This window comes from Bdellovibrionales bacterium (assembly GCA_016714165.1).
GTDB lineage: Bacteria > Bdellovibrionota > Bdellovibrionia > Bdellovibrionales > UBA1609 > JADJVA01.
Map to the genome: position 1 here is coordinate 2,133,845 of JADJNU010000001.1, position 56,949 is coordinate 2,190,793.

General features: G+C 45.0%; 63 protein-coding genes, 1 tRNA gene and 1 pseudogene (1 of these 65 running past the window's edge). 35 read left to right on the top strand and 30 right to left on the bottom strand.

Translation table 11 applies throughout. The annotated features are described in order from the left end of the window. Positions 1-11 precede the first annotated feature (11 nt). From IPJ71_09695 to IPJ71_09730, 8 genes are all read right to left on the bottom strand, one after another. Positions 12-1,553 carry a pilus assembly protein gene (locus IPJ71_09695; GenBank protein MBK7843955.1) on the bottom strand — a complete coding sequence of 514 codons (1,542 nt, stop codon included), beginning with the start codon at positions 1,551-1,553 and terminating at the stop codon, positions 12-14. 3 nt (positions 1,554-1,556) lie between these two features. Further along, on the bottom strand, positions 1,557-2,447 hold the full coding sequence (gene cpaB / locus IPJ71_09700) for a Flp pilus assembly protein CpaB (protein MBK7843956.1): 891 nt from the start codon (positions 2,445-2,447) through the stop codon (positions 1,557-1,559). Positions 2,448-2,465: 18 nt separating this feature from the next. After that, positions 2,466-2,912 (bottom strand): hypothetical protein, encoded by a 447-nt coding sequence (locus tag IPJ71_09705; protein MBK7843957.1) that lies wholly within the window; start codon positions 2,910-2,912, stop codon positions 2,466-2,468. Between the two features lie 86 nt (positions 2,913-2,998). Then, positions 2,999-3,640 (bottom strand): hypothetical protein, encoded by a 642-nt coding sequence (locus IPJ71_09710; GenBank protein ID MBK7843958.1) that lies wholly within the window; start codon positions 3,638-3,640, stop codon positions 2,999-3,001. Continuing rightward, positions 3,637-3,918 (bottom strand): hypothetical protein, encoded by a 282-nt coding sequence (locus IPJ71_09715; GenBank protein ID MBK7843959.1) that lies wholly within the window; start codon positions 3,916-3,918, stop codon positions 3,637-3,639. Before IPJ71_09715 ends, IPJ71_09710 begins: the two co-directional genes overlap by 4 nt. 3 nt (positions 3,919-3,921) lie before the next feature. Further along, a complete protein-coding gene (locus IPJ71_09720; protein ID MBK7843960.1) occupies positions 3,922-4,416 on the bottom strand; it encodes a prepilin peptidase in 495 nt (164 codons plus the stop codon). Positions 4,417-4,743: 327 nt separating this feature from the next. Further along, positions 4,744-4,938 (bottom strand): hypothetical protein, encoded by a 195-nt coding sequence (locus tag IPJ71_09725; protein MBK7843961.1) that lies wholly within the window; start codon positions 4,936-4,938, stop codon positions 4,744-4,746. Positions 4,939-5,194: 256 nt separating this feature from the next. Next, positions 5,195-6,229, bottom strand: a complete 1,035-nt coding sequence (locus tag IPJ71_09730) for a hypothetical protein (GenBank protein ID MBK7843962.1) — start codon at positions 6,227-6,229, stop codon at positions 5,195-5,197. A 41-nt stretch (positions 6,230-6,270) separates the two neighbouring features. Here IPJ71_09730 and IPJ71_09735 point away from each other — a divergent pair, with 41 nt between their 5' ends. From IPJ71_09735 to IPJ71_09745, 3 genes are all read left to right on the top strand, one after another. Next, positions 6,271-6,909, top strand: coding sequence for a hypothetical protein (locus IPJ71_09735; protein MBK7843963.1), 639 nt, complete (start codon positions 6,271-6,273; stop codon positions 6,907-6,909). Positions 6,910-7,294: 385 nt separating this feature from the next. Further along, complete coding sequence (locus IPJ71_09740) at positions 7,295-7,717, top strand: DUF2203 domain-containing protein (GenBank protein ID MBK7843964.1); 423 nt, start codon at positions 7,295-7,297, stop codon at positions 7,715-7,717. A gap of 66 nt (positions 7,718-7,783) precedes the next feature. Next, entirely contained in the window at positions 7,784-9,427 is a 1,644-nt protein-coding gene (locus IPJ71_09745; GenBank protein ID MBK7843965.1) for an NAD+ synthase, read from the top strand. A 16-nt stretch (positions 9,428-9,443) separates the two neighbouring features. Here IPJ71_09745 and IPJ71_09750 read toward each other — a convergent pair whose 3' ends face one another. After that, entirely contained in the window at positions 9,444-10,067 is a 624-nt protein-coding gene (locus tag IPJ71_09750) for a 3'-5' exonuclease (protein MBK7843966.1), read from the bottom strand. A 37-nt stretch (positions 10,068-10,104) separates the two neighbouring features. Here IPJ71_09750 and IPJ71_09755 point away from each other — a divergent pair, with 37 nt between their 5' ends. Continuing rightward, positions 10,105-10,431 (top strand): (2Fe-2S)-binding protein, encoded by a 327-nt coding sequence (locus tag IPJ71_09755; protein ID MBK7843967.1) that lies wholly within the window; start codon positions 10,105-10,107, stop codon positions 10,429-10,431. Positions 10,432-10,466: 35 nt separating this feature from the next. Here the strand turns inward: IPJ71_09755 and IPJ71_09760 are convergent, their stop codons facing one another. The 9 genes from IPJ71_09760 to mdh form a co-directional block, all read right to left on the bottom strand. Beyond that, positions 10,467-10,982 carry a hypothetical protein gene (locus tag IPJ71_09760; protein MBK7843968.1) on the bottom strand — a complete coding sequence of 172 codons (516 nt, stop codon included), beginning with the start codon at positions 10,980-10,982 and terminating at the stop codon, positions 10,467-10,469. Next, positions 10,963-11,679 (bottom strand): hypothetical protein, encoded by a 717-nt coding sequence (locus tag IPJ71_09765; GenBank protein MBK7843969.1) that lies wholly within the window; start codon positions 11,677-11,679, stop codon positions 10,963-10,965. The genes IPJ71_09760 and IPJ71_09765 overlap by 20 nt, the downstream gene beginning before the upstream one ends. Further along, entirely contained in the window at positions 11,676-12,995 is a 1,320-nt protein-coding gene (locus IPJ71_09770; protein ID MBK7843970.1) for a glycosyltransferase family 39 protein, read from the bottom strand. Before IPJ71_09770 ends, IPJ71_09765 begins: the two co-directional genes overlap by 4 nt. Before the next feature lie 19 nt (positions 12,996-13,014). Then, entirely contained in the window at positions 13,015-14,124 is a 1,110-nt protein-coding gene (locus IPJ71_09775; GenBank protein ID MBK7843971.1) for a helix-turn-helix domain-containing protein, read from the bottom strand. 6 nt (positions 14,125-14,130) lie between these two features. Beyond that, the gene (locus IPJ71_09780; protein ID MBK7843972.1) at positions 14,131-14,613 is read right to left on the bottom strand and encodes a tetratricopeptide repeat protein; all 483 of its coding nucleotides are present in this window, start codon (positions 14,611-14,613) and stop codon (positions 14,131-14,133) included. 459 nt (positions 14,614-15,072) lie between these two features. Further along, positions 15,073-15,498: a nucleoside-diphosphate kinase gene (ndk, locus tag IPJ71_09785; GenBank protein MBK7843973.1), complete on the bottom strand. Its 426-nt coding sequence runs from the start codon at positions 15,496-15,498 to the stop codon at positions 15,073-15,075. 65 nt (positions 15,499-15,563) lie between these two features. Then, positions 15,564-16,433, bottom strand: coding sequence for a succinate--CoA ligase subunit alpha (gene sucD, locus IPJ71_09790; GenBank protein ID MBK7843974.1), 870 nt, complete (start codon positions 16,431-16,433; stop codon positions 15,564-15,566). After that, the gene (gene sucC / locus IPJ71_09795) at positions 16,433-17,602 is read right to left on the bottom strand and encodes an ADP-forming succinate--CoA ligase subunit beta (protein MBK7843975.1); all 1,170 of its coding nucleotides are present in this window, start codon (positions 17,600-17,602) and stop codon (positions 16,433-16,435) included. The genes sucD and sucC overlap by 1 nt, the downstream gene beginning before the upstream one ends. Positions 17,603-17,629: 27 nt before the next feature. Continuing rightward, positions 17,630-18,577 (bottom strand): malate dehydrogenase, encoded by a 948-nt coding sequence (gene mdh / locus IPJ71_09800; GenBank protein ID MBK7843976.1) that lies wholly within the window; start codon positions 18,575-18,577, stop codon positions 17,630-17,632. A gap of 274 nt (positions 18,578-18,851) precedes the next feature. On the opposite strand from mdh, the gene IPJ71_09805 reads away from it, so the two are divergent. From IPJ71_09805 to IPJ71_09875, 15 genes are all read left to right on the top strand, one after another. Continuing rightward, positions 18,852-19,610, top strand: coding sequence for an ATP-binding cassette domain-containing protein (locus IPJ71_09805; GenBank protein ID MBK7843977.1), 759 nt, complete (start codon positions 18,852-18,854; stop codon positions 19,608-19,610). Then, positions 19,607-20,359 (top strand): ABC transporter ATP-binding protein, encoded by a 753-nt coding sequence (locus IPJ71_09810; GenBank protein ID MBK7843978.1) that lies wholly within the window; start codon positions 19,607-19,609, stop codon positions 20,357-20,359. Before IPJ71_09805 ends, IPJ71_09810 begins: the two co-directional genes overlap by 4 nt. Continuing rightward, positions 20,334-21,104 (top strand): ABC transporter permease, encoded by a 771-nt coding sequence (locus tag IPJ71_09815; protein ID MBK7843979.1) that lies wholly within the window; start codon positions 20,334-20,336, stop codon positions 21,102-21,104. Before IPJ71_09810 ends, IPJ71_09815 begins: the two co-directional genes overlap by 26 nt. 47 nt (positions 21,105-21,151) lie before the next feature. Then, positions 21,152-21,877, top strand: coding sequence for an ABC transporter permease (locus IPJ71_09820; GenBank protein ID MBK7843980.1), 726 nt, complete (start codon positions 21,152-21,154; stop codon positions 21,875-21,877). Positions 21,878-21,887: 10 nt separating this feature from the next. Next, positions 21,888-22,664, top strand: a complete 777-nt coding sequence (locus IPJ71_09825) for an MCE family protein (protein MBK7843981.1) — start codon at positions 21,888-21,890, stop codon at positions 22,662-22,664. 12 nt (positions 22,665-22,676) lie between these two features. Next, positions 22,677-23,291 (top strand): hypothetical protein, encoded by a 615-nt coding sequence (locus IPJ71_09830; protein ID MBK7843982.1) that lies wholly within the window; start codon positions 22,677-22,679, stop codon positions 23,289-23,291. A gap of 312 nt (positions 23,292-23,603) precedes the next feature. Further along, positions 23,604-24,362, top strand: coding sequence for a hypothetical protein (locus tag IPJ71_09835; protein MBK7843983.1), 759 nt, complete (start codon positions 23,604-23,606; stop codon positions 24,360-24,362). Continuing rightward, positions 24,350-24,784 (top strand): hypothetical protein, encoded by a 435-nt coding sequence (locus tag IPJ71_09840; protein ID MBK7843984.1) that lies wholly within the window; start codon positions 24,350-24,352, stop codon positions 24,782-24,784. Before IPJ71_09835 ends, IPJ71_09840 begins: the two co-directional genes overlap by 13 nt. Beyond that, on the top strand, positions 24,781-25,182 hold the full coding sequence (locus tag IPJ71_09845; GenBank protein ID MBK7843985.1) for a hypothetical protein: 402 nt from the start codon (positions 24,781-24,783) through the stop codon (positions 25,180-25,182). Before IPJ71_09840 ends, IPJ71_09845 begins: the two co-directional genes overlap by 4 nt. Positions 25,183-25,264: 82 nt before the next feature. Beyond that, positions 25,265-25,468, top strand: a complete 204-nt coding sequence (locus tag IPJ71_09850) for a hypothetical protein (protein MBK7843986.1) — start codon at positions 25,265-25,267, stop codon at positions 25,466-25,468. Further along, on the top strand, positions 25,465-26,625 hold the full coding sequence (locus tag IPJ71_09855; protein ID MBK7843987.1) for a cystathionine gamma-synthase: 1,161 nt from the start codon (positions 25,465-25,467) through the stop codon (positions 26,623-26,625). The genes IPJ71_09850 and IPJ71_09855 overlap by 4 nt, the downstream gene beginning before the upstream one ends. Positions 26,626-26,725: 100 nt before the next feature. Next, a tRNA-Phe gene (locus IPJ71_09860) sits at positions 26,726-26,801 on the top strand. A gap of 28 nt (positions 26,802-26,829) precedes the next feature. Beyond that, positions 26,830-27,849, top strand: coding sequence for a tRNA dihydrouridine synthase DusB (gene dusB, locus IPJ71_09865; GenBank protein MBK7843988.1), 1,020 nt, complete (start codon positions 26,830-26,832; stop codon positions 27,847-27,849). A 256-nt stretch (positions 27,850-28,105) separates the two neighbouring features. Continuing rightward, positions 28,106-29,032 (top strand): ABC transporter ATP-binding protein, encoded by a 927-nt coding sequence (locus tag IPJ71_09870; GenBank protein ID MBK7843989.1) that lies wholly within the window; start codon positions 28,106-28,108, stop codon positions 29,030-29,032. A gap of 2 nt (positions 29,033-29,034) precedes the next feature. Further along, positions 29,035-29,838: an ABC transporter permease gene (locus tag IPJ71_09875; GenBank protein MBK7843990.1), complete on the top strand. Its 804-nt coding sequence runs from the start codon at positions 29,035-29,037 to the stop codon at positions 29,836-29,838. Here IPJ71_09875 and IPJ71_09880 read toward each other — a convergent pair. Continuing rightward, the gene (locus IPJ71_09880) at positions 29,835-30,650 is read right to left on the bottom strand and encodes a transglycosylase domain-containing protein (GenBank protein MBK7843991.1); all 816 of its coding nucleotides are present in this window, start codon (positions 30,648-30,650) and stop codon (positions 29,835-29,837) included. The two genes, IPJ71_09875 and IPJ71_09880, sit on opposite strands and share 4 nt — an antisense overlap. Before the next feature lie 55 nt (positions 30,651-30,705). Beyond that, positions 30,706-31,686, bottom strand: a complete 981-nt coding sequence (locus IPJ71_09885; GenBank protein MBK7843992.1) for an NAD-dependent epimerase/dehydratase family protein — start codon at positions 31,684-31,686, stop codon at positions 30,706-30,708. A 134-nt stretch (positions 31,687-31,820) separates the two neighbouring features. Between IPJ71_09885 and IPJ71_09890 the strand changes: the two genes are divergently transcribed. The 6 genes from IPJ71_09890 to IPJ71_09915 all read left to right on the top strand — a co-directional run bounded on the left by IPJ71_09890 (position 31,821) and on the right by IPJ71_09915 (position 39,610). Beyond that, entirely contained in the window at positions 31,821-32,288 is a 468-nt protein-coding gene (locus IPJ71_09890; GenBank protein ID MBK7843993.1) for a cyclic nucleotide-binding domain-containing protein, read from the top strand. A 20-nt stretch (positions 32,289-32,308) separates the two neighbouring features. Continuing rightward, on the top strand, positions 32,309-32,557 hold the full coding sequence (locus IPJ71_09895) for a flagellar FlbD family protein (GenBank protein ID MBK7843994.1): 249 nt from the start codon (positions 32,309-32,311) through the stop codon (positions 32,555-32,557). Positions 32,558-32,563: 6 nt separating this feature from the next. Next, the gene (locus IPJ71_09900) at positions 32,564-33,334 is read left to right on the top strand and encodes a flagellar motor protein (GenBank protein ID MBK7843995.1); all 771 of its coding nucleotides are present in this window, start codon (positions 32,564-32,566) and stop codon (positions 33,332-33,334) included. A 76-nt stretch (positions 33,335-33,410) separates the two neighbouring features. Continuing rightward, entirely contained in the window at positions 33,411-34,082 is a 672-nt protein-coding gene (locus tag IPJ71_09905) for an OmpA family protein (GenBank protein ID MBK7843996.1), read from the top strand. Between the two features lie 334 nt (positions 34,083-34,416). Beyond that, complete coding sequence (locus tag IPJ71_09910; protein ID MBK7843997.1) at positions 34,417-38,604, top strand: hypothetical protein; 4,188 nt, start codon at positions 34,417-34,419, stop codon at positions 38,602-38,604. A 145-nt stretch (positions 38,605-38,749) separates the two neighbouring features. Then, positions 38,750-39,610, top strand: coding sequence for a hypothetical protein (locus IPJ71_09915; protein ID MBK7843998.1), 861 nt, complete (start codon positions 38,750-38,752; stop codon positions 39,608-39,610). A gap of 143 nt (positions 39,611-39,753) precedes the next feature. Here IPJ71_09915 and IPJ71_09920 read toward each other — a convergent pair whose 3' ends face one another. Further along, positions 39,754-40,302, bottom strand: a complete 549-nt coding sequence (locus IPJ71_09920) for a peptidylprolyl isomerase (protein ID MBK7843999.1) — start codon at positions 40,300-40,302, stop codon at positions 39,754-39,756. A gap of 129 nt (positions 40,303-40,431) precedes the next feature. On the opposite strand from IPJ71_09920, the gene IPJ71_09925 reads away from it, so the two are divergent. Further along, entirely contained in the window at positions 40,432-40,695 is a 264-nt protein-coding gene (locus tag IPJ71_09925) for a hypothetical protein (GenBank protein MBK7844000.1), read from the top strand. 114 nt (positions 40,696-40,809) lie between these two features. On the opposite strand, the gene IPJ71_09930 is transcribed toward IPJ71_09925, so the two are convergent. From IPJ71_09930 to IPJ71_09960, 7 genes are all read right to left on the bottom strand, one after another. Then, positions 40,810-43,275 carry a glutamine-synthetase adenylyltransferase gene (locus tag IPJ71_09930; GenBank protein ID MBK7844001.1) on the bottom strand — a complete coding sequence of 822 codons (2,466 nt, stop codon included), beginning with the start codon at positions 43,273-43,275 and terminating at the stop codon, positions 40,810-40,812. After that, positions 43,272-44,696, bottom strand: a complete 1,425-nt coding sequence (locus IPJ71_09935; protein ID MBK7844002.1) for a PD40 domain-containing protein — start codon at positions 44,694-44,696, stop codon at positions 43,272-43,274. Before IPJ71_09935 ends, IPJ71_09930 begins: the two co-directional genes overlap by 4 nt. Before the next feature lie 13 nt (positions 44,697-44,709). Next, positions 44,710-45,450: a TonB family protein gene (locus IPJ71_09940; protein MBK7844003.1), complete on the bottom strand. Its 741-nt coding sequence runs from the start codon at positions 45,448-45,450 to the stop codon at positions 44,710-44,712. Positions 45,451-45,468: 18 nt separating this feature from the next. Next, complete coding sequence (gene tolR, locus IPJ71_09945; GenBank protein ID MBK7844004.1) at positions 45,469-45,879, bottom strand: protein TolR; 411 nt, start codon at positions 45,877-45,879, stop codon at positions 45,469-45,471. 11 nt (positions 45,880-45,890) lie between these two features. Next, complete coding sequence (gene tolQ, locus IPJ71_09950) at positions 45,891-46,628, bottom strand: protein TolQ (protein ID MBK7844005.1); 738 nt, start codon at positions 46,626-46,628, stop codon at positions 45,891-45,893. A 92-nt stretch (positions 46,629-46,720) separates the two neighbouring features. Next, positions 46,721-47,374 carry a hypothetical protein gene (locus IPJ71_09955; protein ID MBK7844006.1) on the bottom strand — a complete coding sequence of 218 codons (654 nt, stop codon included), beginning with the start codon at positions 47,372-47,374 and terminating at the stop codon, positions 46,721-46,723. A 29-nt stretch (positions 47,375-47,403) separates the two neighbouring features. After that, a complete protein-coding gene (locus tag IPJ71_09960; GenBank protein ID MBK7844007.1) occupies positions 47,404-47,646 on the bottom strand; it encodes a hypothetical protein in 243 nt (80 codons plus the stop codon). Positions 47,647-47,848: 202 nt separating this feature from the next. On the opposite strand from IPJ71_09960, the gene IPJ71_09965 reads away from it, so the two are divergent. From IPJ71_09965 to IPJ71_09995, 7 genes and pseudogenes are all read left to right on the top strand, one after another. Continuing rightward, the gene (locus IPJ71_09965) at positions 47,849-48,280 is read left to right on the top strand and encodes an Rrf2 family transcriptional regulator (protein MBK7844008.1); all 432 of its coding nucleotides are present in this window, start codon (positions 47,849-47,851) and stop codon (positions 48,278-48,280) included. A 57-nt stretch (positions 48,281-48,337) separates the two neighbouring features. Then, positions 48,338-49,783, top strand: a complete 1,446-nt coding sequence (gene sufB / locus IPJ71_09970) for a Fe-S cluster assembly protein SufB (protein ID MBK7844009.1) — start codon at positions 48,338-48,340, stop codon at positions 49,781-49,783. A 17-nt stretch (positions 49,784-49,800) separates the two neighbouring features. Further along, entirely contained in the window at positions 49,801-50,550 is a 750-nt protein-coding gene (sufC, locus tag IPJ71_09975) for a Fe-S cluster assembly ATPase SufC (GenBank protein MBK7844010.1), read from the top strand. A 22-nt stretch (positions 50,551-50,572) separates the two neighbouring features. Then, positions 50,573-51,463, top strand: a complete 891-nt coding sequence (locus tag IPJ71_09980; GenBank protein ID MBK7844011.1) for a SufD family Fe-S cluster assembly protein — start codon at positions 50,573-50,575, stop codon at positions 51,461-51,463. Then, entirely contained in the window at positions 51,453-51,956 is a 504-nt protein-coding gene (locus tag IPJ71_09985) for a SufD family Fe-S cluster assembly protein (protein MBK7844012.1), read from the top strand. The genes IPJ71_09980 and IPJ71_09985 overlap by 11 nt, the downstream gene beginning before the upstream one ends. After that, a pseudogene (locus IPJ71_09990) lies at positions 51,953-53,172 on the top strand (cysteine desulfurase). Before IPJ71_09985 ends, IPJ71_09990 begins: the two are co-directional and overlap by 4 nt. After that, positions 53,169-53,762, top strand: coding sequence for a NifU family protein (locus IPJ71_09995; protein MBK7844013.1), 594 nt, complete (start codon positions 53,169-53,171; stop codon positions 53,760-53,762). The pseudogene IPJ71_09990 and the gene IPJ71_09995 overlap by 4 nt, the downstream one beginning before the upstream one ends. Before the next feature lie 35 nt (positions 53,763-53,797). Here IPJ71_09995 and IPJ71_10000 read toward each other — a convergent pair whose 3' ends face one another. Beyond that, complete coding sequence (locus IPJ71_10000; protein ID MBK7844014.1) at positions 53,798-54,451, bottom strand: hypothetical protein; 654 nt, start codon at positions 54,449-54,451, stop codon at positions 53,798-53,800. After that, positions 54,430-56,277, bottom strand: coding sequence for a hypothetical protein (locus tag IPJ71_10005; GenBank protein MBK7844015.1), 1,848 nt, complete (start codon positions 56,275-56,277; stop codon positions 54,430-54,432). The genes IPJ71_10000 and IPJ71_10005 overlap by 22 nt, the downstream gene beginning before the upstream one ends. A gap of 124 nt (positions 56,278-56,401) precedes the next feature. Between IPJ71_10005 and IPJ71_10010 the strand changes: the two genes are divergently transcribed. Beyond that, the gene (locus IPJ71_10010) at positions 56,402-56,689 is read left to right on the top strand and encodes a hypothetical protein (protein ID MBK7844016.1); all 288 of its coding nucleotides are present in this window, start codon (positions 56,402-56,404) and stop codon (positions 56,687-56,689) included. Positions 56,690-56,708: 19 nt separating this feature from the next. Continuing rightward, positions 56,709-56,949: the 5' end (the start) of a cell division ATP-binding protein FtsE gene (ftsE, locus tag IPJ71_10015; protein MBK7844017.1), read on the top strand. It continues 419 nt past the right edge of the window; the window shows 241 of its 660 coding nt (coding positions 1-241); it begins with the start codon at positions 56,709-56,711; the stop codon falls past the right edge of the window.

Here is a 56,949-nt window from a genome sequence, read left to right on the forward strand (position 1 = left end):
TTGATCAACTATCAATTATTCAATCGAAATTTGCGCTTAATTTTTTCAGACCCGGCACTGGCCGAACTTTTGATAATCGGAGTCACAAACATCACAAATTGGCTCTGATTTCGTCGAAAATCCTTTGATGCATAGAGCGATATAATTGGATTTCGGCTGGCATTGGCCGGGAGTTTATTGTAATTCGTGCCACTGTCATTGGTGATCAGACCTCCCACGGCTGCACTTTGACCACTGCGCACGACAATGACAGTTTGGACCTCTCGAGCGGATGTCAATGGTCCTTGATCCGTGTAAGAAACCAAGCTCTTCACAGAAAAATTTAATTGCAATTGCACACTATCAGATCGTGCACCCAAAATGGCCGGGGTAATGTTTGATCGAATGCCAGTCTCCTCAAAGTTAGTAGATGGCTGGCCCTGCGCATTAACTATTTGATAGGGAATGCGCGAAATAGAATTGATGATTCCAGGATTTCCGTCTTGAACAATCAAACTGGAACTCTGCAAAACGCGCGCGTGTCCATGTTCCTTTGCCCAATTGAGCTTTGGCAAAAGATTTGAGATCGTACCCGTGATCGTCGTCACCACGCCACCGGTCGAGTTCCCCCCTGTTGTGAATTTCATCGACGATCCATCTCCAATGTCTGGAGTCCATTGAAAACGAAAACTCTTCGTGTAATCCTTTTGCAATTCGACATAATGGACAACTAGTTGAACAATTTTCTTTGGTTCCTCGGCAGGCGCTGGCTTTAGCTTGATCAAGTTAATCACCACATCAACCTTGCGAGGAAGGATCTTTTTGTCTGCCTCTGCCGTATCAACCACAACATCAGGCACATAAGTTTTCGAGATAATTTCTGCCCGATCCTTCTCCAGCTTATCGTTGGCAAAACCCTCCAAAATAAATTTGCCATTGACCGCACGAACGGAAATTTCCGGATTATTTATGTCCCTTTCAATTAATTCGGCAATCTTGCGTTGGGCGACTGGACTTAAAACCACGAGAGTGTCGGCAGATCCACCGTACTGCTTTACGACCGCGTGAATTCTCGCCATGTCTCGAGGCAGTAAGATCTGGCCGTCCACGATCACCTTTGAGTTCAAGATCTTGATCGTAATCCCCTCAATGTCACCTAAAAGGTCGCCTATTTCGCGCGCGACCTTGCGAAGATCAGTCTTTTTAATGTCGAGATGAAATTCATAAAGAACTACTCCTGTGGCGGGATCCTGAACGATCAAAGTCGCAACTCCTATTTGCTTGGGATAAAATCGGAGTGTCTTTGTCTCTGGATTGTACTGAACCTGAGTCTTTCCACGAAAGGTTCCTGATTGACTGATACTAGCTGGAGCATTGGGAATGATCTCATCGTGGTAGACCCCAACTGACAGCGCAAGATCCTTTACCGGATAGCCAGCCTTATCATCGCCGCAAACCTCTGCCGAATAATTGGCTAGGCACACCAGTATAATCAGTCTCGCAAAGGCAAAAGAATTTCTCCTTTTCCTCAGCTCTGAGATCTTGAACACGTTGGCTACCTTGCTCAAATTCATTCGTTATAAATCCTTCCAAGGGCCCTTAGCCTTCTTCTTTGCGGCAGAGGCAGGGGGAAGTGATGGCGGAGGTGGTGGTAAAGCCGCAGTAGGCGACCTCAGCTGCTCCGCAAGCATTGGGCTGGTCACTCTTCCTAAAACTGATTCTACCGTGGAAGATGGAAGTCTCCGAGGAGTTCGATCGCTTGGATGCCTCAATGTCAAAAACAATGAGCCCGGAGAAGTGGACAAAATATAGATCAGATCCTGCGCCTCCTGGGGAGATACCTCAACGGTAATATTGGTAAAAGTCGTATCACCTCGAATGTTCTTGATGAAGTCTTCTCTCCCCTGCTTCTCATACAGGCGTGGCAATTCATTAAATATTTTTAGACCAGTCGCCAAAATAATTACATCTTGCATAATTGTTTTCACTTCGCGCCTTTGTGCAGGACCCTTACCGACATCAAGTGCGGCAATAATGTCGATGCGGTCACCGGGCTTTACAAGCTTTCCAACTCCTCGCATTTCGTCAACGGGCAGGGTTACCGCTCGTTTACTGGGGGCTACCTGCAAAGATAGTCCCGTCACTGGACCTGGTTCCATGATTTTGCTTTCCAAAATTTGCTCGTCTTTTTTGATCGGAGCTAGGGCGACCTTTCCGACAGCGAGCTCAGGATTCGAAAGCGCCGTAGGCTCTATGAAATCAACGGGCTTTTCAACGACCTGAAGCATGGTTTCATCGATCGTATTCATTTCCATGATGTCCTGGTTAGCCACTACGACTCTCTGCTTGGCTCCAAACTTCTTTGTTAGTTCAGCACTTTTCTCCTGAGTGTAGCTGTAGAGTAAAAATACAGAAAACAGGGCCGCCCCCACGCTGATCCAAAGTGTTCTTGTTTCATTTTGATTCATTTAAAAATGCTCCTTCCATCAGTTGTCCCCACAGGCTGCAGATAAACAGATTCCATAACCAACCATGATCCAAATAGGACTCACCTCAACTGTCTCGTTTCGCAATCCAATTCCATTGAATACATTTTGATTGTGGACATTAAATTCGCGACCGGTCTGCGCCACATTTCGTCCCACCGCAAGTGGTCGCTCAGATGCGAAAAACTCTGATTGCGGACTTGGAATTTCAGTTAATACTGCGTGAAAACGAATGCCAAACAATTGTGTCTGCAGTGGATCTGACAACCCACTTAAATTTTCTCTAAATAACGTGAGATTAGTTCGGTTTCTGAATGTTTCAAAAGCGTAAGTGCGCGCGGCAATGGATTGCAAAATACCTGTATGAACGGCACCAAACAGTCCCATTCCGTAACTCATCAAAACAGAAAAGATAACCAAAAGCGGGAGAGATTCAAGAGTCGCCATACCTCTCTGCTTGCTATGGCGGGTTCGCGACCTTGGAGACCAATCGAAATCCCTCCTCTGAAGACCATTCCTATTAATCTCCATATTCAACACCCGTTATCAGTGAAAGTCATATAGCCACCATCAGACGTGCTCGTCGAATATCCCACTGAGCCAATCGCTGAAAGCTTGCGAATGGCGATCCATCGATTGCGGGAAAAATTTATACACTCGTTCGTAGTCACTTCCCTGCCCAGATACGAAGCAATAAATGTATTAAATCCGTCGCCTGATCCATCTCCCTCATTTGTGGTGGAACCATAAATGGGAATATTGAAGTCAAGCATGCGAGCAACAAATGAAGTGCCAACGCCCCAAAAAAGATTGGGGTCGCCTGCATTCGTTGGCTGATATTCAGGAAATTTTAGAGAAATGTCCCCGACAATGGGTGGATGCTGAATTGAAAACCAACCATTATTATAAAGCGTAGTAAAAACTGGATGATTTGTCAGCTCTTCATATTTATTAGTTGCCAAGGTTTCCTGCGCTGGCGGGGCAATGTGAGCCGCATAAAAATTTCGAGCTGAAGCAAATGTAATGTATTGAGTGACCTCAACCATAGTGAGAGTCAAAGACAGAGCAATCATTAGAGATGCAAATCCCAGAACCATAAGAAATGCAAAAATAAAATCGATGGTTAAGATACCTTTTTCTGAATTTAAAACTGAAAATGGATTTTGAGCGTTCATTTTGCAGCAGCCCCCTTCACCGATACATGTCGCCTGTGAACGTTTGGATGAACCTGCATGCTAGCTGACCGTTGCGCCCAAACTCCGTTTTGAATCATCCCTGCCAAATTCTGCCAAGGTCCGGAGATAATTTTTCTTATGAGCTCTTCCTTTTTAAAAAAATTTGAAACAAACATTGTAATACCCAACAACACGATAGCTAACAAAACGGCCTCGACAACTGATTGTCCCTTTTGACCTGAATTGAGAGCATTTGAGGTGGAAGCCCATATTTTCATCGTCTAGCTCCAGACCAGGCTCAATTGAGTCAACCAGCCAAAGGCGAGAGCTACCGTATAGGGAATCCTTTGGAGCTGTAGGTCCTCTCTCTTTGTTCTTGGCAGGGCCAGTTTGATTGTGTTTTTCAATAGCTTTATTGCATTTCCAGAAAGAACAGCTCTAATGAAGCCTAACAGAGCTCCCCAAAAAAACGAATACACTAAAACCCAAAGGACCGTATTCCAATCCGTAGATAACCCAAAGACAGTGAGAAGTTTAAGATCACCTCCACCCAGTATTCCGCCTTTAAAAAGAGGAATACACAGCACAATCGCCATTCCTGAACCTAAAAGTCCCTGATTTATCCCTGATAATTGCATAAATATACCAACCGTGAGTACCGTCACTAATCCGAGACTGAGGATGAGCCAGTTGTGAACTTTTCCTGATCGAAGATCATCAATAAGACCAGCCAATAGGATAGTGGTGGGCAGCCCCACGGCCAATACAGTATGCACGTCAACTCCCACCCGGCCTTAACCAATTGATTTTATCGCCGTCTGTTGCTTTACGAAAGCCCCACCCTGTTGAAATATTTCTCTCAACTCGAGCTCCTAAACGCGGCCCGGATTTTTTAAATGTTCCCCAAAGGTCCAGAGTCACCAAGGAAGACTCCCATGATGATGAAAGCATAAAGTCCTAACAGCAGAACCAGCTCAACGGTCATCAGACAATCCCCCATGTGAGTGTCAACCGCATTCAACAAACGTCATACACAGAACCTTCAATTCGCTCATTGAAGGTTCTTCATTGCCCTAGACCAGTGAAAATTTCTTCAGAAACAATCACTCACCAGTAGGAACAATACTTCCCATTCCGCCAGCCAAATCGCTCAATTTCTCTCCAACCATTCCTTTGATTCGCGGACCAAATAGCATCACAAGTCCGACAACAACCACAAGGAGCAGGATATATTCTGTTGCTCCTTGACCTGACTCATCAGACCAAATGGCTTTAGCGAATTTCTTGAGGTCTCTCATAGCGTTCTCCCTTATTTCTGTATCGGTACAAGACGACCAATACATGAGCCTTAGGACAATGACTTCCTAAAGAATTTATATATTTTTAATTATTTACCCTATGAATTCACGAACTACGTTTAGCGATTGATAAACGTGAAATGCGCTATGATTTGATTGTAGCATGGGTTTGAAAAGCCTCAAGAAATCTCTTTCTATCGAGCATTAATTGACACTCTTATGCTTCAACATGAGACAATGTCAAAAATCTATACACCTACTTGTCATCAACTCGGCACAAAGTTGATTTTGCTTCAAAGTCCCCACTCCACTTGTAATTGCGTTTGACACGCAACTGAGCCGCTGCGTGACGGAACTCACCTGTGACGGACTTATCACTTTTACAAGCCTTCATGAAGGAATCTAGCGAAACCTTGAATTCCCCAATCTCAAGGCCACTTTTTGCCAACCCAACCAGCGCTCGAACCGAGTTTGGATCAGATTTTGCGGCCTGGCTAAAATATTTAAATGCAGAATGATTGTCCTGAATCTCCAAGTGATATCGACCAGCCGCGCTCTGAACAAACTCAGAGTTCTGAAATTTTTTTGCCGCATCTATATAGGCCCTCTGTGCCTTCACTTTTTCGCCGGCATCACGATAGTTATTTGCAAGATAAACATAAGAGTCAGGATAATCCGGATCCCTATAAATCGCATCGAGACAATTTTTCAATCCGCTATCTATGTATCCATCAAGAGAATCTAAGCGACAAAGCTTGTGATAAAATTCCTTTTTTGCACCAAATATTTTCGACATATCCTTAAGAACTATCTTTGCTTCATAAAAATTATTTGTCGATTCAAAGAGAAAAAGAAGATTTTCGTAAGCCGGAAAATACTTTCGATTTGAGCTAATTGCAGCACGGTATGAACTTGTTGCCTCATCTGTTTTCTTCAATTCTGCATAGGCATCTCCTATTCGTGTTAAGGCGAGATAATCTGCTTCATTTTCCTTGATAGACAATTCCAAAACACGAATCTCATCTGTGTACTTTTTTTCGTTATGCAGGGAATTCGCCAACAAAAGACGAGAGGATTTCGAAATCTCAGTCAAATGACCAATAAGCAGCTCTTCAACTTTCCGATGGTCACCCGCCTGAAAGGCCTGATTTGCGTTTTCCTCTCTCGCCTTTGTCGATTGCTTTGGTTCTGAATGATCTTTAGAAGATCCACCTTTTCGGGTCTTGTCTGCAATTGCGGACTTACCAACTAAAAGGGCTACTGAAAATCCCAAAACAAACCGATAGAGCATGGTGAATTATACCAACAATTGTTCAATTGTGGACGATAAAAATGAATGATACAAAGCTGCCGACATCTCGACTCATCCTTTCTCAATCTGGACAGGGCGTGATCGAGTACATCTTAGTCCTCATTGTTATCGTCTCCATTGCCATTGGCGTTCTCTATCAATTTAATGGATCATTCTCCCGATGGGCCACTTCCTATTTTGGCAGCTACTTCGCTTGCCTCCTCGAGACCGGTGAGCTTCCAGGGATAGGGGGGACCGGTGGCGACACTGGAATCTGCAGTCAACTTTACGAGAAATTTACCTTTACGGCCGGCGTCCCTCCCGGAGGAGGTGGTGGTGGCGGTGGAGGTGGTGGTGGTGGCGGCGGTGGCGGTAACGGCGGTGGCGGCGGGACAAAAAAGCCGGCTCCCTCTCCGGGAAGTGAAGGAAGTGGCAATTCGTCAGGACAGGCCTCTTATTCGAGAGCTGGCGGTCGACGGAAAGCAAATAGTAACTCTAGTTTCGATCAAGGTGATCGTGGCGCGCAAGCTTCAGTGAAATCAAAAGGAAACCGAGCCAGGGCCGGAGGTAAGAATCTCTATACTGGAAGCACTGAAATATCTTTGCCAAGTTCAGTGTCGGGACAGGCTGATAGAAACAAAAGATCAAGATATCGACATTGGATAGGGCCTTTGGCCTAGCCGCCGACAAAGATAAAAACGCAGAAGACAAGATCGCCGCAAAAACAAAAAAGTGATAAGCTAGGGGGAGCTTCCAACAGAGAAGAAAAAATTAGAGTCAACCGTAAGATCGCTGCAAAAGAGCAAACTATCGATGAAAATGAGATGTCGTTTGGTAACTTCATCCGGATTCTGATTATAGCGGCAATTATTATCGCCCTCGTTGTTCTCCTTGGTGGCCAAGGCCTACAAATAAGCAAATCTTGGGATTGATGCGATAAGTTATTGGCAATTGCATTCCATCCCGCCCTTAGCAGCATCACATGAGAGAAAATTTTCAAGGAAATCTGGGATGTTGAATATTTGATACTAAGTAATGAATAGTATTCAGTAGGGGGATGTGGGGATGGATAGCTCGGGAATAGTCACGATTTATCGTGAAGGTATTTTTACTTTAGAGGAGGCCGGCGAATTGCTGCCGGTGATCCGTCGATTAACTAAATATCACAGCGAAAAGGTGGACGCACTGATCAGTCGCCTGGAAACAGAATATCCGCAAGGACGGGGAGGCTCGGTACTTGAAGAAGAAATTAACTCATTGATCAATTCATGGCACGACAAAATCAAAAAGTTGGGCGCCGTTTCTAAAGGACTTTGGCTGGTTGACTTTGACTCTGGAGACGGGCATTTCTGCTGGAAATATCCGGAAGAACAAATCATGTATTGGCATGCCTATAACGATGGCTTCAGCAATAGAAGACCCATCGAATATTGGATAAGGGAAAGGCTGAGAACCTCTGAGCGGAATTGTGCACTCCAAATAGACTAAAGGTGGTATTTTCTTGGCACTTAACCGTCTACTTTTTTAGTCTATCTGTTCGTGAGGAGCATTTTCATGAGGATTGCTTTGGCGCAAATCAACTCGGTTTTGGGTGATTTTTTTGGAAATAGAAAAAAGATTTTGGACTATTGTCAGCGAGCAGCTGACAAAAATTGTGACCTCATCGTCTTTCCGGAGGCATCTTTGTTTGGATACCTCCCAATGGATCTTCTTGAGCGTCCCTCAGTTATTGATTCTCAGAAACGACAGTTACATTTTCTGAGCAAAGAGATACCAAAAGGATTGGCCGTTCTACTTGGGGCTTTCACAGATAATATGAATTCATCAGGAAAGCCGTATTGCAATTCAGCGGTACTCCTTTCAAAAGACAAACTCCCCAGGTTCTTCCCAAAAAAACTGCTCCCGGCCTACGACGTTTTTGACGAGGGAAGGCATATTGAGCCAGGCCCACCGAAAGGGATCAATTTTTTTTCGCTCAAGGGTAAAAACATTCTCGTCACCGTCTGTGAGGATCTGTGGGCATGGCCGGAGATATCTCCCTCGGGAAGGTCCCCCTATGCAATAAATCCCCTGACGTCTGTGAAAAAGAAAATGGACCTGGTAGTAAACCTCAGTGCCTCACCTTTTACTTCACAAAAGGGTCATTTTAGAAGGAAGGTGGTCGCAAAAGCTGCCTCCTGCTTTAAGGCTCCAGTGATTTACGTCAATATGGTGGGCGCCCAAGATGAGTTGATTTTTGACGGTGGTAGCTTCGCGGTGGACAAAAGCGGTAATATGCTGACACAGGCACCGTTTTTCGAAGAGAATTTGCAAGTCATTGATCTTGATGAGCCCAAGAATCACGCCCCCAAGAAGTTCCCCTCCTTCAAAAAGCGCCATTCCAAGATCGAACTCCTTCGCCAAGCTCTTGTTTTGGGGATGAGAGATTTTGCACAAAAAGTTGGTATTGGTCGTCTGCATCTCGGCCTGAGCGGAGGTATCGATTCAGCTCTTGTCGCCTGTTTGGCAAAAGATGCAGTTGGACCTCAGAATGTATGTGGCATTTCGATACCCGGCCCCTACAGCCGACCAGAGAGTCTTACCTCAGCAGAACAACTTGCTCAGAATATTGGAATTGAGTTCAAGATCATTCCAATGAATCCCATTTACTCTTCTGTTATTTCCGGGATTGAAGATTCCTGGGGGGCTCGAGAATTTGGTTTGATGAACGAAAATGTTCAGGCGCGATTGCGCGGACTGCTATTAATGGGCTATTCAAATCGGGAAAATAGCCTCCTTCTAAATACAAGCAACAAGAGCGAACTCGCTGTCGGGTATAGCACCCTCTATGGAGATCTGTGTGGAGGACTTTCTCCAATAGGCGACCTTCTTAAGGGCGAAGTTATAGCTATGTGCAAACATTATAATTTGGAATCCGAACTCATCCCTCATGAGATCATCACAAGACCTCCCTCTGCTGAACTGAGACCAAATCAACTGGATCAAGACACTCTGCCTCCCTACGAATTACTGGATCAAATTGTTCATAAGTTGGTCGTCAAACGAAAGGCGCCGCGTGGCCCATTGGAAAAGAGAATCTTAAGCCTCATGGTTGCCTCAGAATTTAAACGATGGCAGGCCCCACCGATATTAAAGGTATCCGATCACGCCTTTGGTCGAGGACGCCGTTTCCCCATCGCCCAACATTCTCTCGATTAAAGGACTGAATAGCCGTCTATAACAGGCCATCCAAAAAACCAAGTTGCTTTGGTTGAGGTACGATCTGCGGAAATCGAATTTCTGCACGGCCAGTCAAATTAATCAAATTTTCAAGGGGTGGCATTTCTAGAATATTTCCAGTTATTTTCCTTATCAAGTGAATGAAAAGTTTCCCACAGTAAGAAGCGTCTGCTTGAGCTCTGTGGAATTCTTGGGAATCAATGTTCAAATGCTGAACAAGGGTACCTAAGCGATAGTTAGCCAATCCTGGCAGGATCCGCTTCGCCATCCCATAGGTATCAAGAATTGCGCCTTTAGGGGCTCGCGCATCAAACTTCTTGATATCAGAGGTTAAGAACTGGGCGTCAAAAATCGCATTGTGAGCAACGATAACATCGGCATCACAAAATTCAGCAAAGGAATCAAGCAGAACATCAATTGTCGGCTTTCCTCTAACCATGTCGTCCGTTATTTGGTTAACTCTAGATGCTGCAGCAGGAATTGGAACGAGGGGGTCCACCAGAGTTGTGTAAACAGACTCTACAACCCCATCAACAAATCGAACAGCCCCAATTTCAACGATCCTATCGACCCCGGGCAAGGTTCCCGTTGTTTCAAGGTCAAACGCTACAAACTGCATAGATTTTTATTAGCGAAGAAGTCATACTGTTTCAACAATGTTCATCAAAAAAAATAAAAATCATGATACTTCATCCATTCTCTTCAATCCGCCTGGCGAAAAGGTCACAATTGGAACCAGCAAGACTGTTTTAGATGTTGCACTCAGACATGATATTGATATCCCGCACTCCTGCGAAGGAATGGGAACGTGCACAACCTGCCGAGTGATTCTTACTAAAAATCCCGTTTCAGGTTTTTTGCCACGAACGTCGATTGAAAATGAAGTCGCCATTGAAAGAGGATTTCTTGACGAAGAACGCCTTGCCTGCCAGCTGATCCCTTGTCCTGGCATGGAGATCTGCATTCCAAATTACCGAAAATGAAGCCCCTCACAGTCATGGCTACTTGTTTGCCCAAACTAGTCCCGCACAAAAAAGGGATTCGTAAAAATCCATGGAATCCACTTCTTGCCATCGGGAAGAGGCAAGGTCGGAATAACCCTCACCATGACGCGATAAACGCCAGGACCGGGCAATCTCAAAGTTGTCTCCACAGAATTAGATACCATGATTCTCTCCCCATTTCGGTAATAGATAACGTCAAAGGGCACGTTCGGCTTCTGCGGCAACACTGTTTTCAAGATCATTCCCGCTTCAAATTTAAGATCTCCTCCAATGAGCACAGGAGGCTGATGCAATCGTTCAATAAGAGAAATAAAACCCCTCGGATTCGCAAGGGAATCTAAACTCATATAAAACTGCCCTTTTCGAATCGCGGAGGCGATTTTTACTCGATCTGACTTCCCATCACCAGTCAACTCTGAAGGCAGTAAAATGTGATTCCGAACAAGACCAAATAAAGTTGAATAGGAAGGAAATTCAATTGAATACTTTTGTGAAATCCTCAGTTTTGCTTCAGCATCCGACCCCTGCAAATCCCAAAACCCTTCTATCGAGATTCAAACGATCCCAAAGAGCAATTTCCTCCCAAGGCATATCGAATATTCTAATAAGCGCCATTCTGCTGTTAAAAGGATACAGAAATAAAGTCCAAAAAAATGAAGCTTTTCTCTCAATCCAAGATTTCTGCCAGATGGATTTTAGATTGATAATTTCAATCCCATCCAACCCAACAGGAAAATTCCCTTTCCATTTAAAACCGGGTTTAAATGGGTGAGCCAAAACAAAAATACCTAAATCTTTAGTTCTATTGGCATTCGTTAGTTGGTCCGCAAAAAAAATCTGCGATCGACCAGGTCCTCTTAATTCAAGGGGGTCCGATGAATCAAAATTCAATATTCTTGAATCTAAATAACTGTATTGTCCATCCACAAAAACATATAGGTTTCCATGATATCCTTCAAGATTCTTAGGTTTCAATTCCTGATTTAAATCAGTAAAAAAAACAAAATCCAATTCCGATTCTTGGGCAATGGAAATCACATCCTGAATGCTACGACTTCCCCTGCCTGAGGCAGTATGAACATTCATAATTCCCTGATAATCATAAAATCCGCTCGGATTCTTGGTAACGAGCTCTGCTGGCATCACAGAGAGATTCCATTGACTAATAACAAGTCCGTATCCAATAAAGAAAATCAAAACACCAGAGAACAACAGCAGCTTTTTCATTTAGGAATCACTTTGAGTAAGTCAAAATCATCCCCTATCTCCGTTCGATCAGAAACAATGAAATCTGTGTTGTAATCGACAGGCAATGATTCTCCACGTAATGTGAGAAAATAAAATAGCTCCCTAGGAGGCATTGATCCTTCCAATCCATCAAAAAAATCAAATCGCCCACTTCCGCGAAGCTTGTAAATGGCTTCTCTATTCAAAAAACTCATCTTGGCAGCGACCTGATAAGAATGCACAAACAACGGCCTGTACTGCCTCGTTTCCCCGAAAGCTGATTCTATCCGTTTAATCTCCTTCAATTTGGATGGCGTCCACTTTTCTGGCACGATCCCATAACCCAAATCCACAACAAAAAATGAAGTCAAAGCAACCCAGGTAACCAAAGTTATTTTAAACAGTCGCGAAGGAAAGTAGAGACCTGCCACCGCTAGAAAGAAGGGGTAAGCCAATATTGGCCAATTTGCTTCTACCTTGCCCCTAAAAGAACTCGCCAGAAAAAAAATGAGAGGACCCAAAGCAAAAAAGCTCACCCATTTCGGCAACCTCTCACTTCGAAAATTTATCAAAAACGCCCAAACCACAAAGGGAAAAAGCAAACCTATCTGTCCAATAAAATAGGACCACGTCCAAAAAGGATTCCATTTTGAATGGCCTAAACCGTGATTGATTTGAAACCGAAATGATGCAAATTCATTATTCAAATTCCATAACCACACAGGCAAAGACGTCAGCGAAAAGAAAAACGCCGCAATCAACAGACACAGCCAATGTCCGCGGGTCAGCTTTCTTTCCCACAGGACCCAAGTCAGGCCGATCAGACCAAAAAGACCCATGTGATACTTTGAGCAAAACCCCAACCCCAAACAAATTCCAAAAGAGGCGGCCCATTTCAATGATTTTGTTTCAATCGTACGAAGAAGAGCCAGTGTCGCTAAGGGTAAAAAAAACATCAGTGGCAAGTCTGGAGTGACCACAATTGAGCCAGGTCCGGTGAGCGGATTTAAGAGCCACAAAATCGCCCATTTCCACACTTCGTCTTGGCCAAGGAATCTCTTCAATATGGGGATCCACACCCAAAATGACAAATGAAGAAAAATAACGGAGGGAATGCGCACGAAAGAATAATAATTTTCAAAGATACGGCCAAATTGGAAGAGCCAGGCCACAAACGGAGGATGATCGAAGTAGCTCAATTGAGGGTACTTTGACCATACCCAGTAATAGGCCTCGTCAGGTGACAGGGGCAAATAACCCGCAACTATTATTTTGATTAGCAAGGCTATTACCCATAGCCAGCTCAGACGTGACAAAATCAATTCCTGGTTATGGTTATGGATATTTTAGTTTCTTAGATTTCCCAAGATCCCCAGGAACTCCCTTGTCGATGCCATTGTGAATAATATTGACTGCCCCCCCGTCCATAAGGTCAATGGTAACTGAAGATTTCCCTTTAATCGTGTGGACTTGCTCTGGCTGCAAGGCGACCTTTTTCAACTCCCCACCATCAACGCGAAAAGACACTTCAACTTTGTCCAAGGCTTCAATGATAATCTCCTGAGCTCCACCTTTTAATCCAACAGGTGCTGCATCCTCCTCAGTCGGATTCTTAGGGGTATTCAATGCCACTTTCGGCATTACTGCCTCCAATGGCTTATTCACTGGCTGGTCTGAAAGTTTGGCTGGGACTGCGGCAGCAGAAACCGGCGGAGCTACCTTGACCCCGGCAATTGGCTTTTGCACTGGTGACGTCTCAACAGGCAGTTTTGGTCCTGCTGTCCCGACGATCTGTTTACTCGGCACTGGATTTTGATTGGGAGGCAAAGCAGGGACCGGAGTCTTCTTCGTTTCGTTTGCAGTTGACCGCGACAATTCAGATCTGGCAGTGTCAGACTGAATCGCAGATCCCTCTGATTTCGCCGTTCTCAACTGATCGCCCTCTTCACTGGCAGTTTCGCTCTCATGTTTTAAGCCGACAATATCTTCAGGGGCATCGGAAACGTGGCCCTCTTTTTCATATTTCTCAACGATCCCTTTCACTCCAATAATCAATCCTATGAGCAGTATAATACCGCCCGCCACCAACGATTTGGAAGTCAATGAAGTATCCTTAAGAATCGGTAAATCGTGATACCAGGGTATTGATGAACTCTCTTTCTTCTCTGGAACCTTGCCTTGTACCCCAAGTTCTTCTATCGCTTGGGGCTGTATATTTAGCTCCTCATTAAAAAGAGCCAATAACTGGTCACCGTCAATCTTGAGGTGACCCGCGTAGGACCGAATAAAACCACGCAGAAAAGAAATGGCCGGAAGCTTATCCATGTTGCCGGCCTCCATGGCTTGCAAAACACGTGGATTGATTTTGGTTGCTAATGCAACCTCACTGATTGTCATGTTCTGCTTTTCACGATTCTCTTGTAATACCTTGCCCGTATTTTTCATTTCCACCTACCTGATCATTTCCAGCATATTCTTGGACTGACTACTGTACTTCCCCTCGGGAAAAAGAGCGATCAACTCCTCAAGCCGAGCAACAGCGCGAGACTTATCCCCAATCTTAAAATAACTAAGTGCGCTAAAATAATGGGGCTCATCGAATTTTGAAGACTTGCATAAAGCAATCGCTTGGTCAAACGACTCTGCGGCTAACTGAAAATCGCTCAACTCGAAAAGAGCCCGTCCATAAAAGTTGAAAGTGAGACAATTCTCCCTTTTTATCCCAAGCGATTTCTTTAGATAGTCCCTGGCCACAGCGAACTCGCCCTTATTGAAATAAGCAATTCCCAAATTCGTCAGAGTTTTATCTGGAAATGGATATGTAAGGTCCTCATTTGCTCGTTTTAACACGGCTATAGCCTGATTATAGTTCCCCATTTCGATATAAAGTCTCCCCAGATTATTTCTTGCATCCGTGTAATGAGGAGACTTCACCAGAGCCAATTGAATGTGTTGTTCAGCTTCGGGGTACTTTTGCCGGACAAAAAAGGCAAGTCCGAGGTTGTTTTGAATGGCCGGATTTTCGGGGGTCTAATTGCTCAGCTATCAGTAATTCTTGAAGAGCTCCCGGGTAATTGCCCTTTCCAAGTAAAGCCGTCCCAATCTGCAAATGAAGTTGAGCCCGACGCTCAACCGTTGCCTGTCCCGGAGCACAAGAGACAAGCAAAACAGGGATTAGGTGTATAGAAACAGCCGCTAGAATCGATAATTTCGATTTACGAAACCTCATTTTGAGAACCTAACAAAGAAATGACATCGGAGCAAAAAATACACCATGAATGTTTCATGGAGTTTGCGCACAGCTTCAGGGAAAATCACCCAAAAGCCAAGGATCACGAGCTTTCCAATCCGTCCGCAGGAGAACGTTCTACAAGTGCTTATCGCCCCCAAGAACTATATGTTAACGATCTCAGACTTCTCAAAAAATAAGCTCAGTTCACGGTCTGCACTTGCGTGACTGTCGCTACCATGGACCGCATTCTCACCCACATTGTCGCCAAAGAGCCGACGAATCGTTCCCACAGCTGCTTTTGCAGGGTCAGTGGCACCCATAAGTGTTCTATTCTTTTCAACAGCATTTTCACCAGCCAAACAAATGATCACCACGGGTCCGGAAGTCATAAAGCTCACCAACTCACCAAAAAAAGGTCGAGCCTTATGTTCAGCATAAAATTCTTCACATTTGGAACGATCAAGCCTTGTCATTCTTAAAGCGGCAATCCGGAGGCCGTTCTCTTCAAATTTTTGGATAATCGCGCCCACAACGTTCTTCTTGACAGCATTTGGCTTAATTATACTAAACGTTCTTTCACTTGCCATTTTTGTCTCCTCGCAAAATTCCTGGGCTCCTTATAGGCGGGGCCCAAGAGATGCGTCAAATAGATTTATTTCAGGCTGTTCTTAAGAGTCAATCCCAGTTCGGCTGGGCTTCGGGCTATCGAACACTGAGCTGCTTGAAGAGCTTCAAATTTGGCTTCGGCCGTCCCCTTGCCACCGCTGATAATGGCTCCCGCATGTCCCATCCGTTTTCCCTTTGGGGCGGTGGCTCCGGCAATAAAACAGGTCACGGGCTTCTTGAATTCACGTTTGATGTACTCAGCCGCCTCCTCCTCTGCTGAGCCACCAATCTCCCCAATCATGATGACGGCGTCTGTGTTCTTATCCGCATTGAACATCTCCAAAATATCAATAAAGTTTGTCCCGTTCACAGGATCGCCGCCAATGCCAATGCAACTGCTCTGGCCAAGTCCTTGATTGGTCAGCTGCCAAACAGCCTCATAAGTCAGAGTTCCCGAGCGAGAAAGCACACCAATCCGACCGGGTTTGTGGATATGCCCAGGCATAATTCCAATCTTGCACTCTCCCGGTGTGATAACTCCAGGACAATTAGGGCCAATGAGACGTGTCTTGCGACCCTGCATATATCTCTTCACTCTCACCATATCCAGGACTGGAATTCCCTCTGTGATGCATACCACCAAATCAAGCTCGGCATCAACGGCCTCCATGATCGCGTCTGCAGCGAGAGGAGGAGGCACATAAATGACGGATGCATTGGCCCGGGTCATTCGAATCGCTTGCTCAACTGTGTCAAATACGGGCAAACCTAAGTGTTTGCTGCCACCCTTGCCAGGAGTAACCCCTCCCACCATCTTGGTACCGTAAGCAAGCGCTTGTTCGGAGTGAAAGCTCCCCTGTGCTCCAGTTATACCCTGGCAAATAACTCTTGTATTCTTATCCACCAAAATAGCCACTAGCGACCTCCATTTATTTGGCCAACAATTTTCTTTGCGGCATCAGTTAAATCATCAGCGGGGATGATGTTAAGGCCACTTTCAGTCAGAAGCTTTTTCCCTAGTTCAACATTAGTCCCTTGCAATCGAACTACCAGCGGAACTTTTAGGCCCACCTCTTTGCTGGCCGCAATCACTCCTTCAGCAATGATGTCACATTTCATGATCCCACCAAAAATATTCACCAAAATGCCCTTCACATTGGGATCCTTGAGGATCAACTTAAAGGCATTGGTCACCTTCGCCTTGTCAGCTCCTCCTCCGACATCGAGGAAATTCGCAGGACTCCCACCTTGAAGCTTAATGATATCCATCGTGGCCATTGCCAGACCAGCACCATTGACCAAACAACCTATATTGCCGTCCAATTTAATAAAGGCGAGTTCATATTTGCTCGCTTCTATCTCTGCGGGGTCCTCTTCGCTCAAATCACGATACTCAACAATGTGAGGCTGTCGGTAAAGGGCGTTGGAATCAAAGTTCATTTTAGCATCAAGGGCAATGACCTCCCCCTCTTTTGTTTCAACGAGTGGATTGATCTCCGCCATTGAGCAATCACTTTTAACAAAGGCCTCATAAAGACTCAAAAAAACCTTGGATGCCTTGGCTGCAACCTTCTCCCTCATCCCAACATTAAAGGCCAATTGTCGAGCCTGAAAAGGCATCAATCCAACTGCTGGATCAACAACTACCCGAAAAATCTTTTCAGGGGATTTTTCTGCTACCTCCTCAATGTCCATTCCTCCCTCAGAACTTGCCATCAGAGTAACTCGGCCACAGGCACGGTCTAACAGAGCCGCAACGTAATACTCCTTCGAGATGTTACAACCTTGTTCGATATAGAGTCTCTGAACAACTTTCCCGTCGGGGCCCGTCTGGTGAGTCACCAATTTCATTCCCAAAATATCTTTCGCCAAACTCCGAACTTCATCGAGAGACCTGGCTAATTTTACTCCGCCCCCTTTCCCTCTTCCTCCAGCATGAATCTGGGCCTTCACAACCCACAATGAACCTCCAACATCCGTTGCCGCTTTTACGGCTGCATCTACTGACACAGCCATAACGCCCTTCAAGGTCGTTACGCCAAAATGACGAAGAATCTCTTTGGCTTGATATTCATGTATATTCATTTCTTCTCTCTCCTTTGGCCTTATGCCCTACTTGTAATTAAGTTTTCTGAGAGCCTCGACAAGTTCTCGCACTGCCTTCACCGAATTATCGAGGCCAGCTCTCTCTTCATCGTTGAGCTGCACTTCGATTACTTTTTCAAGGCCCTTACCACCCAATTTGCAAAGTACTCCAATAAAAAGATCTCGAACCCCGTATTCACCCCTTAAAAAGGCCGCACACGGCAATATTCTTCCTTGGTCTTTCAAAATTGATTCAGCCATCTGCACGGCGCTCGAGGATGGCGCATAGTATGCCGAACCCGTCTGTAAAAGCTGGACAATTTCGGCCCCACCTTTTCTTGTTCTGTCGACGAGAGCTTCGATGCGGTCCTTCTTCATGATTTCCATAAGAGGAACTCCACCAACAGAGCAGTGCCTAGGCATAGGAACCATGGTGTCCCCATGGCCCCCAAGAACAAAAGCTTGAATATCTTTAACACTGACGTTCAATTCTTCTGCAATGAATGATCGAAAGCGAGCCCCATCAAGCACTCCGGCCATGCCGATCACCCGTTCCGGAGGATATCCCAAAGTTTCTTTTGCAACAAACGCCATAGCATCAAGGGGATTGCTCACAATAATCGCAACGGCGTTTGGAGAATACTCCCGAATCCCTTCACATACCGCTCGCATAATTTTCGCATTCGTCGCAAGCAAGTCATCACGACTCATTCCGGGTTTCCGCGGAATTCCGGCAGTGATAATCACCACATCTGATTGAGCAGTGTCCTTATAGTCCTTGGTTCCAAAAACGCGAGAATCAAAGCCTTCAACTGGAGATGCTTCAAAAAGATCAAGAGCTTTTCCTTTGGCTGCTCCCTCATTGATATCGACAAGAACAACATCGCCGAGCTCCTTTATTGCTGCCCAGTGTGCGCACGTGGACCCAACAAAACCTGCACCTACAACAGTTATCTTTTTTCTCTTATGCATCATGATTTCACTCCTCCACTCCCTCTCATAAAATGTTGTCAATTCGCAACAAAATCAAATGTTTAGATTCGATGTATAGCAAACCCAGGCTTTTGTACAACCAATCTATCTATATTAATGCCAATATACGGTTTGAAAAATACTTGCGACGATGATCTCAGTCCAGATTAATGCCTGGCACAAGCTACGAAGATAATCAAATTTGCCAGTCTCTTGTGGTTTTGCAAGAATGTAAGTGGATCACCAACAGTTTTATTTAACTGGAATTTGCAGCATAGTGTCAACTTTGATTGAGCTTAGAAATATCAGTGTGAGTTTCGATGGGCGCGAGCTCCTATCGAACATCAATCTCAGGATAGAAAAGGGGGAAATCTTTGTTCTTATAGGTCCAAGCGGCCAAGGAAAGTCAGTGCTTCTCAAGATAATTGCCGGAATTCTCGAGCCAAGCCTTGGACAAATTTTTATTGATGGAATTGATCTCTATCACTGTCCCTCCTCCAAAAAGACAGATCTCATGCGTCGCATGGGGATGTTATTTCAAAAAAATGCTCTATTTGATTCTCTCACTTGTTCGGAAAACATTGCTTTTTTTCTCCGGGAGACCACCGCTTGTGATGAACCAGAGATCCACCGTCGAATCGATTTTTTTCTAAACGAAGTCGGTATCCTTCATGCCCGAGATCTCCTGCCAGAGGAAATCAGCGGAGGAATGCAAAAGCGGCTTGGAATTGCGAGGGCTCTGGCCTTAGATCCAGAAATTATTTTCTACGATGACCCAACTGCTGGACTGGACCCAATTACAAGCCGCAAAATTGTCGATTTAATTATCAAACTGCAAAATGAGAAAAATTCGACCGTGATTGCAATTACCAACGATATGAATCGGGCCTATCAAATGGCCGACCGAATAGGTATGCTCATTGACGGGGGCTTGATCATCACTGGAACTGAATCAGAGACGAAGGCACACCAAAACCCAGCAGTCTATCAATTTATCCGCGGTAACTCCAGTGGTCCGCTGACGGTGTCTGGATGATTCGATTTGAAAATGTGATCAAATCATTTGGAGACCGAAGGGTTTTGGATTCCATCAGCTTTGAAGTCAAAGCGGGAGAAATTCTCTTTATTTTGGGAACCTCGGGCACAGGCAAATCAGTTTTACTCAAGAATATCGTTGGCCTGCTCAGACCTACATCTGGCAAAATTTTTGTGGATAATACAGAAGTCAGTCACCTCAGCGAAGAAGAGTATTTCGATATCCGAAGAAAATGCGGAATGGTCTTCCAACACCCGGCACTGTTTGACTCCTTAAGCGTTCATGACAATATCTGCTTTGGACTCCGACGACATTTTAAACTGTCAGAGGATCAAATTGACAAACGTGTGCAGGAAGTTCTTCGACTCGTCAATCTCCCAAAGATTTCGGAACAAATGCCCACCAGTTTAAGTTATGGAATGCAAAAGCGAGTCAGCCTGGCCCGGACGATCGCAATCGGACCGAAAATTCTCCTTTTTGACGAACCCACAACAGGACTTGATCCCGTCACCACCACAACTATCAATGAATTAATTCGTTCCCTCAGTCGAACTCTGAACACGACCTCTTTGGTCGTCAGCCACGACATGCGTTGCGCCCTCGCTATCGCCGATAAAATTATTGTTCTCGATAAGGGCAAAATCATTGCATGGGGAAGCCCCGCAGATTTGAAAAATTCAGACCACCCACTCGTTGTTGAATTCCTACAGGAGGCCTTGGCAATTGCATTTACTGATTCTAGTAATTAATGATATTGGAGGATGCCTCATTTTCTTGAAGGACGTCTCCCTCATTGCTCTGAAGGGCAAATGGCATTTATCGCTCATTTGTGAGCAGATTTGGAAGGTCACCAAACAGAGCTTCTCGACCACAGGCCTGGCGGGATTTTTTGTTGGCGCTATTATGACAGTTCAATTCACGATGCAGGTAAAGGAGTTTGGGGCCCTGGGATACCTGGGCGGCCTCTCAACCAGTGCGACAATCCGAGAGGTGGGCCCTCTTCTTATTGCCTTCATGTTGAGCGGAAAGATTGGCGCCTTTACTTCAGCAGAGCTGGGAACGATGAGGGTGACTGAACAGATTGATGCCATACGATGTCTTGGAGCCAATCCCATACGTGAGATTATCTTTCCGCGTTTTGTAGGAATCGTTGTTTCTAGTTTTTTCCTTCTGGCCCTTGGCCTGATCATGTCTGTTGCAGGAGGACTCCTCATGGGCATGTTTTTTTCTGGAATTAACCCAGAAGAATATTTACGCCATATACCAACGATAATTACGAGTATCTCTATTGGAAATGGCTTGATCAAATGCTTTACCTTCGCTCTCATTTTGGCCTCCATTTGTACGTATAAGGGATATACAACGACAGGCGGGACAAAGGGAGTTGGCCGCTCGGTCGTCAGCACTGCTGTAGCTTCTATGGTTGGAATCGTCGTTGCAGATTGGATGACAAGCTTTGTTGGTGAAATTGTCCTAAAGATGGTGATCAATTGATAAAAAAGAAGGAAATATCACCCATTCATGACTCAATTTCAGGAATCATAGGATTCTCAACCTTGATAGCTCAAACCTTGGGTCGAACTATTTCTCCCCCGTTTCGTCCCAAGGATATCCTTCGCCAAATCGTGTTTGTTGCTTACGAAAGCACACCCATTGTCGTCTTCTGTGTCAGCTTCGCGGCCGTCGTGACGATCATTGAGGCCAGTTTTCACATGAAGCTCGTCATAAAAAACGATGCTTTGGTTCCAGGCTTCGCGGCCCTTCTCATACTTCGCGAACTGGGCGCCGTGGTATCAGCCCTATTGGTCACATCTCGCGTTGGTGCAGGACTCGCCGCAGAAGTCGCCAGCATGCGAGTCACCGAACAAATCGATGCCCTCCGAATGCTCGGAATTGACCCCGTCCGATTTCTGGTCGTCCCCAGATTTGTCGCATGCATCATCGGAGGAATTCTACTGAGCGTAATCGCCAATCTCGTCTGCCTCCTTTGCGCGATGATTGTCAGCCAAGCGAGTCTCGGATATTCTCTCGGCAGCTTTTTGATGTCCATGCGGACTTTCGTAAGTTTTCAAGATCTCATATTTTCCACGGTCAAGGGGGCCTGTTTCGGCGCCACGATCCCATTGTTTAGTTGTTTTTATGGGTTCCGCTGTAAACCAGGAGCAGAAGGCGTCGGCCTGGCCACCACAAGTAGTGTAGTTTCAACATCTGTAGCCATAATTATTATTGATTTTGTACTTTCTTGGTTGTTCACTCATTTTTACTAGGGACGGTGATATGAAAGCAGAAACTAAGGTCGGGATTTTATTTTTAGTGGCTGTCGCATTGGTGATAGCTTTCGCCTATTTTCTTGGAGTTCTTAATCCATTCTCAAACACCTCCGATTTGACCGTGGCATATAATTTTGCCGGAGGAATTGAAGTGGGTTCACCCGTGCGAGTGATGGGAATCAAAGTCGGCAAGGTTAAGTCGATTGATTTTTCCCCTGATCTAAAAATGAAAAATGGGGAAGAAGTAAAGCTTAAGATTAGTATTCAAGTTGATAAAACTGCTTGGAAAACTCTGCGCCAGGACTCACGCTTTTACATCAATCTTGCGGGGGTCATTGGTGAGAAATTTTTGGAAATTACCCCTGGATCCTCAAGTCAGTCCGCTCTGGAGCCTGGAACTATTGTTCGAGGGGAAGATCCCCCACGCATCGATCAGCTCATTTCTCAAAGTTACGGGCTGGCCGGAAAAATAATCGAATTTGTCGACAAAAACCAGGGATCCGTGGTCGACACCATTGAAATGATGAATCGTTTAGTTACAAATTTGAATAAAACTCTCCAACTACTCGACAGGGCGACCTCAAACAAGGAAGCCGAAAAATTGGTCAAAAATCTCATCGTTATTTCAGACAACGTGGCGCACTTAACCCAGGATCTGCGAGGCCCTGAAGCTGAGAAAACGCTGGCCTTGCTCAATAAATTGATCTGGCGCCTCGAAAGTCTAGATAAAGGCGCGATCAAGAAATTTCTCCAAGAAGAAGGCATCAAAGCTAAGTTATTTTGATAAGGAGCCCAGATGGTCAAATTTTCTCCCCGTCTCTTCGCGCTCTTGCTTGTGGGTTTTATCTCCACCCAGGCACACTCGGCCATTCTTCTAGAAGAGGGCTCCCGAAGCGTCATCAGCCAAATCCATATTCCTCGCGAACCTGACGGTTTTTCTCTCAGAAACCACAGAAAGGTGGGAGTTGGTCTAATTGGATCCGGAGTATGGGGAATTCTTGGCGCCCACCTCGAGTTGAATTTCTCAAGCGAGTTTAGCTTACAGGGCGGTGTTGGATTTGGAGAGGGGTATCAGACCTTTGTGACTCAAATCCGGAGATACATTTCGGGTATTTCCTTCCTCCCTTATATTGCCGGAGGGATTGGACGTTGGTACACGGTGGGAACTGGAAAAGGCGAAATACAGCGAACAAACCCAGGTTTTCTCGCCGATCGCTTTTTGAGCCAACATGAGAGAAAAACGGGACAGTTTTCTGAAATTTTTCTATTTCCAACGCTGGGAATCCAATATCTCCAACTGGGTGGAGAGTGGTCGGGATCTTCAGTTTTCGCTGAAATCAGTCTTTTGGTTGATATTGAGGATCTTGTTCTCACTCCTACTGGCGCTCTCGGATACACCTACTTTTTCTAAAGTTCTCCCAAAATGCCTCCCCAATGAGATCAAAAAACAAAAGCCCCTGGGATAACCCAAGGGCTCTCGTATGAGAAGCAAAAAACGAAGCTTACTTCTTTTTACGAGAAGTTTTCTTTGCTGCTTTCTTTTTAGTAGCTTTCTTAGCGACTTTTTTTGCTGCTTTTTTTCTCTTCTTAGCCATGTCTCCTCCTAGGATGAACTTACTTTGTTGTTTACCTTTGTTGGTAACAATCAAAAGTTTACCTGCGTGACATCTATCGTCAATAGAAAAAATAATCTTGAGCTTTTTTTTTGCATTTTTATTTCCACATGGACGCTTTGATTATCATATTTCGCCTTTTTCAAATGATGTCCGCATATCTTTTCGTCATCCGAATCTTCGGACAAATACAACGTCAACATTTTATCAGCAAGGATGCGCTGACAAAAATTGGCACCTCATCGATTATTTTAATTCTGATCATTGAAGCACTTCCGCTGCCCAACGAAATCTGGAGATGGTTACTTTTATTTTCCACGTTATTGCTCTTTTATTTCTCAGTTCAATTTGTCATTTTTCAGAGGGAAAAATCTTTTCAGGATAAATTTATATTTTGTCTGGATCGCTTGCTCATTTTGTTGCGAACGGGTTCAGGATTTCGATCCGCTTTTGATAAAATAGTTGAGGAGGAAATTGGTTTCAACAAAGCTAAACTCACGCAAATTCGATCGTCTGTTGTTTTTTCACAACACAAAAATGGGCTGTCTTTTGGGAACAATTGGACTGAAACAATGAGAGAACTTCAGCGTGCTCACTCGAATTCCCACGAATCGCTGCGACGAATTGAAAATTTGCGAAGAAAGATGAAGATGGAACGCGAATTTCGACATAAGTCCGGACAAATTCTTTTTCAGATGCGCATTCAGGCATGGATTCTTGCGGGTTTATATCTTGCACTGCTCGTTCACGTTCTTTTTCGTGATGGCTTTAAGCTTCACCTGAGATGGATCGTTCTGTCATTTGTGATGTTTATCATCGGACTTCTATGGACACTAAACATAGGCCGGAGGATTAAGTGGAAGATCTAGCTCCTCCGTTGCGATTCATATTGACCTTGCGAATGAGCATCGAAAACGGAAATTCAGTTCAAACTTCAATTCGCCAATTCATCGAAGAATATCCAGGAAATTCCATTTCCTATCTTCTCGAACTTTGGCTGGCCGATTCAAAGCACAATCAAGCTCTCCAGCTCAAGGAATCCCCTCACTGGACATCTTGGAGACAAATCGTCTTGGATCTTGTTAGCCTCGGCTTAAAGGGCGTCCCCATATTGGAAGATGTAAAGCAAATCGAGAAAGATCTCGCCCTTGCCTGTGACGAACAAATATCAAAAACTCTCCAGACACTCCCCTTCATCGCCTTAATTCCCGTTCTATTTTTACAATTTCCAGCCTATCTTGTCCTTCTCCTTGGACCCTGGCTCACAGAGTTATTGAGCCAGCTCAAATGAAGACTTCCATCCACTATATTCTTTTTTGGGGATTCATTTGGATTACGAAATCTGAAGGAATCGCCTTGGCCAGGATAACCGATCAGGAAGTGGCAAACTACCTATGCAAGAAACAGACGGAGGAGGGACGCACACCTGTGGCCTGTTGGCGGCAACAAGAGTTTGTTCCCGAAGGGCCGGAAATCCGCTTCCTGTGTGACTTTGATCGCTTGAAGCAACTTTCCATTCCAGAGTTAAAACAGATTCTAGAGTTGAAGACCCTGGACGCTCGTTGCCTCCAGCTGGCACAACGAGCACTCGACCGCAGAACTTACCTGACGGAGGGCCTCATAAAAAACTCAAACCGTACGACAAATAAGGGAGGGTCCTCAATACCAAGCATTTGGCAAGATAATTGAGAGTTCCTCGAACGACGAGTCAGAGCTTGATGAAACGCCCCCCTGTTAGGTAACGATAAGGCTTGATGGGAGAGGAGGAAAGGTGAATCCAGATCAATTGAAGGTTGAAAATCTTGAGGCTCTCGTAGAAGAGCTCTTAAAGGCAGCCCCCGAAGAGAAATTGGTAGAAGAGCGAATGAGGTTAACTGGGATCCCCTATTCCACAGACCCCATCGAACGAATTAACCTGGTCCTGCGGGCTCTCCATTTTGACGAGAGCGACGGGCAGAGCAAAGGCGAAAAATGAAGCGAGCAGTCGAATTGGGATTTGAAACAAGAGCCATCCATAGCGGACAATCTCCGGATCCAACGACAGGGGCTATCATGACCCCTCTCTATTTGTCCTCCACTTATGTGCAAGAATCTCCCGGAAAGCACAGAGGCTACGAATACAGTCGAACCTCGAACCCAACTCGGAAGGCCTTTGAAAATTGCATAGCTTCTCTTGAGGGCGGAAAGCACGGCTTCGCTTTTGCTTCAGGCTGCGCGGCTGCAACGGTTATTATGCATTTACTCAAAACCGGAGATCATGTCATTGCTGGAGATGACATGTATGGGGGGAGTTTCCGCCTTTTTGATAAGGTCATTCGGCACTTTGGTATAGAATTCAGCTTTGTTGATCTCACGAATCCAATCTGTTTTGAGGAATCCATTCGACCAAATACAAAACTGATCTGGCTGGAGACCCCAACCAATCCAATGCTCAAGTTGACTGACATTGGCGCACTCACCGCTATTTGCCAAAAGCACAATATATTGTCGGCCGTGGACAATACATTTATGAGTCCCTATTTTCAAAATCCACTCGCCTTGGGCGCAGATATGGTGGTTCACTCGACGACTAAATATATTAGCGGACACAGCGATATCGTGGGTGGAGTGATTGTTACTTCGCGGGATGATCTGGCAGAAAAACTTGCCTTCCTGAGTAACTCAATGGGCCCTGTAGGTTCGGCATTTGATGCCTTTCTTTCCTTGCGAAGCCTCAAGACGCTCGCCATAAGAATGAGAGCCCACGAAGAAAATGCTCAAGTTCTTGCTAACTTGCTAGAAAACCATCCAAAAGTTGAAAAAGTTCTCTATCCTGGTTTGGCCTCTCATCCCCAGCATGACCTCGCAAAGAGGCAGATGCGGGGTTTTGGAGGAATGATCACTCTCTATATAAAAGGAGGACTTGAGCCCGCTCGCAGATTTCTAGAGTCTGTTAAAATTTTCTCATTGGCAGAGAGTTTAGGGGGAGTGGAATCACTGATTGAACATCCAGCGATCATGACTCATGCAAGCGTGCCTCCCGAAATCCGAAGGTCCTTAGGCATCGATGACGGCCTGGTGCGCTTAAGCGTGGGGATAGAAACCCTAAGTGATTTGATCCAGGACCTCGAACAAGCGCTTGATAAAATTTAAGCCGCGCCGCTTCAGTCATTTTAATGGGGCTTAGGTTTGACAGTTCCCAATGTAACGGCATAAGTATAACTCTCATTTTTTTCTGCTGTTTAAGCGCCGTGGCTTGGTAGCTCAGTCGGTAGAGCAGAGGACTGAAAATCCTTGTGTCGGCGGTTCAATTCCGTCCCAAGCCACCATTTTTTAAGGTTCAAGCAACTTTTTTTCATGACTGAAACAAGCCTCCTCAAATATCTGCAAGATAATCCATTCCTCCTTGCACCAATGGCCGGGATTACTGACTGCGCCTTTCGTTCCTTTATGAGAGAAATGGGTTGCGGAGCCGTCATCACCGAATTGGTCTCGGCCAACGGGCTTCATTATGAAAGCACCAGAACCGGACAACTCATGAAGTTTGAAGAGTCTCAAAGGCCCGTTGGAATCCAACTATTTGGTGAAAATATTGGACATTTGGCCGAGGCCGCGAAGTTAACAGAGAGCTTGGGAGTGGATTTTGTCGATCTTAACTTTGGTTGTCCCGTTCCTAAAGTTGTCAATAAGGGAGCTGGATCTGGTGTCCTTCGGGACCTGAATCATCTCTCAAGAATTTTGGCTGCAGTCAAGAAAGCCGTCAGTATCCCCGTCACCATAAAAATTCGCACAGGATGGGATGAAAAGAATCGAAACTCGGCCGAAGTTGTGCGCATCGCAAGCGAAGAAGGAATCACCTGGGTCACAATACACGGACGAACTCGATCCGCTGGCTATTCGGGCAAGGCCGACTGGGAATATATCTCTGATGTCAAAAGAATGAGTTCCCTTCCTGTTATTGGAAACGGTGACCTCACTTCTGCAAGTACCGCTGTCGCAAGGCTCCAATCCTCACGCTGCGATGCTGTGATGATCGGAAGGGGATGCCTGAAGAATCCCTGGATTTTCCGTGAAGCAGCTTCTCTCTTTCGAGGCGAATCACAACCTATCGACCGAGATTTTGGTTTAATTTTTCAAAATTTATGCGCTCACTTGGAATCTCATTTTCCCGAAAGGATCGTCCTCCTTCAATTGAAGAAACTAGCTGGATGGTTTTCTGCGGGCTATCCAGATTCCAGTCGGTTTCGACGAGAATTATTCTCAAGCAAAGAGAAAGTTGAATTAAAAGATCGCATTGGGCTCTATTTTGATTCTGTAAAAGAATTGGTGCAGGCGGATACGGGTGAAGAAGCTTTTCTGATGGGCGGTCATGGCTAGACCTTTCTCTCTTAGATGTATTCACATTAAAATTCGACAGAAGTACTGGACCCTAGACCTCACCTCACATCATCCCATCCCATCCCATCCCATCCCATCCCATCCCATCCCATCCCATCCCATCCCATCCGATTCTAATTCCGTTCAAGACTTGGGATCAACTCATACTCTAGCATAGAATCCATTGCCGTTTTCTCCGGATGTGAGAAAATGAATTTACCTATTCAAAGCCGAAGGAAGAGAGCAGGATTTATCGATGGCGGTGGTCATAGAAGCACGCAACCTAGTCAAAAGATTTTCTCATAATAACAACACCGCAGTTAACGGTATGAATCTTCAGATCCGAGAAGGAGAGTGTTTCGGTATTCTTGGTCCAAAAGGAGCAGGAAAGACCTCAGCGATGAAAATGATGTATTGCAATTCCCCCATTACTTCGGGAGAGCTCTTCGTTTTTGGATTAGATGTAAAAACCAATGCTCGCAAAATCAAAAGCCAGATTGGCGTGCTTCCAGAGGCCAATTCTCTGGATAACGAGTTCAGTGTTCTGGATAATTTGCTCGTCCACTCTCGCTACTTCGGCATACCTCAGAGGCAGGCCCGCACAAAGGCACGTGAACTGTTGCGATTCGTGCACTTGGAAGAGTTTGACGGCCGGCTGGTTGAATCTCTAAAAATAGGAATGCAGCGTCGCCTGGCTCTCGCGCGCTCTCTTATCAACAGTCCAAAAGTTGTCTTTTTGGACGAGCCCACTCAGGGGCTAGACATGCAGGAAAAACGATGGATTTCAGAAATTATTGGCCAATTGAAAGGCCAAGGCAAAGTGATTCTCTTGTCTACAGACCAATTGGAAGAAGCCGAAGATTTGTGCGATCGAGTCATGATCATTGACAAGGGAAAAATTCTTTGTGAAGGACCTCCTCTCACACTCATTCACAAATACGTTGGAGTTGAGGTGATTGAGTTTTACATTCCGATGGACGAAATGGAGTATTTTCTAAGAAAAGTAAGGGACAAATTCGAATATCAGGTCATGAATCAAAGACTTCGTTTGTTTATTAAACCCGGACAAAGCGGCAGAACCGTTATTCCCGACATTGAAAGTAATAATATCGTCGTTAGAAAGGCCTCTCTAGAAGACGTTTTTCTAAGGATTGCTGGGTATGAATTACCGAAAGACAGGTGAGAATGAAATTTGGAGGAAGACACACAAATAATCTACTTACCATTCCGAACTGGAGCATGGGAGCCCTTGCTGTTTGGCATCGAAATCTCATTTGCTTCAGATATAGCATTCTTGTTTCAATTTTCTGGATTGCCTTTGAGCCGCTCATTTATCTTTTAGCAATTGGCTACGGATTGGGGTTTTTCGTTGAGGAGGTCGATGGGACCCCCTTTGTAAAGTTCTTCTTCCCGGCCCTCCTCGCATCCTCCGGAATGTTCGTCTCTTTTCTGGAGGGTTCCTATGGTGGTTTTTCCAAACTGACAACACAAAAGACCTACCAAGTCATCTTGTTGGCTCCCATTGAGCCTGCCGAAATTGTCTTGGGAGAGATTTTGTGGGCGACCTCAAAGGGATTTCTGAGTTCCACAATTGTGGCCGCCGTGGGTGCTACGCAGGGACTGGTCGACACATGGCTAGTTCTGCCAGCCTTGTTTGTGGCTGCTCTCTTGTGCTGGGTATCCTCATCTTTCGGACTACTTCTCACATCTTATGCGAAAACCTATGATTGGTTTATTTATGCGCAGTCAGGGTTCATGATTCCGATGTCATTGTTTTGCGGTACCTATTTCCCCCTTGAACATCTTCCCCCCTTTATCCAAAATCTCGCCTATCTTCTCCCTCTCACTCACGCCGTGATGGCGACTCGAGCACTCCTCACGGGAGAAATGCCCTCTATTATTTTTCTCAATCTTGGAATTCTTTTTGTAATTGGATTCTTACTATCCAACTGGGCAACTCATCGGCTCACAAAGCAGATATTCCACTAATTTTGAATTTCAGAATCATTTGCTGGCATTTCCTCTTCAATGACTGGGATTTCAAAGTCCGAATTTCCCGTCTCATCCTTTAATATCTCGTCAACAGTATCCATCATTTCTGTCTTTTCCCATATTAAGCCCTTCCAAGGAAAATCCATCAATCTAAAGCTCGCGATTTCCCAATCGGCGCTCGAAATTTTTTTAAATCGGTAAAGTCGCGTACAAATACCAAGAATTCGCTTGCGTGCGTAATCTGTTAGATTTCCCTTCTTAAAGTAGACATGATGGCCCTTTGGGTTAGGAAGCAAAAACGCCAAAAACGAAGCCTCAAGAAGATTTGCCTGTGAGGGTAATTTCTGGAAATAGTACTGCGTTGCCGCCTTGATTCCAAAAATGTTGGGACCAAACTCGACAACATTGAGATATTTCTCCAAAATATCTTGTTTAGAAAATTTCTTTTCAACTTCCTTCGTCAACAAAGCTTCACGAATTTTTCGAATAAAACTTTTCTCTTTATCGAGAAACACGTTTTTTACCAACTGTTGGGTAATGGTGGATCCTCCGCGAGCAATTCTCCCCCTTTTTACGTTCGTCTCAAAACTTTCCCTAATTTCAAACCAGTCAAATCCATCGTGACTAAAAAATGAGGCATCCTCCGAAGCAAGAACGGCATCGATAACCAAAGGAGAAATATTTGCCAGGCGAACATAGGATTGACTCTTAGAGCAAAGCTCTACTCGATTCATCGAAGTGGTTAAACAATTTCGCAACTCCCCCACATCTGGTAAAGTTGCCAGAAGAAAACCTAATAATATTGCCATTCCTAAAAGAAAAAGAAATGGAATTGATATGATAGCAACCGTACGCCTTAGTTTATTAAATAACATGTTGTACTTTCATCCACCTGATACTTTGAGAAATCGCTTCCCTCGCAGGTCTCGTCTTCAGCCCAAGCTCATTTCTAGCTTTGCTCGAATCAAACCAGTGAAAGAGAGTTGATGTCCAGGCTGTTTCAGAGTTTAAAGGTCCTTTCATTCCAAATTTTTCTAAAATATCTCCAATCTTTCCAATCCCATGCACAAGCACATTTGGCAGGAAAATATGGGGAGCTCGAACCCCCGCCTCATCCGCTATGATGCCAAAGAGATCTTTAATCAACAGATTGTCACCACTCAAAATGTACCGTTCTCCCGTTCGTCCCTTGGTAACAGCCGCCCACAGGGACGGTATCAGATCCTCAACGGCTATGACATTGACCCCCCCGCCAGTATAATAGGGGAATATCCCTTTCGCTACCTTGATTTGCGTCCCGCGACTGCCCTTGAGAGCATCTCCTGCGCCATAAATCGTCGAGGGATTCACAATAACTGCGTCCACTCTCCCGTCCTCAACTGCCATCTTTACCAGTGATTCTGCTTCTCGCTTGGTTTCAAAATAACCCAAATCGAGATGTGACAAATTGAATTGCGAATTCTCGTTTAAGGGAATTCGATCAAAACTCGCGCCAATTGCCGTCACTGAACTCATGTGCAGCAATCTTATTCCCTCCTCTGCCTGGGCCGCCCGTAAGATATTTGCCGTTCCCTGAACGTTGACTCGCTCCATTGCGCTCCGCATCGATCGAGAATAACCAACAAGCCCAGCCAAATGAAAAACCAAATTCACTCCCCTAACGGCTCTTTCCAGGCTTTCGATTGAAGTGATATCTCCATGAGCCACTTCAATTGGCAAACTCTTGAATTCAAGTGGAAGCTCACTCCCCCTGAATAGAATGCGCACTTCAAGACCCCTCCGACAAAGATCTCGGGTCAACCAAGTTCCCACAAATCCCGTTGCTCCGGTTATCAAAGCTTTCATCTCTATGCTTCTCCCTAAGTCCAGTCTCATCCATCTAAAGTCCATGATTTTAAAGTTGATATCACCTTGTTTGGACCGAGTTGCAGATTATTGATAATCTGAAATCACATAATTAGTAAGAGAAGGAATTCAAGATGGCAGAAAAGAATGTTTTACAAAATGCCTACCTTTTTAAAGAACTCAATCCTGAACAGGTGGAACTGATAAGCTCTATTTCACAGATCCGCGTTTACCCTCCGCAAGACAAAATCTTCACCGAAGGGGACGTGGCGCGAGCGGCCTATTTTATCAAATACGGATCAGTTCGCATCCTCCAGAAAACCCAATCAGGAGAAGGCATGGAGGTCGCAACCTTGGGTACAGGAAGCCACTTTGGCGAAATGGCTTTTCTTGATGGCGAAAAGAGATCCGCGACTGCCGTCGCCATTGAAAAAACAACAATCGTAGAAGTCCCTTATAACAGTCTCAAAGTTTTGATGGATGCCAACCCTATTATCGCAGTGACGTTCTATCGTGAATTGGCACATTTTCTAGCTGGGCGATTGCGGATTACGACGAACGACCTTGGTTTTGCGCGCGAAAAGAATCTCAGTCACTTTTAAAAAGCCATGAGGGATTCCAAATGATCATTGTACATCGACTAAACGGGGCTCCACTCCATATTAATTCCGATCTTATTCTGCACATCGAAGCCACTCCAGACACTGTCATCACGTTCAACGATAATAGAAAATTACCTGTGTCGGAATCAATTGAGACGATTAAAAATCATATTATAAACTTCAAAAGAGCTTGTTTTCAGAGGGAAATAGGTGATTTTTCACTGCTGCCTTCCACTTTTTCAACTGACCAAACCGAAATGCAGGAATAGATACTCATGGATTTACTCACACTTCTCGGTCTCCTTGTTGGCATTGGTGGAATTGTCCTCGGCAATGCCATGGAGGGGGGCCAAACATCATCCCTGCTCCAGCTGGCAGCGGCTCTGATTGTATTCGGAGGAACTCTCGGGGCAACTCTGGTCGCCAATACTCTTGACGATGTCTCCTCTGGCCTCATGCTTTTGCTGGAGGCCTTTAAGCCTGACAATACAGAAGAACTTCAAAGCGTCGCAAAGGAAATTGTATTTTCGGCCCAGCTGGCGCGCAGAGAATCTATTTTGGCGGTTGAGAACCGATTACCCAAATTCAATAACAATTACATGAAGAATGTTTTTCGGTTCATGATTGATGGGACAGATCCAGCTGTCTTGAAAGATATTTTTGAACGAGATCTTGAGATCGAGGAGGCGAGAAAGTTTGCCGGAGCAAAAGTGTGGTCTGATGCTGGAGGATTTGCCCCTACCATTGGCATTATTGGAGCTATTTTAGGCTTGATTCAGGTGATGGCAAATCTCACTGACACCAGTGCTTTAGGGCAAGGTATAGCGGTGGCATTTGTCGCCACTATTTATGGGGTAGGTTCTGCGAATTTGATATTCATACCTATTGCCAACAAAATTCGACGCAAAGTACTTCGGCAAATCGAGCTCAAGCAAATGATTATCGACGGAGCTGTCGCCATCCTAACGGGTTTAAATCCCTTTATTATCGAGGAAAAAATTAGATCCTACACCCTCAAAAACACAGATAAAATGACTCGTCTATGAGAAAAAAAGATCCGAAAGAGACGAATTTGAAAGCCAAGACCGGTGGCTTGTCTCCTACGCTGATTTCATCACGCTCATGTTTGCCTTTTTTGCTGTTCTTTACGCGACCAGTGACATCAACAAAGAAAAGAGTCAGGAGTTTCAGGAATCAATCAAAAAATATCTTATTCAATTCGGCGCCGCAGGAGGTTCAGGGGCCGAGGTGAATCAAGGTATCAAAGAAAATTCTCCCATCGACCAGCCGATAAAGACCTACCAAACCGACAGCAACAACAAAACACGCGAAACTCTTGAGCAAACTGAACTGTTCATCGAAGAAACATTGACAAAGGGAAAGGGCAAAGGGCTCATTCTGGACATCGCAGCCATAGAATCAGGAGTCCGGATTACTCTGAAGGCAAGCGCTCTCTTTGCTAAAGATTCATTAAAATTTCGCGCTGAAGCTTTAGAGCCCCTCGATGCCCTTTGCTCCTACCTAAAAGGAACCGGAAGAAAGTTAGTCATTGAATCCCACACAAATAAGGGTCCTGTGCCGAACTCTTCCTTCCCAAGTCAATGGGAATATGCTTCGGGGCGTGCCACGAGTTTTATTCGTTACCTCGTTCGCCGTTATAATTATCCATCCGAACGTCTTGCAGCTGTGAGCTACGGATCAGAGCGACCACTTTTTTCTGAATCCGACAAAGCAAATTATCCCGACAATCAAAGACTCGAAATTGTGATCCTCACCAATGACAATCTGTTTTAACCTTCAAACATTTGAACCAGATATTATTGAGCGCTAACTTAGAACCATATCCTCCCACTCACATATCGATTTTTTTGGTTGGCTATAACCCGCAATTATGAAAGACCTAAAAAGTACACTTAATATATTCTCATTAGGCCTCAATCTGACAAAGTTATGGTCACTGCAGTGCCGTCCTGGTAGTTTGCCGACAATTGTCACCGCCGAAAATTGAAGAACTCTGAAACTGTTCTCTTCTATGGCTTTTATGTGGCCTCTTTTTGGGTTCTGACTAAGGAAATAACCGAAGGGACAGGCACCGTTGTTGCAGAACATCGCCAACATGAGACATATCATGCACTTTTTAAGTATTATTTTCTTAGTCTTTGAGTTCTCGGGTAATTTAAACACCAAAGCCCTCGCTAATAATACTGGTCGGGATTTAGTAATATCCGGACGTCCCAAGGGTACTGGTCGGGATTTAATAATAGCCGAACCTGCTGAGGGGTCTCGTCCGGGTTCAGAAAATACCGAACGTGCCGATAGGTCGTCGGGTCCGGGTTTAGGGAATACCGACCGTTTCGATGTCCTTCTAGACGTCGGGCTCGGTCATTTTCTCAAAGGTTTAAACTTTCAGCCCGCTAATTTGGATGGAGTCTCAGTACTTAGCATTGAATTGATTGTCCGCTCACTCGAACAATTGGCAGCGCCAAGGCGCCCGATAACAAGAGCTCAATTTGAAGCCGGAACCGTCAGAAAAAAGGATTTGGATTTAGCTCTAGAATACTTGATTCGCGTGCTCGGTCTCGATCCGAAATTGAGACAAGATGGAAGATTGGACCCCTCTTCGATTGAGCTCTTGAAAGACCTCAAAAAAGTTGTTCGTTACGCTCGTAATCCCGCTTGGCGTGGCTATTACGGCGAAATCTACAACAACTCACTAAAACCCATGATCTATGAAGTTTTGTATCGAAATGCCGATCCACTTAAACTGGCCAGAGCAAAGCCTGAAAAAATCCAAGTCCTAAATGACAAAACTGGGAAAATTGACGACTACCTTCTTTATGAATTCGAAGGAAAAGATGGTGAGAAAATTCCAGCCCAATTACTTTTGCCAAATAGCGATCATCTTCTGCAATTCCGACCAAGCGAAGTTGTAAAAGCTGTAACAGACACAGCTCGGGTCTTTCCTGTCGAAACAGCCCTTTTTTATGTGGCAGCAAACGTCGTCTCACTCGGAACCCAACTCTTTTCACCTAATGAAAATCCTCACGGCCTGCAGGACTCCATGGGCATGTATTTCAGCAAGGACACTCTGCTCGATTTCGGTGAGCTATTTAATTTATTTACATTCATGGCAGGGGCCCGGGTAACAGGACGAGCGATGGACATTGCAATGAAGAGATACGGAGTTTCAATTCAAACCCAAGCTCTTGCAAGACCCCTCATGAATTACTTTGCACTGGCCGGCGGATCTTTGATCTCAGAACTGATCGCAGATAGTTACACATCAATTAAAAATTGTTATTTGGGATACATGTCGAATCCAAATAACTTTGCCTCGCCGATGGAACAGGCCCAACACGTTCAAAACTGCGATCTCGCCTACAATCAATGGATACGCAACAAAATGGCCTACAAATATCTCGGCTCTACGATGAGAGTGATAGCCGCTGCCGCAGCATCCTCAGCGACCTCCTACGCTTTGAATTCTACTGTGAAGGGTATCAAGGCACTCAAAAATGCTAGCTCAGCTGCTGGCAAAGCCAAACAGACCTATTCAACTCTTAAACTCATCGCTCCTCCTGTTGCTCGCGCGGCTAATCAGATCATTGTAACAGGCATTGAAATGGGAGGAGCTGCGGCAGCCGGCGTCTCAACGGCGGCTCCACATCCCGGCTTGAAGATTTTGGGCTGGGCAGGACGTGGAATGCATTTGGTCGTTTTCATGGCTTGGGATCGAGTTGTCGAGTCACTTATCATGAAGCCTTACTATAGTTGGGACTTGTCGACTGAGGCCGATAATTCTGAAAAGCAACTTCTCAGTGAATTTCAGAGCCTTTCTCAGGCGGGAGGAGTCATCACCAGAAAGTACGACGTGGAATCCTGCGGAAACCTCTTCCAGCAATGGAAACCGGATCGTTCTCGTCCTAGTCGGCTCCTCGATACGCCCACCGGTCCAAAGTGTTACGATGGAACCATTTTTCAGTCTTTAGATAATTATGCTGACGATCAGAAAAGCTGGCGTGAGCTTATTCTTCAGAAGATGAACGCCTCCTATGTCGCTTGGGTTGAACAAACGGTCCACCTGGTCAACAGATATCAGGATACCCGGCTCTTTTATCAGGATTTCGTTGATAAGGCGAATTACCAGTCCAGTATTCTCTTTGGTGATACCAACCCTTATGCCGGCATGAAAGGAATTGTAGACAATCCTGAGTCAAGAACAGAGGACGACAAAGCACTTTTTGTGTTTGATGACGGGAATCTGTCGATCACTCAGATGAGGGCGGCTCAGGAACGGAACGTTTCTGTTCAAGCAGAAGTCCTCGGTCACTGGATTTCCAAACTTGAAACTCCAGAAGGTCAATCAAGCATTTTGAAATTTTATAGTTCCAATTTAGAAAGTCCGGATAAGGCCTCCGATCCAGCGGCCAAAAAACCCGAAAATGACCCCCGAATAACAAACTTAGTGTCGAACTTAAAGTACATTGAAAAGGGACTGCGATCTGCAAATGCCAAGGAAAATAAGGCGGCCTTGAAACAAATCTGGGATCTTTCCCAACATTATGATGAATATTGCATTGCCCAGTTCAATGCACTTCGTGGTGACGCTGCCACTGAAGTGATGCAAGAGCTGAATTTTGATATAGAGCGAGTTAAGCGCGACCTTAAAAAGACGGGCAGTCCCGAAAACGAACAGGCATTGAAGGACTCCCAAGCTTTCCGTGAAGCACTGACCGACAAACTTGACGGGGCTGACATTCCTCCTCTCTGTTATTTTTCTGAGCTTAGAAGGCGCTTCGGCAATACGCTCCCCGGTTCAGTCTCCAATTCTGAGGCCTATCTCCAGGGCGCGACAGAGGCATTAATCAAGCTGGACGCAAAGGACAATTATCCAAAGGAAGCCCACGGCATTCCCGCGCCCAATATTGCCAGCTACCTTTTAATCAACATGGCCTGCGGTGTGGATCTGACTGAGCGCCAGAGTTGGTTATCCCGAATTATGCCCGGAATCAAAAGCAACACTTCTGATCGAGGCTGGGAGCTCACTTTTGGAGAGCGTCCAAAATCGAGTGTGAGCGATCCCTTTGGTTTTAAAATGGACTTCTACCCACCTCGCCTGACAGACGACTTTACCACAAGATGTAAACCTCAGTACAAAAGTACACCTAACAGCCACCTCCCAGTCCCCCGCACATTTGACGAATACAGGTGGTACGATGATGACGGAAAGAAATTTTCTTCCCTCTCCGAGTTGGTAGCAAATACTCTCTATGACAATGTGCTCGACAAAGCAGATGGACCTCGAAAGCCACCCAATGAGGGCGAAGAAGCTCCACAAACATCCTTTGATAAGTGGTGGGGAAATCATGTTGAGCGCCACTTTAATAATGCCATTGATATCGCCGGCGCCAACTATAAAAAAATGATCCGCGAACGGTTCTTGCCTGCGATCTACGGGTACAGAGAATATCTGGATCAACCTGGAGCCTTTCAGGACTGCCAGTTCGATGATACCAAAAATAGTCCCCATGGAGGCATGGCTGATTTGATGTATTCAGCTGAACTGCAGCCAAATAGCCCTTCTCCCCAGCAGGACGTTCAAAACTTCAAATCAAAGAACGGCTTCCTCCACATGGATCCGCCGCGATACCTGAAGCGCCAAGAGCTAGAAAACTGCCACGTGGGACGCTACAAGTATCTGCCCATCGTTTCTGCCGTACGACTCGAGTTTGAACTTTATCTGGATCACCTGATAAAGCCCCTCTTTAGAGAAATGTTTTCTCGCGATAAACGCTATAATAATGAAGAAATGTTAAAAAAGGCTGAAAATATTTTTATTAAGAATCGAGAGTGGATACTAACGAGCCTAGAAATGTTAATGAAATACAAGCCTGATCAGAACGGAACAGTGAGAACCGACCACCTAGAGATGGCTAAAAAGTGGCTGATGATGAATATCTTATCTTTAGAGCTGAAATTGGGTGTGCCGGTGGATGCTAATCTACAGGCGCTTTTGAGGGCCGTAGAAGGCACTGTGGACTTTATAGACCCAGATGAGGATGCCTTTCCCTATGGTGAATGGCAATACCGACAACTCAGGCTGAAGGAACTGGCGGAGAAGTACCTTGACGCCAAAAAGGGAACTCCGCAATTTGCGGCCTACGAGGGTGAGCAGAGTCAATTATCGACGCCTCCCTGGGAAAATTTGACTGAAGATGAGAGGCTTTTTATCCACGCGGTTTTTGTAAAAATGATAGCGGTGACCACTGAATTGGCCACCTACAAAAAAATAGTTGATGATGTTAAGTTTCAATGAGAATGGCATTATGATTGCAGCCCAGATGTCGGAGAATGCGTATTTAGGCTGCAGGGGGCCTGCGGGGCATATGAGGCTAAGGATCGTGATTGAATTTACGTTATGAAAGATAATAATTATAAACACTATGAAGTGAGGGATATAAATGACAAATAAATCAGTTAAAATGACAGTGCTAGGCTTGGCTGTAGCTGTAGCCAGCAGTTCTTATGCCCAGAGGGCACTTGAATCAGCCCGCAAAGGTGGTGGTGAAACTTCAGGTAAAGGCCTGGAGCGTCCTAAAGCTACAGAACTTCTTCAAGGTAACCCTGGACAGGCTCCCGCTGCGAGAAATGGACAAAGAGGACTCACTCTTAAAACTGCTGCTACAAACCCACAAGGAGCGCAGTCGCCAAATAATCCTTTCAGTCAGTTTAAGCAATTTGCCTATATTCGTAATTTGAAAGGCGAAATTCCTCAGAACTTCGCTGGAACTTTCAATAATCTCCCTTCAATGGCTTTCTCGAAAACGGCCACGCCTGTATCAGTTTCAAAAATGAGTGCACAAATAGTAAATGCGAAAGCATTTTTGGATAACTTGAGAGCCCAAGTAGCAGAGAAAAAGATCGACTATATTTCAGAAGATTTTCTGCGTGATGCTGAATTGATGGTGGATAATGCTGGTCAAGCCTTCATTAATGCTTTGAAGGAGTTCGATGCTATTGCAAAGACTGCGGCAACTGTCAATCCCTTGGAAGACCCGAAGCTGGAGCAGCGGCTGCGTGATATTGCTGTGGCTGGTATCTTTGCGGGGAACCAAGTGGAGACAGTATTGAGGGAATCAGCTGATATAGCCAAAACTAATGGTCCCGAGGCACTTGCTTCTCTCAAGGGTTACATTGAGAAAACGAATCTCTTAGCTGGTGTTGTTCTTGGAGCAGATCTGGTAGCTGCTCTCGGAGGAAATCTTGGTCGTGAGGCTGCAGAAAAGGCGGTTAAGGAATTTGAAGACGCTTGCGTACTTTAATTTAATTATCCCTCTCTTTTGTTGCGAGAACGCATCAAAAAATGGGTGAGCAAAGAGTGCGAATTTGAAAAGCCACTTTGGAGACAAGGTGGCTTTTTTATTTCTATCCCCGTTCTCTTCTTTTCATGAGTTATTGAACTCTATCAAGGTTGGCGATGGATGATGACTCTTTTTAAAACAACCGCTTCCAAAGGTTTATCAAAGTTGTCACGAGGGACTTCGGAAATCTTTCTCACCACCTCCATGCCTTCGGTGACCTCCCCAAAAATGGTGTTCCCACGTTTCTTGAAAACATTCTGAGCGCTGTCAAAGTCGAGATCTGGCATTGCCTTTAGGGTGATAAAAAACTGGCTACCATTTGTGTTTGGTCCAAAGTTGGCCATTGATACAATCCCGGCCTTTTTATGCCTGAGGGCCGGATGAGGTTCGTCTTCAAATTTATACCCCGGCCCCCCTCGACCCGTACCAAGGGGATCTCCCGTTTGGATAACATATTTTGGAACAACCCTGTGAAAAGTCAATCCATCATAGAAGGGAGCCGTTTTCATTTCCTTGGTTGAATTCTCACGAAATGCTTGGGTTCCTTCTGCAAGACTCACGAAATTATAAACGGTTTTAGGAACACGACGATTAAACAGTCGGATCTTAATGTTCCCAAGGCTCGTTTCAAGAACCGCGCTTATCCCTTTCATGGCCTTGATCGCTTTGACCTTGTTTCGTGTCTCCCTTTCTAGGGCAGCCGCTTGACCATTTCTCTGCTCAAGTAGGCTCCCTCTTGGACTCGAAGAAGTGCCAGCACTAGACTGCCCTGGCTGTTGAGGTTGCTGCCCTGGCTGTTGAGGTTGCTGCCCTGGCTGTCGAGGTTGCTGCAGTTGTTGTTGTTGCAGTTGCTGCCCTGGCTGTTGGGGTTGCTGCCCTGGCTGTTGGGGTTGCTGCTGTTGTTGTTGCGCCTGTTGCTGCAGTTGCAGTTGCTGTTGCTGCAGTTGCAGTTGCTGTTGCTGCTGTTGGCGCTCTTGCTGCTGCTGCTGCTGCTGTTGTTGGGTCTGCTGCTGATTATCCCCCTGCGATTGCGAAGGACCGTTTGAATCCTGAGCAAAGGCAAAATGAGAGACGTAGGTTGATACCAAAACGAAAAAAAGTAAATTCAGGAGAGCCGCCCTCTGCATGATGCACTTCCTCCCTTTGATACAAAAATCCTATTAAATCGCCCCTGCTGGGTCAATATCTTTAATAATTTCAGTACTTTGTTTCATTATTTGAGCCAGACGTTGGTGCATATCCTCTTCATCCTTCTTCAATAAACAGGCGAGCCTTCTAGATTCCTGGCTTTTCCGGATTATCTGGCTGCCGCTATGGTTGAAGGACAATTGCGCCATTTGCTCCATTGCCCTAAGGTCCAAATAATTTCGATGAAGTAAGGTCAAATCTCCCACCTCGCTCTTCAGCCCACCCCTAATTGCCTCCATCATCTCATTCATACTTGGTCCCGACGGAACGATTCTCTCAAATAGAATCCTTGCCTGAATAGCCAACTCAATATCAATAAGCCCTCCTGCAGAAAGCTTGAGATCTGTGACGTCCGAAGTAGGAACTGCAATCAATTTGGTCCTAATCCTCTTTAGTTCTCGAAGATCAGATTCAGAAAGTCCTCTTGAAGAGCAGATTTCTGCAAAAGGAACCTCAAGGCCTGACAAGGGACGCGCTCTTAGGTAGGCCTGTCTCTCCCAATGCAAGGCTTCGTTTTTAAGGAAGTTCTCCAATCTACTCTGACTCACTATCAAAGGACCCGCTTGACCTGAGGGTCTCAGCCTTAAATCGATCGAATAGATTTTGCCACCTTTATGAAAATCATTGAGTCGATGGATGAAACGCTTGGCCACTTTGTGGTCATTGCCATCAGGTCTCGATTTAGATACAAAGAGCAGATCCAAATCAGAACGAAAACCAAGCTCCATCCCTCCCCATTTTCCCATAGCAACCAAATGAATCCTTTCGGAGTCTGGCCGACTATCTAGGTGCTGAAGCAATTCAGAGCAAATGTAGTCTGCGCAAGCACTCAGATTCTGACAAAGAGCAGTGCTATCCCTATCAATCAAGAACTGGTTGGCTGCAATAATTTCAGTTAGCAATCTGTGTTCGGCCATCTCTTCCAGCTTTATCTCAAGATCCCCAGAAAACCGCTCCTGAGTGCGAAACAAAAAACTATCGATTAATTCAGGACGAGAAGCCAAAATTCTTCCGAGATAAGGGGAAGATGAGAACAGGCGAGCCAGATCTCGTACCAGCCGAGGCTCACGAACAAATAGACTAAAAAAAGTTGCTTTAGCCCGTATAGATTGTGTGAAATCCAAAAGCAAAGAGAGCGCCAGTTCTTTGTCGACTCCATTGCGTCCAATTTCCTGGACGTAATCGTAAAGAAACTTGCGGCGTGCTGATTCATCTCGCTCAAGCTTCATCGATCGAGCCCTTTGATTAACCAAATCTGCCCACAGCGAATCCACACAATCATCGGAAAATCCCAGATCAGAAAGCCACTTTCTTTGCAAGGGTTCTGTTGGAGGCAAAGTTTCTTTGGAGCTCTCTGCTGATCCCAATAAAGTCGTCACAGTTTGATTCACCAAACCTACCTTGATTTGCACCAGATCTTGATTCGCAAATCTGCGACCGATAGGCGGAGAACTGAAATCAAGTAAATGCGACTGTCGGTCACTTCCCAGTTGAACCATGTGTTCAAGGTGCCGAAATAACCAATAACTTGAATCCAGCAACTCCACTTCATTGTCCGGCAGTATTTTTTTGTCTCTCAGTGCCGATAAGGCCCTCGCTGTGGATGAAGTTCGGATTGAACGATCACGTCCGCCATGAATAACTTGCAGAGCATGGACAAACAGTTCTATGTCACGAATTCCACCCACCCCAAGTTTGATGTTAAATTCGTTTTTATTCGTCGATTGATAATGTTGATGTATTCTCGATCGTAGCTGTTTAAGGTCGTCCAGGAGAGTGTAATCCAAAAACTTACGATAACAAAATCTCACAAAAATATCCATTATGGCATCACAGAATTTAGGTGGACCTTGCAGGATCCTGGCCCTTACCAATGCAAGGCGTTCCCAGGTTTCTCCTTGAGACCAATAATAATCCTCAACCTGAGGAAGAGATGAGACTATTGGCCCAAAGCGGCCGCCAGGCCTAAGATCAAAATCCAATCTCAAGACAAAACCAAAATCTGTGTTCTCAGCCAAAAGGGTCCGAAACTTCCGAAGCGCTCGATCTATTTCAACGGTTGGGCCAATTTCAGAAATAACCATCAGATCAACGTCTGAGCTTAGATTTAACTCTTCAGCACCCAACTTACCCAGGGCAATCAAAGCAACCGGAAGATGTCCAAGGCCACAGGCGCGCCATGCCTCTGAGATCAATTTGTCAGCTGAATCACTCCAGAACTCAACGATATGTGACGTTGCTGCAGAATCAAAAAAAGTTGCAAGAGCTGCTCGCAGCCAAGCGCGGTGACGATCAAGTCTTAACTTTGCCATTTCAGAATCGGCATCGGTCCGGTCAAGCCATGACTTATAGAGAGCTACCGCTGAACTACCTCGCGAGACCTCTGCCCAGTCCAACTCAGAGTAAAAGGAAAGCTCTGGAACCTGAATCTCCTTCACTTTGTAAGACCGGACCATTTGGGCTTATAGTAAGAATTATTGTCGACCGTGATACGACGCTCATTGGCCCCATCAGGACTCGCGATGTATATTTGATTTTTGCCGGTTCGGTTGGAAACAAACATAATGTGACGTCCATCGGCAGAAAATGAAGGATCTTCGTTGTCGGCAGGTTTACCGTTGGGCTTTGTGGCTGATGTGATTCGGGTGAGTTGCTTTGTCTCCACGTTCACAACAAAGATATCAAAATAAGAAAATTTTGGATCATCCCTGGAGCGGTCCGTGCCAGCGAAGGCCAATAGTTTCCCGTCCGGAGACCAGCTCGGACTGGCATTGTACCTGCCAGCGAATGTCATTCTCTGAACATTCTTGCCATTGGTGTCCATGATATAGATCATGGGACTGCCACTGCGATCAGAAGAAAAAGCGATTCTTTTCCCATCGGGCGAAGGAGCCGGCTCAACATTCATGGCGCGGTTGGGCCCATTGGTGATTTCGCGCAAATTTTTTCCGTCGATGGACATTTCAAAAATGTCTGGATTACCGGACTGCGAAAGTGTCAGTAGCAAAGACTGTCCAGATGGCATAAAAGCCGCTCCAGAATTTATCCCCTTGCGATAGGACAACAGCCACCGCTTGCCGGTGTCTACCTCATAGAGAAACATATCTGCATTTCGGGACTTGGCTTTGGCGTGGTAAGCAAAAGCAGTGTAGGCAATTTGTTTTCGATCTGGTGACCAAGCCGGAGAAATCGCTACAGACTTGTGGTTTGATACCCTTTTTAAATTTGCTCCATCCCAGTCCATCGTATATATTTCTTTAACTAAGTTTTTGTTCTCGCTCGCGGCCGCGACAACCTGTGTGAGAAAAATCCCTTCCTTTCCTGTGAGCACCTGAATCAAATCATTGCAAAATTTGTGGCCAATTTTTCTTGCGGAGTCTGTTGTGCCTTCATAGATTTTCCCCAGAATCAACTTCGCCTGGGGGATGTGATACACATAGGTCTCAACAGTAAGTTTGGTTTCAGTTATTTTGTATCCTGAACGAATCAAGAATTCCGTTCCAATCGAGCGCCAGTTCTGAAAATTGAAGCCATTTGGCTCACCCGGAGCCGGCTTCATTCCTACCTTAGCCGTATCTTCCAAAAAGGCTTCCTGACGAATAAAAGTGAAGTAATTCGATACCAGCAAGTCATTATAAATCACATTAAAAATTTCCCGACCTATTTCAAGATTCTTGCTACTGGTTTTATCTGAGCTAAAAAATTGAAGAGGTGGTAAGGCAATTAAGCTACGCTTCACCGTCGCCTGCCCAACGTCAATGTAAATACCATTTGCTCCCTCTGCCCATGAAGAACTCCGTATGGGAAGCAAAAAAAGAGAAAAAAGAAATGCGACTCTCAAAAGGATATCTGATGACATAGCCAACCTCAGTTCAATCTGGAAAGTTAAATAACATTCCGTTCAAAGCGATCACATTAACAAGTCTTGGAGGAGGAGGAGGAAATGGTGACGCGGCATCTATGGCCTCAAAAACTTTTGCGTCAAAAGCGGCATCACCACTGGATTTAAGTAGCTCTCGACTCACAACATATCCGCGTTCATCAATTTTTACCAAGGCCTGCGCCCTCAATGTCGATTCCGCCAACCACTGAGGGAGGACAAAGAATTTTTGAACCTGCCTCTTGAGACTCGCAAAGTAACTATTGTGATCAAGCGCATCGAGACCAACTAAGCCTTCTCCCGCACTCAGAACATTTCCCTTGAATTCCTTTCGTGGTGAGGATCCCCCCGTCACAGCTACCTCTTTCATTTCCTTCGCGAGCTTTTCGATCGAACTCAAGGCATTTAACTTCGCAATAGCCTTGGATTGGTCCACCTTTGCCCTCTTGAGATCCACCTTAGGTGCCTCTTTTGCAGCCATCGGTAAATCGCTATTTTCTGGAATACTTGTTCGTTTGCTTAAGTCCTTGTCCGAAAATGGCATAGACTGAATTTCGTTTCTGGTTTCAATTTTGTCCGGCAATCCGACAATGTCCACCCGAATCGCTTCCCTGACGACAACCGTCTCAGTGGGAAAGACCAGCGACTTAACAGTAAAGAAAAGCAAAAACCCAAGGTGAAAAAGGAATGAGGTTCCAATTAACTTCGCAAATGAATCATTTTCCGGAGACAAGTCTTGCACAACCACAAATTACTTGGCCTTTGGTAAGGTGATTAACCCTATGCTGTAGATTCCAGCGGCCCGAATTTCTCCCATGGCTTCGGCAACATAACCGTAATCAACCTGACGATCCGCTTGGATATATATTTGCTTATTTTTTCGAGTTTCCATGATAGCTGCCAATTTTTTTCCAAGTCCCTCCATTGGAATCTGCGACTCGCCCAAAAAGAGTTTTTGACTTTTCTTGATAACTAGGGTCATTGGCTCCTCAGTTGTTTCGACACCGCTCGCTTTTGTTTCTGGAAGTTCAACTTCGAGGCCCTGATTCATCATAGGGGCGGTGACCATAAAAATAATCAATAGGACCAACATGACATCAACAAGGGGCGTAACGTTGATCTCACTGAGGACCGTGCGTCCGCCCCCGGACGTGGACGACATTCCCACTTTACTTACCCCTGAAAAAAATTACGCTTGGCAATATTCAATAGATCCGAAGCAAAGCTGCTCATTTCCAAATCCATCTTGCGCACTTCTGTTAAAAAATGATTGTAGGCTATGGTCGCAGGAATGGCGGCAGCTAATCCCACAGCAGTCGCAATCAAGGCCTCTGATATTCCAGGAGCAACGACAGCAAGACTTGCGACCTTTGTCGCTCCTATTTTCTGAAAGGCTCCCATTATTCCCCATACGGTCCCAAACAATCCAATAAAGGGGGCCGTGCTCCCAGTCGTCGCCAAGAGCGTCAAGCGAAATTCCATTGCAGCAATTTCTTCATCTGAGGCCTTGCGCAGTGCTCTCTCCAGATTATCACTCCCAGTTAACAAAGGAGCCTTATCGTTCTCTGACTTCCTGCAAACCAGATTTGAATCGGCAATTTTTCGTAACTCCAAGTATCCACTTTTAAAAACGCGGGCAAGACTGCTTTCCTGATGATCTTTCATCGCGTCGAAAATATCATCAAGGGAGTTTGCCTTCCAAAAAAACTCCAAAAAGGGAGCGTTGGCCCGATGCAATCGGCTGATCTGTCTTCGTTTTGCAAGAACAACGGCCCAACAAAAAATAGAAAGTAGGACAAGTGATAACAGCGTTAATTGCACGACAAGACTTGCCGACCAAATCGCCTCCCAGACGCCAACATTTACGGAAACAGATACTGCCTGATTCGCTGCTGCCCACGCTTGATTCATAGAAAGATAAGCTAGCGGGAGATTGAGTTGTCTGCAACCAGAATGGACTCATTAAGTCCAATTCAGATATCTTTTTCTTTCTGTTTACTGATCTATGGTGCGGCGGGACGAAATTTCTTCAAGGCCCAATTTGGGCGAGAAGTCAAAACTCCCTTCAAAGCTCCCTCTATCCATTCGGGAAAAAAATTGTTGGAAAAGGGGTCGTCTTCCAGCTCCAAAATCAGAGATTTCTTCTGGCGTTGGATTTCTAGAGTCAGTGTCGGCGTAAACACAAGCGAATTATTCATAGACATCGGAGAAACGATGACATCCTCCTGAAAAGAAATCAGCGTTTCAATTCTTAAGTTATCGAATATCATGGCTCGACTGATTCCAGGCGAGTCCGAACCATACAGCCACAGAGGTTCTATCTTCTTCATCTCCCGAACAAATTTGGTGAATGGGCTGCGAATGATCACCCTTTCTCCAAGATCAAGAGAGTTGATGAGTGTCACGACTTCTTGAACATATGTGGCATTTGGATCAAAAAAAGTGAGTAAAAGAAGACGTCCCTTCGTTATCTCTGCAGCTCGCTTAAGAGTTAAAAGTCTAATTCCCTTACCACGAAATTCATCGGGTCGCCTATCAGGCCATTGGGTATTAAAACCTGCATCCAAATATGACATTTGGTTCCATCTCAAGATTTCTGGAGTTCCCTGTCCATTGGTCATCTCTTCAAGCCGATGGCCAGGAAACACAAACCACACTCCATCACTTGAACGATGCAGAGGAAGTTCTATTCCAACAAGGGATCCCAGTTTGATGCTTTCTGTGATTGCTTGTTCGGTGTATGAAGGGTCAGTCTCTCCTCCTCCCCTTTTGCAACAATCCAGAACTGATGCTTCTCCTTCAAAAGCGGATGATCGTAGGCCTCAAATTCCCGCTGTAAACCCACATATCGCAGACCAAACAAGAGCAACACGAGAAAAGAAATAACACCCATACCAATGATAAAGAGTCTTGAAAAAGCTGACATCATATTCTTAACCTACTGAAATTACTTGATTTTGTCATTAAAAAAAGAATCTGTGATTGTGGCGTCTATATAAGTTAAAAAAAGACGTATATTAAATTGCTTAAAGTGTCGTTTTCGGTTAGCTTTCATTTCTCCGTCCTGGTAAATTTGCGCCATTTCTAAATGATAAACGGACAATCTACCTCGATGGTTAGGAAATAGATCAATGAATAAACTCAACCGTAAAGTTGTGTATGCCCTCATGGCCCTTAAATATATGTTCAGCAAATCTCCGGGAGCACTCACCACTGCGAAAGAAGTTGTTGAGGCAACCAAGTGCCCTTTTGACGCAACAGCTAGAGTTATGCAATTAATGACACAAAAAGGCATTCTCAGGTCCGAACAGGGATCTCAGGGAGGCTATTTCATCATTCGAGATCTCTCAAAGATATCTTTTTATGAACTCGTTGAACTGATCCTGGGACCTTTGGGAATTGTTAAATGCATAAACGGAATTGAAACTTGTCTGCAAAAGGACACCTGCAATGTCAAATCACCCATGGCTGAGCTAAATGCAAGATTGGTAGAATTTTACAAAAAATTACCCCTTTCTGAAATTCTTAAGGTCCAAGACAAAGAACCGGATCCGACTTCATGAGATCCAGTAAATGACTCTATTACTGGTGCCATATTTGAGACCTAGTTGGAGAACTGGATGAACCAGGTAAAAGCAAATGAAGCAAACGAAGTCCGTGAGTATAAGTACGGTTTCTCTACCTCTGTAGATGTAGACAGAATTCCCAATGGTCTAAACGAAGATACCATTCGTATTATTTCTGAGAAAAAAAAAGAACCCGACTGGATGCTCCAGTATCGACTCAAAGCCTATCAACACTGGCTCAGCATGACTGAGCCCCATTGGGGACATTTTAATTATCCACCAATTGACTATCAGAAAACCAGCTATTATTCAGCTCCCAAATCTACAAAAGATAAGGTTAAAAATCTTGACGATCTCGATCCAGAACTGCTGCGCACATTCGAAAGATTGGGAATTCCCTTGCAAGAGCAGAAGCGGATTTCAGGAGTCGCTGTTGACGCTGTGTTTGATTCAGTGTCTATCGGAACCACACACAAAGAAGCCCTAGCCCGGTACGGGGTCGTATTTTGCTCCATCTCTGAAGCTCTCCACTCTCACGAAGATCTCGTGAAAAAATATTTTGGTTCTGTGGTTCCCCACACTGACAATTTTTTTGCTGCCCTCAATGCGGCTGTATTCACAGATGGATCCTTTTGTTATATTCCAGAGGGTGTGCGCTGCCCCATAGATCTGTCTACCTATTTTCGCATTAATTCTGAGGAAACCGGCCAATTTGAGCGCACACTTATTATCGCAGAGCCGGGAAGCTTCGTTAACTATCTCGAGGGTTGCACGGCCCCGATGCGTGACACCAATCAATTGCATGCAGCCGTTGTTGAACTGGTTGCCTTAGCTGATTCTGAAATAAAATATTCCACCGTGCAAAATTGGTATACTGGAGATAAAGAGGGTCGAGGAGGTATTTATAATTTTGTCACCAAACGAGGAAAGTGCGTGGGTCGAAATTCTAAAATCAGTTGGACCCAGGTCGAAGCAGGCTCAGCCATAACATGGAAATATCCGAGCGTGATTCTTCAAGGTGACAACTCGGTCGGCGCTTTTTATTCGGTCGCCCTGACCCATGACCACATGATCGCTTACACTGGCACAAAAATGATCCACATTGGAAAGAACACTAAAAGCACCATTCTATCAAAGGGGATTTCGGTAGATCGTTCGACGAATAGCTACCGCGGCCTCGTAAAAATTCTTCCCTCTGCTGAAGGAGCTCGAAACTATTCTCAATGCGACTCAATGTTAGTCGGAGATAAGAGTTCAGCTCATACCTTCCCCTCCTTGGAAATTCAAAATAAGTCGGCTGTTGTTGAACACGAGGCTTCAACCTCTAGAATTAGCGAAGATCAATTGTTTTATCTGCAGTCGAGGGGTCTTGACTTGGAAGCCTCTATATCCCTCCTCGTAAATGGCTTTTGCAAAGAAGTCTTTAAACAATTACCCCTGGAATTTTCTGTCGAAGCGGTAAAACTTATCGAAATGAAGCTCGAGAATAGCATTGGATAGAGGAGATTGGAAAAGCTATGTTGAAGATCAAAAATCTCAGCGTTGAAGTCAACGGAAAACCCGTTCTGAAGGGTCTCAACCTAGAAATCAATGCTGGCGAAGTTCACGCCATCATGGGGCCAAATGGTTCAGGAAAAAGTACCCTATCCAAAGTGATAGCTGGCCATCCCTCCTATAAAATAACGGGCGGATCGATTGAGTACGAAGTTAATATGAAGTGGAAAAATATCTTTGAAATGACACCAGATCAACGGGCCCGGGAAGGGATTTTTTTAGCTTTTCAATACCCCGTTGAAATTTCAGGAGTATCCAACCTGGTGTTCCTGAGAGCCGCCTTCAATGCCGTTTGCAAACATCAGGGCATTCCAGAAATGAGCGAGTCTGATTTTGAGAAATTTCTGGAGGAAAAAGCAGAAATCGTCAAAATGAATACAGAGTTTCTTAAACGTTCGGTAAACGAGGGCTTCTCAGGAGGAGAAAAGAAGCGAAACGAGATCTTGCAGATGGCTGTTTTATCTCCTCGGCTCTCCGTTCTAGATGAAACTGATTCTGGCCTTGACATTGATTCTTTGAAAATTGTAGCCAGTGGGGTTAATCATCTGAGGAAAAAATCAAACGCCATACTGATGATCACCCACTACCAAAGACTTCTTGATTTTATTGTTCCTGATTTTATACACGTTTTGATTGATGGAAGTGTTGTCAAATCTGGGAAGAAGGATCTGGCTTTGGAATTAGAAAAACGTGGATACGATTGGCTGATTTAGTATCCTTTGAAAGGATTTTGGCTTGCAGACCCCCTTTGAGGCAATTCGAAAATATAAGATTCTATCCGAAGCTTTGTTGTCTCGAAACGGCAAGTACTGGTCTGCTGACCAAATAGCCCTTCGAGAGAATTTATTCGAAAAACTTGAGGGAAGCGGCTTTCCTCTTCGAAACTCCAAGGATTGGAAATACGTTAATCCTCAATTATTTTTACGTCATGATTATAGCCGAGCGAATCCACCGGATTTCTCAATTGAAGATGAGAAATTGGAACAAATTCTCGAGCATCTGGCTTCGGATTCCATTGTCATGGTCTTTATCAATGGTCACTTCTCAGAGAAGTTTTCATGTCAGGAGAAAATTGCGGGACTCGAACTGCACTCACTCGCAGATGTTATGAGAGATGCAAAGCTGGGTTCAATTGCTTCCAAAAGTCTGCTCAGTCTTAAACATTTTGAAATGAGTTCAGGTAACTCTTTTTCGTGGCTGAATGGAGTTCTCCATGAGGACGGAATTTTACTAGAAGTCTCGCCCAATACTCGCATCGAAAGGCCTTTGGTTATACTCCATTTTGCGTTGGCGACAGATGATATGAAGTGGTTTTCTCCCTTTTATCGACATTTTTTTAATTTGGGAGAGAGTTCTTCCGTAGACCTAACATTGATTTATTCCGGCGCTCCTGGAGTAAAATCCTTCAGCAATGTGGTAACTCAGATTCAGCAGAACGCCTCAAGTCGCTTGAATTACCACCAAATCCAAGAAGAGGCTTCCACGTCTTACCATTTGTGCCAATGCCGAAATGAGATTGAACAATTCGCCACATTCAATGCTCTCTCGGTTGGTTTAGGAGGTCGACAATCTCGACAAGAACTCCTGGTTGATATCAAAGGGCCATCAGACGAATGTGCGTGTTGACGGCATTTGCCTAGCAAAAGACCATCAACATCAGGAATTTAAAACTGTCATGCGCCATCATAAGGGGCGCGGAAACAGCCACCAGCTTTTTAAAAGTATTGCCACTGATCAGTCCAGAATCGTATTTGAAGGAAAAATAGCTATCGAGCCTGAAGCTCAAAATGTTAACTCAAGTCAGCTCAGCAAATCTCTGCTGCTCAGTAGTGCAGCTGAAATTGATACTCTGCCAGTTTTAGAAATTCAGGCTGATGACGTTAAAGCAACCCATGGGGCCAGTATCGGACAACTGGATCCGGAACAAATATTTTATTTTCAATCCCGAGGAATTGAACAGAAAAATGCCGAGGCTATGTTGACTCATGGATTTGTTAAAGACGTCCTTGAGATTCATCAGAACCTCTCTGGAAAAACGACCCCCATAAGCCAAGGACTGGGGATATGGCTGTCACAGCTCTTGGATGACAAGACAAGTAAATCGGAGCTTTTAACATGATTCATTGGTCAGATGACTTTTTTCGCCAGGAGTTCCCTGCTCTCTCTCAAAATATTAATGGGCATCCTCTCGTCTATTTGGACAATGCGGCCACAAGTCTAAAACCACGTAGAGTTGTTGATCGCCTTTCGAAGTTCTATCTTACAGAATCCGCAAATGTTCATCGGGGAGCACATTTTCTAAGTGATCAAGCAACGGCTGCATTCGAAAACTCCAGAGCAATAGTTGCAAAATTTCTCGGCGCTTCAAACAGCAACGAAGTCATTTTTACTAAAGGGACGACCGAGGGTCTCAATCTCTTAGCCCGAACCCTTGGATCACAGCTAAGACCTGGAGATGAGATCCTGCTTTCGAGGATGGAACATCACTCGAACATTGTACCCTGGCAGTTGATCGCTGAGGAAAAATCTCTTGGCCTGAAATTCGTTGAACTAAACAAAGATGGGAGTTTGAACCTCGAGAACTTCAGATCACTTTTATCTGATCGAACAAAAATTGTCTCATTCGTCCATTGCTCCAATGCCCTTGGTACAATCAATCCGGTCAAGGATCTGTTCACAGAGGCCAGAAAATTCGGAGCTAAAACAATTTTGGACGCAGCCCAATCTGTCTCTTTTATGCCAGTTAATGTCCAGGAACTTGGGTGTGATTTTCTGGCCTTTTCTGGTCATAAAATTTTTGCCCCTACTGGGATAGGTGTTTTATGGGGCAGAGAACAATCTCTCAATAATTTGATCCCCTATCAGGGCGGCGGATCAATGATTGAACGTGTAAAGATGAGTAAAACTACTTTTCTGAGTGCTCCCCATCGGTTTGAGGCGGGGACTCCGCATATTGCCGGAGCCATTGGACTGGGCGAGGCACTCAATTTTGTTTCTGACTTAGGCATTGAAAACATCTATCGGCATGAATTAGACCTTGCAGAAAAGGCAAGGGAGGAGCTGAAAGGTCTGCCTGGTATTCGATTTGTTGGCGAAGCCCTCGACGTGCCAACATTGTGTCTTTCGTATTTGAAGGCATCCATCCCTCCGATATCGGTCAATTACTTGACCGAGAGGGAATTGCTCTTCGAACTGGACATCATTGCACCCAACCATTGATGGATTATTTTGGGCTGCCAGGTACTATTCGAGCTTCATTTTCTATTTATAATTCAGATTCAGATATCAATCGATTAGTGAGTGCTGTCCGAAAGGCATTGGAGATTTTGACATGAGCATACCCGCCATTTCACCCAATGATATTTTGGTACGAGCCCAGGACACCCCGAACCCTGCAGCGCTTAAATTTATTATTAATTATGCTGTGAAAGCAGAGGGACGAACCACCTTTCATACAATCGAGGAATGCGAGGAAGTACCACTCGCAAGAGATCTATTTGTTTTACCTGGAGTAAAACAGCTCTATTTTTTTGAAAATACCATTACCATCACGCATGACATCGACGTGATCCAAGCCAACTTTGAAGAGCAAGTTATTTCCGTTATCAAAACCCGTTTGCCGACACACAATTACCACTTCCTGACTGCTGAAGATGGGCCCTCTAAAAAAGGGACGATTGACCGCTCTCATTTAAGTCCCGAGCTCAAACAGATTGAGGAAATCCTGGATAGAACGATTCGTCCTGGCCTACAAGCCGATGGAGGCGATATCGAAATCTTGGAATTTAAGGACAATGAACTCAAAATTATTTATCAAGGAGCCTGCGGCGGATGCCCAAGTTCGATGATGGGAACTCTCGACGCCATTCAGGGCATTCTCCGCCACGAACTTAAAAATGAAGGATTGATCGTATCGCCGATTTAAATTCGATTGTGATAATTGTGCAAATATCCGTGACGTTAACGGAAGATCTTCTCAGATTTAGTACGAGACAGTTTCGACTCCAAGGCCATGTTCTCTTTTGAACGATGAACCAATTCGACATCTTCATTTTCAATCATTTCCTGATCAAGGGTATTGAATTGGATTGAGGTTCCAAATGAAGTGCCATTTTTCTGTCCACTCACAAATAAATGAATTTGCTGATTTTGTTCAGATGTACTCGTTACCGTAAGTGATGTCTGTTTGACCCCACCATTGCCAGAACTGAAATCGATTGTCCTTTCGATTTCGCCATTCACAAGTACGATTTCGTCTGGCAACGACCACTTAAGATTAACCCCTTCAATATCTTCTTCTGAGAAGATCTCAACATCAAGAGTAAATGGCACACCTGGGACAATGCTTTCGTCCGCGACAGTCCTCTTCATCTTCACCAAAAGTGGCCCACTCACTTTATTCGTGTGGCTGACACCTAGAGCACGGTTTTTCGGCATCAATATTTGATCCTTATAACTCGACAATTGGCCAGCCAGAATTCGTTTCGGACTTTTAAAAAAGTAGGATGCCAAACTGATGATTGCCGGTGTTAAGGTCAAGAGAGCCATCCGCAGTAGCCACTTGGAGAGTCTTGACTTCCCCTTACCTATATTTAAGGCAAACTGTCTGGACATAAATTGACTCCCCCAAGCTTCATTTCATATTCCGTTTCTGATCCAATACTGGCTCCACCCGTGAATACCATCACGTTGATTAAGTAGTCTCCCGCCGGCAGTGAAGAGATTGAAATATTTTCTGTTTCCGTGTTTCCTGAGGAAGGCGTCGCCGGTTCTTCGCGACTATATCCAACCATGTCTTCGCTGACTCCATATCGGGCGCTGGAATTATAAATGTACAAGTCCAAATCAGCTTCCGTCCCGGAAGGGGTAACGTAATTCAAAGTTAACTGAAGAGGACCTCCGCTATGTTTATAATGATAAAAATCATTGTTTCTTAGCAAATGAGAGGTAGAGAAATTGCCACTATCAGAAGAGCTATTGTAGGGAGTGATCGTGTACGGGTTCAAAGATATGTGGCATCCCCCCGACGTCGTGGTTACATAGCGACCGTACTCAGCCCGAAAATCGGCGGAGGAATCGACATGCTTTTCACTCGTTCTCAAAGATGACCAATTTTGAGGTGGAGACAGTCTATTGTGGACAAAATCGTGCAATACGCTTACATCTCGAAACTCCAAACCTGACCTTGCAAAGCCTCCGTGCGAAACCAAAGCTGCCCATATGGCTTCAAAACCATTATCTATTGAGTCATTGTCATTTCCCGCACCAACGCCGGCACTATCATTTACATCAAACAAGAGGCGAGTAACTGAAAACTCTCTAAAATTACCTTCACCGTCAAATTGGGGGCGATCATTTGCTGCGCTGGCACCATTCGGCTCTAATTCAATTCTAAACATAAAATTCGTGCTACCACTGATATTTCCAGCAGTATCTAAATAGTAGCCATCGCCTCGAACAGCTGCCTGAAGAAAATTTCCCCAGCCTTCCGACCAAGCGAGACGAGGATCAATCACGCGATTCCCATTGTGCCCGCCACCAGGGGAATCGGAAATGAACATCGAATCCTCAAGAAAATGACCAAACTCGTGAATGATGACGGAGTTATCAAAGTGATCGGTGTCAGAATAATTGATGTCACCGTTTACTCCTCCTAAAATAAAAAGACGACTGAACCCGGGTAAATAAAAACTGAGCGCGCTTGAGCCTTCAAAATAGCTACCCGGATTAAACCCAGGCTCCCAATAAACAGCTACCTTAGGAGCAACCGTAAAATTCGGACATCCCGAAAAATTACTTCCACAATTTCCAGCCTTGCTCCTGATGAAATCATTTGCATTGTGCAACTGATCTAAAATATTGAAAGCTCCGCCCAATAGACCATCTTCCATTGTCGCTAAAGCGGTAAGGGCACCCAAGTCCTGATTGGCAGTCGCTATGACCTGAATCTTCAAGCCATAAATCAAATTTTGCTCGGGAGCATTAAGAACAGATGCTTTCAGAAACTGATTGTTCGCCCGAGAATTAATGCTCAAGGTAAATATCCCATCGCCTCTAGGCAAAGATAAGCTGAAAACTCCAAGTTCGTCGGTCTCTCCGCACTGGAGAAGGACTCCGCTCGAATTTGTCACACGAACTTCAGCGTGACGAATAGGCCTTGGTGATCCAGGAGCTCCAAGTCCGCCAGATGAAGAATTTTCGTAAAAGTACTCCCTCGCTTGGTATTGTCCCTTTCCGGTCACACTAACCGAATCACTGTAATTCACGGGACCAGAGCAATATTCAGGTTCAACTGGACCTTGATAAGTAGGACTGATTCGGCCCGCAGCAGCTGTTCTCTTCCTTGTTCCCTTCGAGCAACCAAACATCAATAAAAGGGCGATCAAGGGAACGATTTTTTTAAGCTCGGGTGGGTGGATTGAAGAGAAGGGGCTAACCATGAGAACTTATCGGAATGGATTCGGAGCAAGATAAACGAAAATATCGAGAAGATTCGATAATTAAATGAAATCACTGTACTATTTTGATACACAGTTTTATGCCTTGATTGTGTGCATGGCTTGAATGCAAAATAGCTGTCTTGGAGGATTGAAATTGGTTGAAAAGGGCTTTAACTCAGATATCTCAGTTTCAGGTCTCACTTATCACGTCCAGACAGAGGACTGGGGCAGCGTTAATCCGTTCTTGGTAAGTCAGGTATTTTATAATGGTGCTGTGCTGAAAAGCATCAAGACTGCCTACTCAGATGTTCTTCCCAAAGGACCTGATTCAGATGGAAAATCAATTCGCCTGGCCATGAGACTTCAACACCAAAAAATTCTGGACCTCATAGCATCTGGCCAATTTCTCTGAGCATCGTTAACATAGAAGGATGATTGAATTCCATCATGTCTACAAGACATATGCCGGACCAACCTGTGCGCTAAATAACATATGCTTGAAAATCTTAAAGGGAGAATTTGTCTTTCTTATCGGCCCAAGTGGAGCCGGGAAGACAACTCTTTTCCGACTACTTTCTGCCTATGACCTCCCAAGTTCTGGCTCATTGTGCGTTTCCGGTTATCAATTGAGAGAAATGCGGCCGAGAGAAACCGCATTTTTTCGACGTCACA

Excerpts from the sequence above, each read along its gene's own strand:
- tolR (MBK7844004.1), bottom strand. The coding sequence starts at position 45,879 with ATGTCGTCCACGTCCGGGGGCGGACGCACGGTCCTCAGTGAGATCAAC.
- IPJ71_09705 (MBK7843957.1), bottom strand. The coding sequence starts at position 2,912 with ATGGCGACTCTTGAATCTCTCCCGCTTTTGGTTATCTTTTCTGTTTTG.
- IPJ71_09775 (MBK7843971.1), bottom strand. The coding sequence starts at position 14,124 with ATGAAAAATACGGGCAAGGTATTACAAGAGAATCGTGAAAAGCAGAAC.
- IPJ71_09875 (MBK7843990.1), top strand. The coding sequence starts at position 29,035 with ATGAAATTTGGAGGAAGACACACAAATAATCTACTTACCATTCCGAAC.
- IPJ71_09845 (MBK7843985.1), top strand. The coding sequence starts at position 24,781 with ATGAAGACTTCCATCCACTATATTCTTTTTTGGGGATTCATTTGGATT.
- IPJ71_09695 (MBK7843955.1), bottom strand. The coding sequence starts at position 1,553 with ATGAATTTGAGCAAGGTAGCCAACGTGTTCAAGATCTCAGAGCTGAGG.
- IPJ71_09830 (MBK7843982.1), top strand. The coding sequence starts at position 22,677 with ATGGTCAAATTTTCTCCCCGTCTCTTCGCGCTCTTGCTTGTGGGTTTT.
- cpaB (MBK7843956.1), bottom strand. The coding sequence starts at position 2,447 with ATGAATCAAAATGAAACAAGAACACTTTGGATCAGCGTGGGGGCGGCC.
- IPJ71_09735 (MBK7843963.1), top strand. The coding sequence starts at position 6,271 with ATGAATGATACAAAGCTGCCGACATCTCGACTCATCCTTTCTCAATCT.
- sufB (MBK7844009.1), top strand. The coding sequence starts at position 48,338 with ATGAACCAGGTAAAAGCAAATGAAGCAAACGAAGTCCGTGAGTATAAG.
- IPJ71_09810 (MBK7843978.1), top strand. The coding sequence starts at position 19,607 with ATGATTCGATTTGAAAATGTGATCAAATCATTTGGAGACCGAAGGGTT.
- sucC (MBK7843975.1), bottom strand. The coding sequence starts at position 17,602 with ATGAATATACATGAATATCAAGCCAAAGAGATTCTTCGTCATTTTGGC.
- IPJ71_09920 (MBK7843999.1), bottom strand. The coding sequence starts at position 40,302 with ATGAAAGGGATAAGCGCGGTTCTTGAAACGAGCCTTGGGAACATTAAG.
- sufC (MBK7844010.1), top strand. The coding sequence starts at position 49,801 with ATGTTGAAGATCAAAAATCTCAGCGTTGAAGTCAACGGAAAACCCGTT.
- IPJ71_09905 (MBK7843996.1), top strand. The coding sequence starts at position 33,411 with ATGTTTGCCTTTTTTGCTGTTCTTTACGCGACCAGTGACATCAACAAA.
- IPJ71_09960 (MBK7844007.1), bottom strand. The coding sequence starts at position 47,646 with ATGATGTCAGCTTTTTCAAGACTCTTTATCATTGGTATGGGTGTTATT.
- IPJ71_09900 (MBK7843995.1), top strand. The coding sequence starts at position 32,564 with ATGGATTTACTCACACTTCTCGGTCTCCTTGTTGGCATTGGTGGAATT.
- IPJ71_09750 (MBK7843966.1), bottom strand. The coding sequence starts at position 10,067 with ATGCAGTTTGTAGCGTTTGACCTTGAAACAACGGGAACCTTGCCCGGG.
- IPJ71_09825 (MBK7843981.1), top strand. The coding sequence starts at position 21,888 with ATGAAAGCAGAAACTAAGGTCGGGATTTTATTTTTAGTGGCTGTCGCA.
- IPJ71_09725 (MBK7843961.1), bottom strand. The coding sequence starts at position 4,938 with ATGAGAGACCTCAAGAAATTCGCTAAAGCCATTTGGTCTGATGAGTCA.
- IPJ71_09740 (MBK7843964.1), top strand. The coding sequence starts at position 7,295 with ATGGATAGCTCGGGAATAGTCACGATTTATCGTGAAGGTATTTTTACT.
- IPJ71_09755 (MBK7843967.1), top strand. The coding sequence starts at position 10,105 with ATGTTCATCAAAAAAAATAAAAATCATGATACTTCATCCATTCTCTTC.
- IPJ71_09715 (MBK7843959.1), bottom strand. The coding sequence starts at position 3,918 with ATGAAAATATGGGCTTCCACCTCAAATGCTCTCAATTCAGGTCAAAAG.
- ndk (MBK7843973.1), bottom strand. The coding sequence starts at position 15,498 with ATGGCAAGTGAAAGAACGTTTAGTATAATTAAGCCAAATGCTGTCAAG.
- IPJ71_09935 (MBK7844002.1), bottom strand. The coding sequence starts at position 44,696 with ATGTCATCAGATATCCTTTTGAGAGTCGCATTTCTTTTTTCTCTTTTT.
- mdh (MBK7843976.1), bottom strand. The coding sequence starts at position 18,577 with ATGATGCATAAGAGAAAAAAGATAACTGTTGTAGGTGCAGGTTTTGTT.
- IPJ71_10005 (MBK7844015.1), bottom strand. The coding sequence starts at position 56,277 with ATGGTTAGCCCCTTCTCTTCAATCCACCCACCCGAGCTTAAAAAAATC.
- IPJ71_09835 (MBK7843983.1), top strand. The coding sequence starts at position 23,604 with ATGGACGCTTTGATTATCATATTTCGCCTTTTTCAAATGATGTCCGCA.
- IPJ71_10010 (MBK7844016.1), top strand. The coding sequence starts at position 56,402 with ATGCAAAATAGCTGTCTTGGAGGATTGAAATTGGTTGAAAAGGGCTTT.
- IPJ71_09710 (MBK7843958.1), bottom strand. The coding sequence starts at position 3,640 with ATGAACGCTCAAAATCCATTTTCAGTTTTAAATTCAGAAAAAGGTATC.
- IPJ71_09730 (MBK7843962.1), bottom strand. The coding sequence starts at position 6,229 with ATGCTCTATCGGTTTGTTTTGGGATTTTCAGTAGCCCTTTTAGTTGGT.
- IPJ71_09880 (MBK7843991.1), bottom strand. The coding sequence starts at position 30,650 with ATGGCAATATTATTAGGTTTTCTTCTGGCAACTTTACCAGATGTGGGG.
- IPJ71_09965 (MBK7844008.1), top strand. The coding sequence starts at position 47,849 with ATGAATAAACTCAACCGTAAAGTTGTGTATGCCCTCATGGCCCTTAAA.
- IPJ71_09745 (MBK7843965.1), top strand. The coding sequence starts at position 7,784 with ATGAGGATTGCTTTGGCGCAAATCAACTCGGTTTTGGGTGATTTTTTT.
- IPJ71_09910 (MBK7843997.1), top strand. The coding sequence starts at position 34,417 with ATGCACTTTTTAAGTATTATTTTCTTAGTCTTTGAGTTCTCGGGTAAT.
- tolQ (MBK7844005.1), bottom strand. The coding sequence starts at position 46,628 with ATGAATCAAGCGTGGGCAGCAGCGAATCAGGCAGTATCTGTTTCCGTA.
- IPJ71_09890 (MBK7843993.1), top strand. The coding sequence starts at position 31,821 with ATGGCAGAAAAGAATGTTTTACAAAATGCCTACCTTTTTAAAGAACTC.
- dusB (MBK7843988.1), top strand. The coding sequence starts at position 26,830 with ATGACTGAAACAAGCCTCCTCAAATATCTGCAAGATAATCCATTCCTC.
- IPJ71_09870 (MBK7843989.1), top strand. The coding sequence starts at position 28,106 with ATGGCGGTGGTCATAGAAGCACGCAACCTAGTCAAAAGATTTTCTCAT.
- IPJ71_09995 (MBK7844013.1), top strand. The coding sequence starts at position 53,169 with ATGAGCATACCCGCCATTTCACCCAATGATATTTTGGTACGAGCCCAG.
- IPJ71_09855 (MBK7843987.1), top strand. The coding sequence starts at position 25,465 with ATGAAGCGAGCAGTCGAATTGGGATTTGAAACAAGAGCCATCCATAGC.
- IPJ71_10000 (MBK7844014.1), bottom strand. The coding sequence starts at position 54,451 with ATGTCCAGACAGTTTGCCTTAAATATAGGTAAGGGGAAGTCAAGACTC.
- IPJ71_09895 (MBK7843994.1), top strand. The coding sequence starts at position 32,309 with ATGATCATTGTACATCGACTAAACGGGGCTCCACTCCATATTAATTCC.
- IPJ71_09915 (MBK7843998.1), top strand. The coding sequence starts at position 38,750 with ATGACAAATAAATCAGTTAAAATGACAGTGCTAGGCTTGGCTGTAGCT.
- IPJ71_09765 (MBK7843969.1), bottom strand. The coding sequence starts at position 11,679 with ATGAAAAAGCTGCTGTTGTTCTCTGGTGTTTTGATTTTCTTTATTGGA.
- IPJ71_09885 (MBK7843992.1), bottom strand. The coding sequence starts at position 31,686 with ATGAAAGCTTTGATAACCGGAGCAACGGGATTTGTGGGAACTTGGTTG.